55 protein-coding genes (2 of these 55 running past the window's edge) are annotated in these 55,713 nt (G+C 66.5%); 33 read left to right on the top strand and 22 right to left on the bottom strand.

What is annotated here, in order from left to right; genetic code table 11:
* Positions 1 to 677, bottom strand: the 5' portion of a protein-coding gene (locus AC3FKH_RS02570) for an MFS transporter (protein ID WP_488672640.1). 664 nt of this gene lie to the left of the window's left edge; only the first 677 of its 1,341 coding nucleotides appear in the window; it begins with the start codon at positions 675 to 677; its stop codon lies beyond the left edge, outside the window.
* A 405-nt stretch (positions 678 to 1,082) separates the two neighbouring features.
* On the opposite strand from AC3FKH_RS02570, the gene AC3FKH_RS02565 reads away from it, so the two are divergent.
* From AC3FKH_RS02565 to AC3FKH_RS02525, 9 genes are all read left to right on the top strand, one after another.
* A complete protein-coding gene (locus tag AC3FKH_RS02565) occupies positions 1,083 to 2,030 on the top strand; it encodes a LysR family transcriptional regulator (protein WP_488672639.1) in 948 nt (315 codons plus the stop codon).
* Positions 2,031 to 2,158: 128 nt separating this feature from the next.
* Positions 2,159 to 2,686: a 2-oxo-4-hydroxy-4-carboxy-5-ureidoimidazoline decarboxylase gene (gene uraD, locus AC3FKH_RS02560; RefSeq protein ID WP_488672638.1), complete on the top strand. Its 528-nt coding sequence runs from the start codon at positions 2,159 to 2,161 to the stop codon at positions 2,684 to 2,686.
* A gap of 434 nt (positions 2,687 to 3,120) precedes the next feature.
* Positions 3,121 to 4,335, top strand: a complete 1,215-nt coding sequence (locus AC3FKH_RS02555) for a DUF4382 domain-containing protein (RefSeq protein ID WP_488672637.1) — start codon at positions 3,121 to 3,123, stop codon at positions 4,333 to 4,335.
* 138 nt (positions 4,336 to 4,473) lie between these two features.
* Positions 4,474 to 5,397, top strand: coding sequence for a DUF72 domain-containing protein (locus AC3FKH_RS02550; RefSeq protein WP_488672635.1), 924 nt, complete (start codon positions 4,474 to 4,476; stop codon positions 5,395 to 5,397).
* Positions 5,398 to 5,433: 36 nt separating this feature from the next.
* On the top strand, positions 5,434 to 6,852 hold the full coding sequence (gene dbpA / locus AC3FKH_RS02545) for an ATP-dependent RNA helicase DbpA (protein ID WP_483730876.1): 1,419 nt from the start codon (positions 5,434 to 5,436) through the stop codon (positions 6,850 to 6,852).
* A 150-nt stretch (positions 6,853 to 7,002) separates the two neighbouring features.
* Positions 7,003 to 7,443 (top strand): CBS domain-containing protein, encoded by a 441-nt coding sequence (locus AC3FKH_RS02540; RefSeq protein WP_483730877.1) that lies wholly within the window; start codon positions 7,003 to 7,005, stop codon positions 7,441 to 7,443.
* Positions 7,444 to 7,776: 333 nt separating this feature from the next.
* On the top strand, positions 7,777 to 9,267 hold the full coding sequence (locus tag AC3FKH_RS02535; protein ID WP_488672889.1) for an MDR family MFS transporter: 1,491 nt from the start codon (positions 7,777 to 7,779) through the stop codon (positions 9,265 to 9,267).
* Between the two features lie 90 nt (positions 9,268 to 9,357).
* Positions 9,358 to 9,999: a glutathione peroxidase gene (locus AC3FKH_RS02530; protein WP_488672633.1), complete on the top strand. Its 642-nt coding sequence runs from the start codon at positions 9,358 to 9,360 to the stop codon at positions 9,997 to 9,999.
* Positions 10,000 to 10,134: 135 nt separating this feature from the next.
* A complete protein-coding gene (locus AC3FKH_RS02525; RefSeq protein ID WP_488672632.1) occupies positions 10,135 to 10,926 on the top strand; it encodes an oxygen-binding di-iron domain-containing protein in 792 nt (263 codons plus the stop codon).
* Here the strand turns inward: AC3FKH_RS02525 and gstA are convergent, their stop codons facing one another.
* The 6 genes from gstA to AC3FKH_RS02495 form a co-directional block, all read right to left on the bottom strand.
* Positions 10,927 to 11,553, bottom strand: a complete 627-nt coding sequence (gene gstA, locus AC3FKH_RS02520; protein ID WP_488672630.1) for a glutathione transferase GstA — start codon at positions 11,551 to 11,553, stop codon at positions 10,927 to 10,929. It abuts the gene before it with no gap.
* Between the two features lie 125 nt (positions 11,554 to 11,678).
* A complete protein-coding gene (locus tag AC3FKH_RS02515; RefSeq protein ID WP_488672628.1) occupies positions 11,679 to 12,416 on the bottom strand; it encodes an aspartate/glutamate racemase family protein in 738 nt (245 codons plus the stop codon).
* Between the two features lie 24 nt (positions 12,417 to 12,440).
* On the bottom strand, positions 12,441 to 13,862 hold the full coding sequence (gene hydA / locus AC3FKH_RS02510) for a dihydropyrimidinase (protein ID WP_488672626.1): 1,422 nt from the start codon (positions 13,860 to 13,862) through the stop codon (positions 12,441 to 12,443).
* A gap of 36 nt (positions 13,863 to 13,898) precedes the next feature.
* Complete coding sequence (locus AC3FKH_RS02505; RefSeq protein WP_483730882.1) at positions 13,899 to 14,627, bottom strand: maleate cis-trans isomerase family protein; 729 nt, start codon at positions 14,625 to 14,627, stop codon at positions 13,899 to 13,901.
* 66 nt (positions 14,628 to 14,693) lie between these two features.
* Positions 14,694 to 15,890 (bottom strand): serine hydrolase domain-containing protein, encoded by a 1,197-nt coding sequence (locus AC3FKH_RS02500; RefSeq protein WP_488672624.1) that lies wholly within the window; start codon positions 15,888 to 15,890, stop codon positions 14,694 to 14,696.
* An 82-nt stretch (positions 15,891 to 15,972) separates the two neighbouring features.
* On the bottom strand, positions 15,973 to 17,271 hold the full coding sequence (locus tag AC3FKH_RS02495) for an MFS transporter (protein ID WP_488672622.1): 1,299 nt from the start codon (positions 17,269 to 17,271) through the stop codon (positions 15,973 to 15,975).
* Between the two features lie 180 nt (positions 17,272 to 17,451).
* Here AC3FKH_RS02495 and AC3FKH_RS02490 point away from each other — a divergent pair, with 180 nt between their 5' ends.
* The 3 genes from AC3FKH_RS02490 (at position 17,452) to AC3FKH_RS02480 (ending at position 20,540) form a co-directional block, all read left to right on the top strand.
* The gene (locus tag AC3FKH_RS02490) at positions 17,452 to 18,189 is read left to right on the top strand and encodes a GntR family transcriptional regulator (protein ID WP_488672621.1); all 738 of its coding nucleotides are present in this window, start codon (positions 17,452 to 17,454) and stop codon (positions 18,187 to 18,189) included.
* Positions 18,186 to 19,028: a fumarylacetoacetate hydrolase family protein gene (locus tag AC3FKH_RS02485; RefSeq protein WP_488672619.1), complete on the top strand. Its 843-nt coding sequence runs from the start codon at positions 18,186 to 18,188 to the stop codon at positions 19,026 to 19,028. Before AC3FKH_RS02490 ends, AC3FKH_RS02485 begins: the two co-directional genes overlap by 4 nt.
* Before the next feature lie 288 nt (positions 19,029 to 19,316).
* Positions 19,317 to 20,540 carry a M20 aminoacylase family protein gene (locus AC3FKH_RS02480; RefSeq protein WP_488672618.1) on the top strand — a complete coding sequence of 408 codons (1,224 nt, stop codon included), beginning with the start codon at positions 19,317 to 19,319 and terminating at the stop codon, positions 20,538 to 20,540.
* A 6-nt stretch (positions 20,541 to 20,546) separates the two neighbouring features.
* Here the strand turns inward: AC3FKH_RS02480 and AC3FKH_RS02475 are convergent, their stop codons facing one another.
* Positions 20,547 to 21,374: an AraC family transcriptional regulator gene (locus AC3FKH_RS02475; protein WP_488672616.1), complete on the bottom strand. Its 828-nt coding sequence runs from the start codon at positions 21,372 to 21,374 to the stop codon at positions 20,547 to 20,549.
* 127 nt (positions 21,375 to 21,501) lie between these two features.
* Here AC3FKH_RS02475 and AC3FKH_RS02470 point away from each other — a divergent pair, with 127 nt between their 5' ends.
* The 3 genes from AC3FKH_RS02470 to AC3FKH_RS02460 all read left to right on the top strand — a co-directional run bounded on the left by AC3FKH_RS02470 (position 21,502) and on the right by AC3FKH_RS02460 (position 24,759).
* Positions 21,502 to 22,734: an MFS transporter gene (locus AC3FKH_RS02470; protein WP_488672614.1), complete on the top strand. Its 1,233-nt coding sequence runs from the start codon at positions 21,502 to 21,504 to the stop codon at positions 22,732 to 22,734.
* Between the two features lie 116 nt (positions 22,735 to 22,850).
* Entirely contained in the window at positions 22,851 to 23,363 is a 513-nt protein-coding gene (locus AC3FKH_RS02465) for a hypothetical protein (protein WP_488672613.1), read from the top strand.
* A gap of 22 nt (positions 23,364 to 23,385) precedes the next feature.
* On the top strand, positions 23,386 to 24,759 hold the full coding sequence (locus tag AC3FKH_RS02460) for a GAF domain-containing protein (RefSeq protein WP_488672612.1): 1,374 nt from the start codon (positions 23,386 to 23,388) through the stop codon (positions 24,757 to 24,759).
* On the opposite strand, the gene AC3FKH_RS02455 is transcribed toward AC3FKH_RS02460, so the two are convergent.
* Complete coding sequence (locus tag AC3FKH_RS02455; RefSeq protein ID WP_488672610.1) at positions 24,760 to 25,524, bottom strand: hemerythrin domain-containing protein; 765 nt, start codon at positions 25,522 to 25,524, stop codon at positions 24,760 to 24,762.
* A gap of 183 nt (positions 25,525 to 25,707) precedes the next feature.
* The gene (locus AC3FKH_RS02450) at positions 25,708 to 26,064 is read right to left on the bottom strand and encodes a hypothetical protein (RefSeq protein ID WP_488672900.1); all 357 of its coding nucleotides are present in this window, start codon (positions 26,062 to 26,064) and stop codon (positions 25,708 to 25,710) included.
* On the opposite strand from AC3FKH_RS02450, the gene AC3FKH_RS02445 reads away from it, so the two are divergent.
* Together AC3FKH_RS02445 and AC3FKH_RS02440 are read left to right on the top strand one after the other, a co-directional pair.
* Positions 25,964 to 26,167: a hypothetical protein gene (locus tag AC3FKH_RS02445; protein ID WP_483711576.1), complete on the top strand. Its 204-nt coding sequence runs from the start codon at positions 25,964 to 25,966 to the stop codon at positions 26,165 to 26,167. The two genes, AC3FKH_RS02450 and AC3FKH_RS02445, sit on opposite strands and share 101 nt — an antisense overlap.
* A gap of 81 nt (positions 26,168 to 26,248) precedes the next feature.
* A complete protein-coding gene (locus AC3FKH_RS02440) occupies positions 26,249 to 27,235 on the top strand; it encodes a Bug family tripartite tricarboxylate transporter substrate binding protein (protein ID WP_488672608.1) in 987 nt (328 codons plus the stop codon).
* Here AC3FKH_RS02440 and AC3FKH_RS02435 read toward each other — a convergent pair.
* The gene (locus AC3FKH_RS02435; RefSeq protein WP_488672606.1) at positions 27,222 to 27,926 is read right to left on the bottom strand and encodes a response regulator transcription factor; all 705 of its coding nucleotides are present in this window, start codon (positions 27,924 to 27,926) and stop codon (positions 27,222 to 27,224) included. The genes AC3FKH_RS02440 and AC3FKH_RS02435 overlap by 14 nt on opposite strands.
* A gap of 212 nt (positions 27,927 to 28,138) precedes the next feature.
* Here AC3FKH_RS02435 and AC3FKH_RS02430 point away from each other — a divergent pair, with 212 nt between their 5' ends.
* Positions 28,139 to 28,846, top strand: a complete 708-nt coding sequence (locus AC3FKH_RS02430; protein WP_488672604.1) for a response regulator transcription factor — start codon at positions 28,139 to 28,141, stop codon at positions 28,844 to 28,846.
* Between the two features lie 82 nt (positions 28,847 to 28,928).
* Here AC3FKH_RS02430 and AC3FKH_RS02425 read toward each other — a convergent pair whose 3' ends face one another.
* The 4 genes from AC3FKH_RS02425 to minC form a co-directional block, all read right to left on the bottom strand.
* Positions 28,929 to 30,041, bottom strand: a complete 1,113-nt coding sequence (locus AC3FKH_RS02425; RefSeq protein WP_488672603.1) for a porin — start codon at positions 30,039 to 30,041, stop codon at positions 28,929 to 28,931.
* 312 nt (positions 30,042 to 30,353) lie between these two features.
* Complete coding sequence (gene minE, locus AC3FKH_RS02420; RefSeq protein WP_483730897.1) at positions 30,354 to 30,608, bottom strand: cell division topological specificity factor MinE; 255 nt, start codon at positions 30,606 to 30,608, stop codon at positions 30,354 to 30,356.
* Positions 30,609 to 30,632: 24 nt separating this feature from the next.
* Positions 30,633 to 31,448: a septum site-determining protein MinD gene (gene minD, locus AC3FKH_RS02415; RefSeq protein WP_483710063.1), complete on the bottom strand. Its 816-nt coding sequence runs from the start codon at positions 31,446 to 31,448 to the stop codon at positions 30,633 to 30,635.
* Between the two features lie 67 nt (positions 31,449 to 31,515).
* Positions 31,516 to 32,316 (bottom strand): septum site-determining protein MinC, encoded by an 801-nt coding sequence (gene minC, locus AC3FKH_RS02410; RefSeq protein ID WP_488672600.1) that lies wholly within the window; start codon positions 32,314 to 32,316, stop codon positions 31,516 to 31,518.
* Between the two features lie 198 nt (positions 32,317 to 32,514).
* On the opposite strand from minC, the gene AC3FKH_RS02405 reads away from it, so the two are divergent.
* The 4 genes from AC3FKH_RS02405 to AC3FKH_RS02390 all read left to right on the top strand — a co-directional run bounded on the left by AC3FKH_RS02405 (position 32,515) and on the right by AC3FKH_RS02390 (position 37,917).
* On the top strand, positions 32,515 to 33,486 hold the full coding sequence (locus tag AC3FKH_RS02405) for a magnesium and cobalt transport protein CorA (protein ID WP_483710067.1): 972 nt from the start codon (positions 32,515 to 32,517) through the stop codon (positions 33,484 to 33,486).
* A 155-nt stretch (positions 33,487 to 33,641) separates the two neighbouring features.
* The gene (locus AC3FKH_RS02400) at positions 33,642 to 34,391 is read left to right on the top strand and encodes a tetratricopeptide repeat protein (protein ID WP_488672598.1); all 750 of its coding nucleotides are present in this window, start codon (positions 33,642 to 33,644) and stop codon (positions 34,389 to 34,391) included.
* A gap of 11 nt (positions 34,392 to 34,402) precedes the next feature.
* On the top strand, positions 34,403 to 37,009 hold the full coding sequence (locus AC3FKH_RS02395) for a circularly permuted type 2 ATP-grasp protein (protein WP_488672596.1): 2,607 nt from the start codon (positions 34,403 to 34,405) through the stop codon (positions 37,007 to 37,009).
* A complete protein-coding gene (locus AC3FKH_RS02390; protein WP_488672595.1) occupies positions 37,006 to 37,917 on the top strand; it encodes a transglutaminase family protein in 912 nt (303 codons plus the stop codon). The genes AC3FKH_RS02395 and AC3FKH_RS02390 overlap by 4 nt, the downstream gene beginning before the upstream one ends.
* A gap of 69 nt (positions 37,918 to 37,986) precedes the next feature.
* Here AC3FKH_RS02390 and gatB read toward each other — a convergent pair whose 3' ends face one another.
* The 5 genes from gatB to gatC all read right to left on the bottom strand — a co-directional run bounded on the left by gatB (position 37,987) and on the right by gatC (position 42,952).
* A complete protein-coding gene (gene gatB, locus AC3FKH_RS02385; protein ID WP_488672594.1) occupies positions 37,987 to 39,444 on the bottom strand; it encodes an Asp-tRNA(Asn)/Glu-tRNA(Gln) amidotransferase subunit GatB in 1,458 nt (485 codons plus the stop codon).
* 86 nt (positions 39,445 to 39,530) lie between these two features.
* A complete protein-coding gene (locus AC3FKH_RS02380) occupies positions 39,531 to 40,613 on the bottom strand; it encodes a dienelactone hydrolase family protein (protein ID WP_488672593.1) in 1,083 nt (360 codons plus the stop codon).
* A gap of 8 nt (positions 40,614 to 40,621) precedes the next feature.
* On the bottom strand, positions 40,622 to 41,086 hold the full coding sequence (locus AC3FKH_RS02375) for a hypothetical protein (protein WP_488672592.1): 465 nt from the start codon (positions 41,084 to 41,086) through the stop codon (positions 40,622 to 40,624).
* Positions 41,083 to 42,588 carry an Asp-tRNA(Asn)/Glu-tRNA(Gln) amidotransferase subunit GatA gene (gene gatA / locus AC3FKH_RS02370; RefSeq protein ID WP_488672590.1) on the bottom strand — a complete coding sequence of 502 codons (1,506 nt, stop codon included), beginning with the start codon at positions 42,586 to 42,588 and terminating at the stop codon, positions 41,083 to 41,085. Before gatA ends, AC3FKH_RS02375 begins: the two co-directional genes overlap by 4 nt.
* A gap of 64 nt (positions 42,589 to 42,652) precedes the next feature.
* On the bottom strand, positions 42,653 to 42,952 hold the full coding sequence (gatC, locus tag AC3FKH_RS02365; protein ID WP_488672588.1) for an Asp-tRNA(Asn)/Glu-tRNA(Gln) amidotransferase subunit GatC: 300 nt from the start codon (positions 42,950 to 42,952) through the stop codon (positions 42,653 to 42,655).
* A gap of 620 nt (positions 42,953 to 43,572) precedes the next feature.
* Here gatC and AC3FKH_RS02360 point away from each other — a divergent pair.
* The 7 genes from AC3FKH_RS02360 to AC3FKH_RS02330 all read left to right on the top strand — a co-directional run bounded on the left by AC3FKH_RS02360 (position 43,573) and on the right by AC3FKH_RS02330 (position 51,627).
* Entirely contained in the window at positions 43,573 to 44,616 is a 1,044-nt protein-coding gene (locus tag AC3FKH_RS02360) for a rod shape-determining protein (RefSeq protein ID WP_483710076.1), read from the top strand.
* A 205-nt stretch (positions 44,617 to 44,821) separates the two neighbouring features.
* The gene (mreC, locus tag AC3FKH_RS02355; RefSeq protein WP_488672585.1) at positions 44,822 to 45,787 is read left to right on the top strand and encodes a rod shape-determining protein MreC; all 966 of its coding nucleotides are present in this window, start codon (positions 44,822 to 44,824) and stop codon (positions 45,785 to 45,787) included.
* Positions 45,787 to 46,299, top strand: coding sequence for a rod shape-determining protein MreD (mreD, locus tag AC3FKH_RS02350; protein WP_224082885.1), 513 nt, complete (start codon positions 45,787 to 45,789; stop codon positions 46,297 to 46,299). The genes mreC and mreD overlap by 1 nt, the downstream gene beginning before the upstream one ends.
* A gap of 39 nt (positions 46,300 to 46,338) precedes the next feature.
* Complete coding sequence (gene mrdA, locus AC3FKH_RS02345) at positions 46,339 to 48,636, top strand: penicillin-binding protein 2 (RefSeq protein ID WP_488672583.1); 2,298 nt, start codon at positions 46,339 to 46,341, stop codon at positions 48,634 to 48,636.
* Positions 48,637 to 48,647: 11 nt separating this feature from the next.
* Entirely contained in the window at positions 48,648 to 49,790 is a 1,143-nt protein-coding gene (gene rodA / locus AC3FKH_RS02340) for a rod shape-determining protein RodA (RefSeq protein WP_488672581.1), read from the top strand.
* Between the two features lie 83 nt (positions 49,791 to 49,873).
* A complete protein-coding gene (locus AC3FKH_RS02335) occupies positions 49,874 to 50,545 on the top strand; it encodes a DUF484 family protein (protein ID WP_483730909.1) in 672 nt (223 codons plus the stop codon).
* A gap of 35 nt (positions 50,546 to 50,580) precedes the next feature.
* Positions 50,581 to 51,627 carry a tyrosine recombinase XerC gene (locus AC3FKH_RS02330; RefSeq protein ID WP_488672580.1) on the top strand — a complete coding sequence of 349 codons (1,047 nt, stop codon included), beginning with the start codon at positions 50,581 to 50,583 and terminating at the stop codon, positions 51,625 to 51,627.
* A 4-nt stretch (positions 51,628 to 51,631) separates the two neighbouring features.
* Here AC3FKH_RS02330 and AC3FKH_RS02325 read toward each other — a convergent pair whose 3' ends face one another.
* Positions 51,632 to 52,591, bottom strand: coding sequence for a transcriptional regulator GcvA (locus tag AC3FKH_RS02325; RefSeq protein WP_488672578.1), 960 nt, complete (start codon positions 52,589 to 52,591; stop codon positions 51,632 to 51,634).
* A 37-nt stretch (positions 52,592 to 52,628) separates the two neighbouring features.
* The gene (locus tag AC3FKH_RS02320; RefSeq protein ID WP_488672576.1) at positions 52,629 to 52,796 is read right to left on the bottom strand and encodes a hypothetical protein; all 168 of its coding nucleotides are present in this window, start codon (positions 52,794 to 52,796) and stop codon (positions 52,629 to 52,631) included.
* On the opposite strand from AC3FKH_RS02320, the gene AC3FKH_RS02315 reads away from it, so the two are divergent.
* The 4 genes from AC3FKH_RS02315 to pxpB all read left to right on the top strand — a co-directional run.
* Positions 52,795 to 53,163 (top strand): DUF2917 domain-containing protein, encoded by a 369-nt coding sequence (locus AC3FKH_RS02315; RefSeq protein WP_488672575.1) that lies wholly within the window; start codon positions 52,795 to 52,797, stop codon positions 53,161 to 53,163. The genes AC3FKH_RS02320 and AC3FKH_RS02315 overlap by 2 nt on opposite strands.
* Positions 53,164 to 53,328: 165 nt before the next feature.
* Complete coding sequence (gene lipB / locus AC3FKH_RS02310) at positions 53,329 to 54,039, top strand: lipoyl(octanoyl) transferase LipB (RefSeq protein WP_488672574.1); 711 nt, start codon at positions 53,329 to 53,331, stop codon at positions 54,037 to 54,039.
* Between the two features lie 49 nt (positions 54,040 to 54,088).
* Entirely contained in the window at positions 54,089 to 55,084 is a 996-nt protein-coding gene (gene lipA, locus AC3FKH_RS02305; protein ID WP_488672572.1) for a lipoyl synthase, read from the top strand.
* A gap of 284 nt (positions 55,085 to 55,368) precedes the next feature.
* A protein-coding gene (gene pxpB, locus AC3FKH_RS02300) for a 5-oxoprolinase subunit PxpB (protein ID WP_488672570.1) crosses the window boundary here: on the top strand, positions 55,369 to 55,713 show its 5' portion. Its footprint extends 306 nt past the window's final position; the window shows 345 of its 651 coding nt (coding positions 1-345); the start codon lies at positions 55,369 to 55,371; its stop codon lies off the right edge, out of view.

Genomic DNA, 55,713 nt, shown 5'->3' with positions numbered 1-55,713 from the left:
TTTTCATTGTCGGTGAGCCACTTGGCCTGCTCGGGCTTGTCGGTCATGTAGAACCAGGCAAAGATGCCGGCCAGCACGGACGGGATGCCTTCGATGATGAACAGCCACTGCCAGCCGTGCATGCCATGCACGCCGCCCATCGACGTCATGATCCAGCCGGCCAGCGGGCCGCCGAGCACGCCGGCGATGGCCGATGCCGACATGAACGTGCCGAATGCGCGGGCGCGGCGCTCCGACGGATACCAGTAGGTCAGGTAGAGAATCACGCCCGGATAGAAGCCCGCTTCGAACGCGCCGAGCAGGAAGCGCAGCGTGTAGAACTGCAGGGGCGTGGAGACATGGGTCTGAAGCATGCAGATCACGCCCCAGCAGATCGTGATGCGCATGATGGTCTTCTTGGCGCCGATCTTCTGCAGCAGCATGTTCGACGGCACTTCGAACAGGAAGTAGCCGATGAAGAAGATGCCGGCGCCCAGGCCGTACACGGCTTCGCTGAACTGCAGCGAATCGAGCATCTGCAGCTTGGCGAAGCCGATGTTCACGCGGTCCAGCCACGCCAGCACCCACAGCACGCCCAGGAAGGGCAGCAGGCGCCAGGAGACCTTGCGGTAGACGCTGGCCTCAGCGTTCTCCGCTGTGCCGGCGAAGATCGGCACGCCTTGCTTCGTAATGGACATGGTGTCTCCTGTCTCGTCAGTTTGCGTCGTGCGTCCCGGCTGCCTGAGAGGCGATGCGGCGGGCGCCGTCGTTTGGTTGGAAGCAAGTATAGGAATGGGCCGGCAGGGGGGAACGGGAAGGCTGGTATAGGCCCTATATCAGCATCGATATGGAGCGCAAAGCCTTGTGCGGCGCGGGTTTGCGGGCGATCGCAGGGGGTGCTCGCAGACCTATGGATTACCCTAGCCGGCCGGTTTTCGAGCGCTATGGCGGGCTCGGTTCTGCGCACGCGCTGACCGACTCCGGGTTCGACCGCGTTGCCGCGCGGTGCCCGACACGTTACAAAGTGGCCATCGGCGGACTGGGATAATGCGCGATTGCGCTGTGTGGCGCACCCGGCTGCCATCTCCGCCCAGGACTCCATCATGATCCGCGCCGACGACCCCTTCGATACCTACCTGCTGCGCGTGCTGTGCATCCTGATTGCCGAGCAGAGCGTCTCGCGCACGGCCATCCGCCTGAACCAGTCGCAGCCGGCGATCAGTTCTGCGCTCAAGCGGCTGCGCGTGATCTTCAACGACCCGCTGCTCACGCGCGAAAAGAACGTGATGGTGCCCACCGAGCGCGCCTTGCAGATCGCGCGCAACGCACAGGCCGCGCTCAGTGCGCTGGACAACCTGCTGGTATCGGATGACCGCTTCGATCCCGCCACCACCGAGCAGACCTTCACCGTGGCGATGCCGGACTACCTCGCGCCGCCATTCTTTGCGCACGTGGTGCGCGAGTTCCGCCGCGCGGCGCCGCATGCGCGCCTGGTGGCCGTGCCGCTGAGCGCGAGCTTCGACTACGAACAGGCCTTGTCGGAAGGCGCGGCGGATATCGTCATCGGCAACTGGCCCAACCCGCCGGAACACCTGCATTTGTCGGTGCTGCTGGAGGACGAAGTGGTCTGCATGGTGGCGCAGGACAGCGTGCATAACCAACCCGGCAAGTTCACTGCGCAGGCCTATCTCGGTGCGGCGCATATCGTGCCCACGCCGTATTCGCGCGACCAGCGCGGGCTGGTCGATTCGGGACTCAGCACCATGCGCGTCCATCGCGACAACCGCGTGAGCTGCCCGTATTTCAACCTGGCGCCGAGTTTGATCCCCGGTACGGACCTGATCCTGACCACGGGGCGCCACTTTGCCAACTATCACGCACAGCACGTTCCGGTGGCAGTGCTCAGGCCGCCGATCGAGTTTCCGTTCATGCGCTTCTATCAGCTATGGCATCCGTCGCGCCACCGCTCGGCCGCGCATATGTGGTTGCGCGGCATGTTGACGGCAGCCTCGCAGGCGTTGCGCAATTTGCGCGATATGCACCCCGCGTAGCGGTATCGGATTCTGTTATGCGACCTATAGGGTGGCGGGCCTCGCCGCTGCCCGGAGCGCTTCCTATACTCGGCCCGTATTCAACGTCCATGCCTTGCCAAGCGGCGGCTTTTACGGGAGAGCAGTCCATGTCACAGTCAATCGATCTCGCGCCGGTCAACGCGCTGGACCAGGCGGGCTTCGCGCGCGTGTTCGGCAGCGTGTTCGAGCACTTTCCGCAGGCAGCGGCAGGGGCCTGGGCACAGCGCCCGTTTGCATCGGTAGCGGCGCTGCATGACGCGATGATGGATGTGGTGCGCAAGCTCGACGACCAGGGCCAGCGCGATTTCCTGAACCTGCACCCACTGCTGTCGGGCGCGAACATCCGCGCGGGCACGATGACGGCGGACTCGAATGCGGAACAGAAGAGTGCGGGGCTCGATGCCATGACGGCGCGGCAGGAAGCGTCGCTCGATCGCATGAACACGGCCTACCTCGCGCGCCATGGTTTCCCGTTCATCATCTGCGTGCGGCACTACACCCGTGAAGGCATCTTCGCCGCGCTGGAGCGCCGTGTGGACCGCAGCACGCCAGTGGAACTGGATGAGGCGCTGGCACAGATTGCGGCGATTACACGCGGGCGCCTGAATGCGCGGCTGACGGCCCTGGTGTCCTGATCCCGGCTGCGTGCGCGTGCAGGCTGGCGGCGCACCCCCACTGGCCCATGCCATCCTTCAACACGATGCGAAATTCGTCGCGCGTCGCTGTCGTGAATGCATGCATTCACGAATCGATCTGATGCTCCCTGGCATCGCGCCGAGTCGCTCCTGTGCGTGACGATGCGCTGCCATGCAACCGACGTTGCCATGCAGTGTCCGTCGTCTGTCCGGCCAAGCCGCGCCGACGCTTTCGCGCTGATGGCAGCGCAGCAAATGTGTCGTTGCACTGCGTCGCTCGCGCTCGCACACGTCTTGCCGCAGGCGACGTTTGGCTGATCCAGCATGCAGACAAGGAACGTCGTTCCTTTACAACCCATTACAAAGACTTACAACGGGTGTGCGGTTTGCAACATATTCTCCGATTAGCTTCCAACAACAAGCGGAGACATACCGTGTCTGACTTTTCCAAATCCTGTTCTTACAGCGCATTGCGCATCGTCGCACTGGCCGGCGCCCTTGGGCTGGCAGCGTGCGGCGGCGGCGGTGGCGATGATTCAGGTGGTGGTGGCCAGGGAACGCTGAAGGTCTCGATGACCGACGCGCCGGCCTGCGGCTTCGACCATGTCTTCGTGACCGTGAACCGGGTGCGCGTGCATACCAGCGCCAATGCCGATCCGGGCGCCAGCGGCTGGGTCAACATCGACGTAACGCCAGCGCGCAAGATCGACCTGCTGTCGCTGACCAACGGCGTGCTGTCCACACTGGGCCAGACCGCGCTGCCCGCCGGCAACTATCAGCAGATCCGGCTGGTGCTCGATCCTAACAACGGGGCTGGTTCGGCGGCGCTGGCCAACTCCGTCGTACCGACCGGCGCTAGCGAGCAGACGCTGGATACACCGAGCGCGGTGCAATCCGGCATCAAGATCAACCGGCCGTTCACGGTAGCATCCGGCACGCTGACCGACCTGGTGCTGGACTTCGACGCTTGCAAGTCCGTGGTGAAACGTGGCAACGGCAGCTATGGCTTGAAGCCGGTGGTGACGGCAATCCCCATGGTGGTCAGCGGTGCCGTGACTGGCGTGGTGAGTTCGGCCCCGGGCGCCAGCGTCTATGCCGAGCGCAACGGCGTGGTGGTGAAGGCGACGGTGGCGGATGCCAACGGTAACTTCACGCTCTCGCCGATCGAGCAGAGCAGCACCGCCGGTCCGGTCGATGTGGTGGTGGTGCCGGGTTCGGCCAATGGCCGCGGCACGGGCATCGTGCGTAGCGTGCCTGTGGTGGCGGGCGGCAGTACCGCGATCTCGACGGCGGGCTCGCCGATGTCGCTGCCGACTTCGGCGTACCGCAGGGTTTCGGGCACGGTGTCGCCGGCATCTGCCGACGCGACGCTGCGCGCGCTGCAACTGGTCAGCGGCGGCACCTTCGAGATTGCCGCGACCGCTGCCGCCAGCGATACCGGTGCCTATAGCTTCTTCCCAGCCGCGCCGGCGCTGCCGGTGGCGGCCCCTGTGATTGGCACGTACCAGGCCGCATTGCCGATCCCGCTGCAGCCGGACGGCGCCGCGGGCGGCAAGTACAGCGTGCAGGCCACCAGCGCGGCAGGGGTGGTGAAATCGCAGCCGGTGGATGTGAACACCGCCGACGTGATCCAGGACTTCTCGTTCTGATTGGACCGGTTCAGCCGGGGGAGCCGGGAGCGGGCGCTTGCCTGCGCCCGGCTTTGTTTTGACTGGTGCCGCCTTCTCATTTCCGCTGGCTGCGGTTTCCCGCTAGACTTTGATTCTCGCGCCCAGGGAGATCGCGCCATGGCAGCACGCACGGCGGCCAAGTCCGCATCCACGCCGGCAGAGCCGGTTGCTTCCGCACCGCAGTCCGCCTCGCGGCGCAAGACCGGGGCCGATACCCTGATACGCGTCGGCATCGGCGGATGGAGCTACGCGCCGTGGCGCGACAATTTCTATCCCGGCGGCCTCGCGCAGTCGCGTGAACTGGAATACGCCAGCCGGCACCTGACGGCCATCGAGATCAACAGCACCTATCACGGCACCCAGAAGCGCACGTCGTTCGCCAAATGGCGCGACGAAACGCCCGACGATTTCGTGTTCTCGGTGAAGGCCTCGCGCTTTGCCACCAACCGCCGCGTGCTGGCGGAATCGGGCGAATCGATCGCGCGCTTCATCGACAGCGGCATTGCGGAGCTTGGCCCGAAGCTCGGGCCGCTGGTCTGGCAGTTCGCCCCGACCAAGCAGTTCGACGCCGGGGATTTCGAAGCCTTCCTGCAATTGCTGCCGGATTCCGTGGAAGGCGTGAAGCTGCGCCACGTGCTGGAAGTGCGGCATGACAGTTTCGGGGTGCCCGAATACCTGAAGCTCGCGCGCAAGTACAAGGCGGCCACGGTCTATACCGATTCGGCGAAGTTTCCGTCGATCGCGGACCTGACCACGGATTTTGTCTACGCGCGCCTGATGGAAAGCAGCGAGAAGCTGGCGACCGGCTACGGGCCGAAGGCGCTCGAGGCGTGGGCCGGACATGCGCAGACCTGGGCCGCGGGCAAGGCGCCGGCTGAACTGGAGCAGGTGGAAGACAAGCAGCCGGCGGCCAAAAAACGCGAAGTCTTCATCTTCTTCATCAACGGCGCCAAGGAACGCGCCCCGGCGGCCGCGCAGGCACTGCTGTCGCGTCTGGGCTGGGCGCCGCAGGAACCGGTGCCGGTGAAAAAGCGCGCCTGAGGGCGGTTGACCGAAACCCCGTTGCTACAATCCGGCATGAACGAAAACTCCCAATCGCCGCAAGCCGGCGCCCCCGCCGCGGATTTCTCCGCCCTGCCCCTGTCGCCGGCCATGCTGGCCACGCTCGCCCAGCTCGGCTATGACGAGATGACGCCGATCCAGGCCGCCAGCCTGCCGTTGACGCTCGCCGGACACGACCTGATCGCCCAGGCCAAGACCGGCAGCGGCAAGACCGCCGCGTTTGCGCTGGCCCTGCTCCACCGGCTGGACACGCGCCGCTTCGACGTGCAGGCCATGGTGCTGTGCCCGACGCGCGAACTGGCCGACCAGGTCACGCAGGAAATCCGCCGCCTGGCGCGCGCCGAAGAGAACATCAAGGTGCTGACGCTGTGCGGCGGCTCGCCGATGCGTCCGCAGGTCGACAGCCTCGTCCATGGCGCGCATGTCGTGGTGGGCACGCCGGGCCGCATCCTCGACCATATCGACCGCGGCAGCCTCGAGCTGTCGGCGATCAACACGCTGGTGCTCGACGAAGCGGACCGCATGCTCGACATGGGCTTCTTCGACGATATCGCTTACGTCGCCAGCCGCTGTCCGAGCGAGCGCCAGACGCTGCTGTTCTCGGCGACTTATCCGCCCGGCATCGACAAGCTGACGCAGAAGTTCCTGCGCAAGCCGCGGGAGGTCAAGCTGGCCGAGCGGCACGACAACACCAGCATCCGCCAGTATTTCTATGAGGTCGAGGAAGGCGAGCGGCTGAACGCCGTGGGCCGCCTGCTCGACCATTTCCGTCCGGCCAGCACGCTGGCGTTCTGCAATACCAAGGCGCGCTGCCGCGACCTGGTGGACCTGCTGCGCGCGCAGGGTTTCCAGGCGCTGGCCTTGCACGGCGACCTGGAGCAGCGCGACCGCGACCAGGTGCTGGTGCAGTTCGCCAATGGCAGCTGCTCGGTGCTGGTGGCCACCGATGTGGCCGCGCGCGGGCTCGATATCGCGCAACTGGGCGCAGTGATCAACGTGGAGGTCACGCCGGATCCCGAAATCCATATCCACCGTGTCGGCCGCACCGGCCGGGCCGGTGAAGAGGGCTGGGCTTTCAGCCTGGTCAGCATGGACGAGATGGGGCGCGTCGGCAACCTGGAGCAGCACCACGGCGGCGAGTTCGAATGGCATCCGCTGGCCGAACTGCAGCCGGCCAGCAACGAACGGCTGCTGCCCTCCATGGTGACCCTGCAGATGCTCGGCGGGCGCAAGGAAAAGATTCGTCCGGGCGATATCCTGGGCGCGCTGACGGGCGAGGCTGGCTTCACCAAGGAGCAGATCGGCAAGATCAACGTAATGGAGATGTCAACCTACATCGCGGTGGATCGCGCCATCGGCAAGGAAGCCGTGCGCCGGCTCAATGCCGGGAAGGTCAAAGGCAAGAAGGTGAAGGTCAGGATGCTGACCGAGTGAGGCTGCCACGGGCGACCGCATAGTTTCGCTCAGATCCGACTTCTTGAAGATTCGTGTAAGTCACCCTGTTAGGGCGCACCATCCTTTGCTAATCTGGATGGACATGGCATTTGTGCTGCCAGCGCATGATCGACAGAAGAGGAGTGGGTGATGAAAACCGCACGCCAGGTCGTAGAGTCCAAGCCGACCCAAGCCATCTTCAGCATTCCGCCCACGGCGACGGTGTACGCCGCGCTGCAGTTGATGGCGGAAAAAGGCATCGGCGCCGTGCTGGTGATGGAGCACGGCAAGATCGTGGGGATCCTGAGTGAGCGCGACTATGCGCGCAAGGTGATCCTGATGCAGCGTTCGTCACGCGATACGCTGGTGCGCGACATCATGACCTCGTCAGTCATCTATGTGAGTGGCGACCAGAGCACCGACGAATGCATGGCGCTGATGACGAAGCACCGCATGCGCCACTTGCCGGTGATGAATGGCGAAGATCTGCTCGGCATGCTGTCGATCGGTGACCTGGTGAAGGACATCATCTCCGAGCAGCAATTCATCATCGAGCAGCTCGAGCACTATATCCACGGGGGCAGCCGCTAGCTGCCGGATCGAACCCAGGGCGGTGCGCCCCGCGCGCACCGTGCCTTTGCCCGTCCATGGGCGTTTCGGCCTCGTTGTTGCACGGGCGCCGCACGCCATATGCGAGTCGCGCATATAATTATGCGTTTGCTGAATTCGTGAATCCGGCCATCCGCCGCGGCATCTGAACGCCGCGCGCCTGGACTTCCGGCCGGAGCCAGTCCCCCTGCTTTGTTGACCGCCCGCGGCCATCTCGCCGCGCGCTGCTGTTGTCCGCCCATGTCATCGCTTACCCCGGCCAGTCAGGCCAACGCTTCCATTCCCCTTGCCCCTGCCATTGACCACCACGCCATCATGCGCGTCATCGGCGGCATCGTGCTGTGCATCCTGCTGGCGGCACTGGACCAGACCGTCGTCATCCCGGCTGTGCCGGCGATCGCCAATGACCTGAACGGCTTCGGGCACCTGTCGTGGATCGTGACGGCGTACCTGATTACCTCGACCGTTGCCACGCCGCTGTACGGCAAGCTGTCCGACAGCTTTGGGCGGCGCCGGCTGCTGATGGTGGCGATCACGCTGTTTATCCTGGCCTCGGTCGCGTGCGCCATGGCGCAGTCGCTGGGGCAGCTGATCCTGTTCCGCGCGCTGCAGGGGATCGGCGGCGGCGGGCTGATGTCGCTCGCGCAGGCTTCCATTGCCGATGTGGTGGCGCCGCGCCAGCGCGGGCGCTACCAGGGTTATCTGGCGACGGTGTGGGCGGTGGCTTCCATCGCCGGGCCGCTGGTGGGCGGCTGGGTGTCCGACAACCTCTCGTGGCGCTGGCTGTTCTGGATCAACCTGCCGCTGGGCGGGCTGGCGATGGTGATGTGCTACCGCGGCCTGGCCATGCTGCCCGTGCGCGGCGGCCGTGCGCGCGTGGACTGGCTGGGTGCGTTGCTGCTGGCCGTGGCCATCGTCGCGTTCCTGCTGGCGATGAGCTGGGGCGGAGACGTGTTCGACTGGCTGTCGCCGCAAGTCGGCCTGCTGGCCTTGCTGACCGTGGCCGCCGTCGCCGCGCTGGCCTGGCAGGAACGCCGCGCCGCCGATTCGATGCTGCCGCCGCGGCTGTTTGCCAACCGTGCCTATGTGATGGGCGTGGCGGCTTCGGCGCTGGCCGCGCTGAACATCTTCCTGTGCATCTTCGCCCTGCCCCTGCATTTCCAGCTCGTGCGCGGCGCCGATGCGTCGATGTCGGGGCTGCTGGTGATGCCGTTCCTGCTGTCGACCGTGGCGGGCAATTTCATTGTGGCGTGGCTGGCGCCGCGCGTGGGCCGCATGCGCGGCATCCTGACGGCAGGCTTCGTGGCTGGCATGCTGGGGCTGGCGGTGCTGGCGCTTTCCACGCCCGCTGTGCCGCTGGCAGTAGTGCTGCTGGCGATGGCCGTGGGCGGCGTCGGCTTGGGCATGGTCATGGTCGGTACGCTGATGAGCGTGCAAAACGTGCTGGAGCGCCGCGACACCGGCGCCGGCACCGGCGCCCTGCTCGTGCTGCGCTCGCTGGGCAGCGCGCTGGGCGGCGCGTTGGCCGGTACGCTGCTGACGCTGGAGTTCCGTCACGCCACGGCCGCCGCCGGGCTGACGCAGGCGCTGGACCTGGGTGCGCTGCGGCACGGCAGCGAAGCCTTCGCGCAGCTCTCGCCGATGGTGCGGCAGGCGCTTGCCGCGGGCGTCGAATCGGGCTTCCAGCTGATCTTCTCCGTGGGCGCCGTGGCGGCGCTGCTGGCGCTGGGGATCGTACGCTGCATGCCGGACCTGGAGCTGCGCGGCAGCGTCACCGAACACGCCGCCACGCTGGCCATGGACTGAGCCGTTGCCGGCGGCAAGGCGGCCAACGGCGTAAACTATGCGTACCCGATACAGCGAGACGCCCCCGCATACAGAGACAGGAGACATCGCATGAACCGCCGTCAAACCGCCCTCGCCGCTGCATTCCTGCGCCCTTCCGCACTGGCTGCGGCCCTGGCGCTTGCCGCCGCCAGTGCAGCGCTCCTGCCGCACCCGGCGCGTGCCGCGGACAAGCCCGCCGCCCTCCCGGCCGCCGCGCCGGCCGGCCACTGCCCGGCCTCGCTCAATTTCCAGTTCCCGCGCCTGCAGGACGAGGCGCCGCAAAACCTCTGCCAGTACGCCGGCAAGGTGGTGCTGGTGGTCAACACCGCGAGCTATTGCGGCTTCACGCCGCAGTACGAAGGGCTTGAAGCGCTCTACTCCCGGTACCGCGACCGCGGGCTGGTGGTGCTGGGGTTCCCGTCCAATGACTTCTCGCAGGAGCCGGGGTCGTCCAAGGAGATCGCGGACTTTTGCTACAACACCTACGGCGTCAAGTTCCCGATGCTCGGCAAGTCGCACGTTCGCGGCGGCGATGTCAATCCGATGTACGCGATGCTGGCGAAGGAAACCGGGACCGCGCCGAAATGGAACTTCTACAAGTACCTGATCGACCGCAGCGGCAATGTCGTGGCCAGCTACAACAGCAAGACCACGCCCGACGACAAGCAGTTCGTGGCGAAGATCGAGCAGTTGCTGTCCAGCCAGCGCTGAACCGACCGAACCTGTCTTTCGCCTGCGACAGCCCGGCCATGGCCGGGCTGTTTTGCTTGGGAAAATTGACCTGCATCAAGCTCCCATCGCCGCCGGCTGATTAACGTCGCCGCTTTCAGACGGCGGAACCAGACGATGGGCATCACCCTGTACGACGCAGACGGACACGCCTGCCTGATGTTTGCCGACCTGGTCGAAGAGGCGCATGGCGAGGTGGTGCAGACCAACCAGTTCCTGGTGGTGGACCACGGCCATGGCGCGCTGATCGATCCGGGCGGCAACATGACCTACAGCGAGCTGTACCTGGCCATCGGCCGCTACTTTCCGCCCAAGCAGCTCGATTACGTGCTGGCTTCGCACGCCGATCCGGATATCGTGGCTTCGGTCGGCCGCTGGCTGACCGGGTCGGATTGCCAGGTGCTGATTTCCCGGGTCTGGGCGCGCTTCCTTCCGCATTTCTGCCAGGCCGGCAAGACCGCTGGCCGCATCGTGACCATTCCCGATGCCGGCGCGCATATCCCGCTGGGCCGGAGTTCGCTGATTGCCCTGCCTGCGCACTTCCTGCATTCCGAGGGCAATTTCCAGTTCTACGATCCGGTCAGCAAGATCCTGTTCTCGGGCGACCTGGGCGCGGCCATGACGAGTGCCGGCGAGGCCGGCACCACCGTCACGGATTTCGATGCCCACGCGCCGCGCATGCTGCCGTTCCACCAGCGCTACATGAGCGGCAACCGCGCCTGCCGGCTATGGGCGGCCATGGCGCGCACGCTCGATATCGAATGGATCGTGCCGCAGCACGGGCCGTCGTTTCGCGGCAAGGCCATGGTGGCGCGCTTCATCGACTGGGTCGAGAACCTGCAATGCGGGCTGGACCTGCTTACCTCCAGTCACTATCGCGTGCCGCCAGCGCGCGCCACGATGGACTGATCAGCCGCGGAGCAAGCCTTCCGCGCGCATGGCTGCCTGTACGGCGGGGCGAGCGGCGACGCGCGCGAGGTATTGCTGCAGCGATGGGAACGCCGTCAGCGGCATCATCAGCATGCGCGCCCAGCCCAGAATCGTGAAGCAGTAGGCATCGGCCACGGTAAAGGTGTTGCCGGTCAGGTACTCGCTGGATTGCAGGTGGCGGTCGAGTTCGGCGAAGCGCAGCTGCAGCTTGGCCTTGCACACCTGCGCGGTGCTGTCGGCGGTTTCCTTGTGCCACAGCCACGGGCTGAACACCTTGTGCAATTCCGTGGAGACCAGGGTGAGCCAGCTAATGGCCTCAAGCCGTTCTCGCGTGCCTGCAGCCGGTAGCAGCTTGCTTTCGGGCACCAGATCGGCGACGTACTGCAGCAGGGCGGCCACTTCGCTGTGGCGCGAGCCGTCGTCGAGCTGCAGCAGGGGCACGTAGCCGCGCGGATGGATCGCGTAGTAATCGTCGCTGCCGTTCTCGGCTTCCACCAGCTTGTGGTGGACCAGGTCGACCTTGGCGAGTGTGACGGGCAGGCCCGCTTCACGCAGGGCGATGTGGACCGCCATCGAGCAGGCGCCGGGGGAATAGTAGAGCTTCATCAGGGTGTCCTATGTCGCGTTGGACGGCCACTGCGTGATGCAGTGGCCGTGCACGCAGTCTAGGACTTGCCCGGGTGGCAGGCAATGCGCAGGGGCGTGGCCCTGCGCATTCGCACCGGATGCGCTCAGGCGAGCAGTTGCGCGAGCGCGGCGGGGAGGCCGGCATTGGGCTTGCGTGGCGGGCGCGCGAAACTGCCTTCACGCGTGGTGCCGGCCTGCAGCGCGACCAGCGATTCGCAATGGCGCACGGCGCTGCTGACGCCATCGACGACCGGCACCGGAATGCGGCCCTTGAGCGAGCGCGCCAGCCCCGCAAGCGGCGCACCGGCGACGATGATCACGTCGGCGCCGTCTTCGCGCACGGCCTGCAGGCTCAGTTCTTCCAGCCGCGCGGCATGGTCTTCCTGCACGCTGCCGATATCGCGCAGCGGCTCCTGCAGGGAACGAATGCTGGCCAGCCGCGACGAGAGCCCGTTGCTTGCCACGCATTCGCGATACCACGCTTCGATGCGATGCGAGATCGCAATGATCGAGAAGCGCTGGCCCAGCAGGCAGGCGCTGGCCAATGCCGCTTCAGTCATGCCGACCACGGGCACGTCGAACAGCTCCTTGAGCCCGGCCAGGCCGGGGTCGCCAAATGCGGCGACCACCAGGCCGTCGAACTTGCCGGCATGCTCGGCGGCGGCGCACGCGGTCGCGTAGCCGCCGACCAGCGCTTCAAAGCGCGTTTCGATATAGGCCACGCCGAACTGCGCAGTGGCCATGGTGATGTTCGTCTCGGGCGCGGCGGTGCGCAGCGCTTCCGCGTGAATCAGGTCGGTGACCGACTCGCTGATGTTGGGGTTGACGATCAGGAGATTCATGATGGGTTTGCGATGGATTCTGGTTCAGACCTCGGGTTGCCCGGCTTCCAGGAACCTGCCGCGTCCGGCGGCGGGCTCGAGGTATTCGCCGTTGCTCACCAGCATGTCGCCGCGCGAGAAAGCGGTGACGGGCCAGCCCGTCACTTCGATGCCTTCATACGGCGTGTAGTCGACCGCGTGATGCAGCGCGTCGTTGGTGATGCGCACCTTGCGCACGGGATCCCACAGCACGATGTCCGCATCGGCGCCGACCGCGATGGTGCCCTTGCGCGGATACAGGCCGTAGATCTTGGCCGGACGGTACGAGGTCAGCTCGACGAACTGGTGCAGCGACAGCTTGCCGCGTGCCACGCCGTCGAACAGCAGCGGCAGGCGCGTTTCAATGCCCGGTACGCCATTGGGAATGTGGTCGAACGAATGCTCGGTGCTGCCGCCCAGCTTCTTGCCTTCCGGATCGTCGTAATTGAACGGCGCATGGTCCGACGAGAACACGCTGAACACGCCGTTGACCAGCGCGCGCCACACGGCGGCCTGGTTCTCCGGATCGCGCGGCGGCGGGCTGCAGACGCACTTGGCGCCTTCGTAGCCGTCATCGCCGGGCAGGCCCATGTCGTCGGCGGTGAGGTACAGATACTGCGGGCAGGTCTCGGCCAGGATCTTCAGCCCGCGGCCCTGCGCCCAGCGGATCTGCTCGATCGCTTCCTTGCCGGACACATGCACGATCAGGATCGGCACATCGACCAGTTCGGCGAACGTGATGGCGCGGTGCGTGGCCTCGCGCTCGACCGGCGCGGGACGCGCCAGGCCGTGGAAGCGCGGAGCGATGCGCCCTTCGCCGGTCAGCTTGTCGGTCAGCCACGAGATGCAGTCCGAGTTCTCCGCGTGGACCATCACGAGCGCCTTGTGTTCGCGCGCGACGTCGAGCACCTCCAGCATTTCGCGATCCGACAGCTTCAGGTCGTCATAGGTCATGTAGACCTTGAACGAGGTGTAGCCCTGGCGGATCAGCGCGGGCAGTTCGTCCTGCAGCACGGCGGGCGTTGGGTCGGCGACGATCAGGTGGAACGCGTAGTCGATCACGGCGCGGCCTTCGGCGCGGCTGTGGTAATCGGCGACGGCTGCCTTGAGCGAATGGCCTTTTTCCTGCGCGGCGAATGGGATCACCGTGGTGGTGCCGCCGCACACGGCCGCGCGCGTGCCGGTGAAGAAATCGTCGGCCATGCGCATGCCGTCGGGCATGGGCTGGTCCAGGTGGCAGTGGCCATCCACGCCGCCGGGTAGCGCCAGCAAGCCGGTGGCGTCGATTTCCCGGTTGCCTTGCGGCAGGCCTTGGCCCAGCGCGACGATGCGGCCGTCGCGCACGCCGATATCGCACTGGAAGCGGTCGGAAGCGGTGACCACGTCGGCATTGCGGATCACCAGGTCGAGGTTATTGTTTGCGGGCATGGTCATCACTCCGGTTCGGTTGGTGGACGCGCTGCCTTATTCGACTTCGCGGAACAGCCGGCCCCAGCCGGTCAGCGCGCGCGTATCCACGCCGGCCAGGCGCAGCGACTTCCACACCACGGTGGAGATGGTGTCGTACACGGGAATGCCGGTCTCGGCTTCCAGCGCTTCCACCAGGTGCGCTGCGCGCAAGTTGGTGCAGAACGTGGTAATGGCCTGCGGCTTGTCTTCGGCCAGCGCGCGCACCATCGTGCGGATGGTGTCTTCCTCGACCTCGGCAAAGCTGTAGTTCACGTGCAGGTCCAGATGGCGCTCCGCCGAGCAGTCGAAGCCGCTGCGCTGGTAGTTGGCGATGATGCGCTGCTGCACGTCTTCAAGATACGGCGTGGCCAGGCCGAAGCGGCGCGCGCCGGTTTTTTCCAGGATCTCGTTGAGCGCCAGCACCGACGTGGTGGCGGGGATGCCGGTGGCTTCGGTGATCTGCTTGCACAGCGCCTCGTCCTTGTCGAAGCCGAGCCAGCCCGACGACGTGCCGTTCCACGCGATCACATCGACGCGCGCATCGGCCAGCAGGCGCGCGGCGCCAAGGATTTTTTCCAGGTCGAACTGGCCCAGGGCCTGGTCGCGCAGCGAGATCTCGGTCACGGTGAAGCGCGAGAAATGCGCGCTCACGTTGGGCAAGCCGCTGACCATTGCGCTGGTGATCGGTTCGAGCGCGGTGTTGGAAGACGGCGTCAGCATGCCGAGGCGGATTTGCTTGGTCATTGCAATAGTTCTCTGGAGTGGTGCGGGCGCCGTCATGTGCGGCGCTCCGCAGTTTGTTTCGCGAGCTTACTGTTCGGGCTTGTCGTTGAAGGCGAGGGCGGTGCCGGGCACGCGCTGGCTGCTACGTGCCAGTTCGAGTTCCTTCTGCAGCGCGGCCTGTCGCGCGGCATCGGGGTGCACGGCGTTGCCGGCCTGCAGCGCGGGCAGGACGTAGTCGTTCACCATGCGCCGGTACAGGTCGAGGTACGCCGCATCGCGCAGGCCGCCCTGCGTGGACATGATGCTGTTCATCACGATGACCGCGTTCTGCTTCGGCAGCACGGTGATGAACTGGCCCTTGTAGCCCATGGCGCTGAACTCGCGCTCGCTCTTCACGATGTTGTTGATCCAGCAGTAGAAGCCGTAGTCCTGTGCCGGTCCGGACGGCGCGGTCATGCGCGCGACCCATGACGCGGGCACAACCTGCTGGCCGTTCCAGCGACCCTGGTTCAGCATCAGCATGCCAAGCCGCGCCATGTCGATCGAGCGCAGGCGCAGGCCCCAGCCGCCGGACACCGCGCCCTTGCCGTCGGCGCCGTCCCAGCGGTAGTGCTGCATGCCCAGCGGCTTGAAGAGGCGCTTTTCGGCGTACTGCTGTTCGGGCAGGCCTGTGACCTGGCTGATGGTGGCGCCGACCAGTACGGGATTGACGTCGATGTAGTTGAACTCGGTACCGGGGGCGACGCGTACGCTGGCGGAAGCCGCAACCTTGAGCCGGTCGGGCACTCCGTAGTACAGCGTGTCGGTGCCTTCCACGAGCTTGTACGACAGCCCGCTCGACATCGACATCAGGTGACGCAACTGGATGGTCTGCTTGTCGGCAAGCGCGGCGGCAAGGTCAGGGCGCGCGGCGGCAAGGCGCTGCGCCGGCGCATCTTCGGCCTTGAGCTTGCCGTCGCCGACCAGCGTACCCACCAGCAGGGCGCTGATGAACTTGGTGACGGAGTAGAGCTCATGGTTGTAGTCGCGCGAAAGGCCGTCACCATAGCGCTCGAACACGAGCTTGCCGTCTTTGATGACGAGCAGGCTGCGCACGTCGAGCTTGTCGCGGCGAATCCATTCGGACAAGGCCACGAGCTTCGTCGAGTCGACGCCGACTGCCTCGGGCTGCGCGGCAGGGATACCGTCGGCGCCTGCACGGGCGGGCGCCGACGCGGCGGCATGGACCTGCAGGGCGCCTACGGCCAGCACGGCGGCGGCCAGCATGCGTGGGATGCGAGTCATGAAATGTCTCCTCCGCCGCCGCGCCCGCCGTTGCATGGGCGGTGGCGCGACGGACGCGGCTATGTTTTGTCGGGGAGGTCGGTCAGACCGGGATCTTCGTTTCGTAGTCGATCGACGTCGACGCCAGCAACAGGCCCACGCCGGCTGCCGCGAAGAACATCAGCGCCAGGAAGTACGAGCCCGTGGCCTGCACGATCAGGCCGACGATGATCGGCACGCTGATGCCGGCGATATTGCCGCCCAGGTTCATCAGGCCGCCCAGGAAGCCGATCTTGTTGCGCGTGCCCAGCATCGACGGCACGGACCAGAACAGGCCGCACCAGCGCAGGAAGAACATGGTGGAGGACAGCAGCGCGACCACGGCCACCGCATTGGCGACATAAGCCACGGAGAAGATCGACACGGTGGCGACCACGGCGGCAATGCCGAACAGCGTGCGCATCACCACGTTCGGGCGGCCGCCGGCTTCCTTCCACTTGTCGGCGATCCAGCCGCCGACCAGTTCGCCGACAAAGCCGCTCATGAAGATCAGGAAGCTCGCGCCGCCCATGGTCTTCAGGTCGAAGCCGCGGGCCTTGCTCAGGTAGGTCGGCATCCAGGTCAGCAGGCCGTAGAACACGGCGTTGAAGCACATCCAGCTGATTGCCATGCACCACACCGAGCGGTACTTGAAGAAATCGAGCGAACGGCCCGAGAGGTTGGTCGGCTCGGCGCTGTGTTCGCGAGCGTGTGCCTCTTCGATGTGACGCGCTTCCAGTTCATTGACGCCGCTGTGTTCGCGCGGCGAATTGCGGATGTACCACCAGGCCACGAAGCCGGCGAGCACGGTGCCGACGCCGGCGACCACGAATGACATGCGCCACGAGCCGAGTTCGCTGATCAGACCGGCGATGATGAGCGAGCCGAGCGCCGCGCCCAGCGGCGCGCCGCCGTCCAGCAGCGTGGCCCCGCGGCCGCGTTCGTTCTGCGTCATCCAGATGGCATTGAGCTTGCCGCCGGCCGGATAGATCGGCGCTTCGGAGGCGCCCAGCCCGAGTCGGGTCAGCAGCAGCGCGGTGGCGTTGGTGCAGACCGCCGCGATGGCCTGGAAGAAACCCCAGAACACGGTGGCGCAGGCGATCACGATGCGCGGCTTGTACTTGTCGGCCAGCATCCCGCCCGGGATCTGCATGAATGCATAGGTCCAGAAGAAGGAACTGAGGATCAGCCCCTGCATGGCGGGGCTGAGATCGAACTCCTTTGCGATCAGCGGCATGGCGACCGACAGCGACGCGCGGTCGATGTAGTTGATCGCGACGAGCATCAGCATCATCAGGAAGATTTTCCAGCGCACGCCGCTGCGCGTGGCCGTGAGGGTGCCGGCTTGGCTTGTCGTTTGCATGACGGGGGTGTCTCCTTACTCCAGGTCCTTCGATTGAGGCGTTTGTAGTCTGTGTCGCGCAACTGGATCGGAGTATAGGATACGTAATCTGTAATTACAACTCACGTAAGTCATTGATTTTGTGTAGATGCAATTGCACAATTGTGGGTGTGATAGCCTTCGGTTGGTGCAAATTTCCCCATGCTGGTGACGTCCGTGACACAAACGCTTCCGAAAACCGCCCGTCTGCGCACTTTAGGCATGTCCGCCGAAATCGCGGCGCGCCTGCGCACGATGATCGAAGAGGGCGAACTTCCGCCCGGCGAGCGCATCGACGAGCGGGCCTTCTGCGAGGCGTTCGATGTCTCGAAGACGCCGCTGCGCGAGGCCCTCAAGGTGCTGGTGGCCGAAGGTCTGGTACTGCACCGGCAGTACATTGGCTACCGCGTCGCGCCGCTGGATCTGGACGAACTGCGTTCGACCTTCGAAACGCTGCACGGCCTGGAGGCGACCGCCGGCGAGCTGGCCGCGCAGCGCCTGGACGATGCCGCGCAGGCCAGGCTGGAGCGCCGCCACCAGGCCATGATCGACGCGCACGAGGCGGGGCGGCGCACCGACTATTTCCGCATCAACCAGGAAATCCACCAGCTCATCATCGACGGTGCCGCCAACCCGGTGCTGGCGGCGGTCTATGCCTCGCTGATGAGCAAGGTGCACCGCGCCCGCGGCGCCGCCAACGCGGATATGCTGCGCTGGCAGGAGTCGCATGAGGAACATGAGGAAATCATGGCGGCGCTGCGAGAGCCGGGCCGGCCGCGCCTGGCTCAGGTGCTGCGCCGACATTCCGAGAACACCGCCAATGAAGTAATGACCGTCGTCGCGCGCTCGCTCGCGGGGGCGGCCGACCGTCAGAACAATCCATCCAAGGGGAGACAATGAAACTGGTGAGAACTGGCCAGCCCGGCGCCGAGCGCCCGGGCCTGATCGATGCGCAGGGCAAGGTGCGCGACTTGTCCGGCGTGGTAGGGGACATCACCGCCTCGCAGCTGTCGCCGGATGCGCTCGCGCGCCTGGCACAGGTCGATGCGGCCACGCTGCCGGTCGTGGAGGGCGCGCGCTTTGGCGTGCCCTGGACCGGCATCGGCAAGATCATCGCGATCGGCCTGAACTATGCGGACCACGCGGCCGAAGCCGGCATGCCGATCCCCGCCGAGCCGATCGTCTTCCTGAAGGCCAACAGCTCGCTCAACGGCCCCGACGACGACGTGATGCTGCCCTTTGGGTCGGTGAAGTCCGACTGGGAGGTGGAGCTGGGCGTGGTGATCGGCAGCACCGCACGCAATGTCGCGCGTGAAGACGCGCTGAGCCATGTGGCCGGTTACTGCGTGGTGAACGACGTCTCGGAGCGCGAATTCCAGATCGAGCGCGGCGGCACCTGGGACAAGGGCAAGGGCTGCGACACGTTCTGCCCGGTCGGCCCGTGGCTGGTCACGCGTGACGAAGTGCCCGATCCGCAGGCGCTGGGCCTGTGGCTGGAGGTCAATGGCGAACGTGTGCAGAAAGGCAGCACGGCGACCATGGTCTTTGACGTGGCCACGGTGGTCAGCTACGTCAGCCGCTTCATGACGCTGCAAGCTGGCGACCTGATCGCCACGGGCACGCCGCCGGGCGTGGGCATGGGCTTCAAGCCGCCCCGTTTCCTGAAGGCGGGCGACACGATGCGGCTGGGCATCGAAGGCCTTGGCGTGCAGGGGCAGAAAGTGGTGGCGTACGAGTGATGTGCGCGTAAGCGATTGTGTGCTCGCCTCTCCCGCAAGCCGGAGAGGCGAGCACACAAGGGGCATATTCGGGACCTTCTTTAAGTTCCCCATCGAAACGCTTTCACACAAACCGTTTGGTTTACACACAAAGCGTGCCGCGCGAGCAACAGTCCCGGTGTCGAAAAGGGCCCGATTACAGGGATTTACATGAAATCCCCCGCATGACGGTTGCGTTGCGATTTCTGCGTGAAATACTGGTTATAAGGACGGCGTTCTGACCGTCCACTGTCTTTGCCAGATCAAGCCATGTCCGAGCACGCCCCCGAGATCGAGACTTACCTTGGTACCACTCTGAAGCGCCGCTTCTGCGCGCTGGCCGACACCCTGGACAGCCGCGCCGAACTGGAAGCCATCCGGCGCAACATCCACCAGAACCCCGAACTCGCTTTCGACGAAGTCCGTACCTCCGGGCTCGTCGCCAGTCTCCTGGAGAGCTGGGGCTACGCGGTGACGCGTGGTGTCGGCGGTACCGGCCTGGTCGGCACGCTGAAGTCGGGCACCGGCGGACGCAGCATCGGCATCCGCGCGGACATGGACGCGCTGCCTATCCACGAGCGCACCGGCCTGCCATATGCGAGCGCGAACGAGGGCCGCATGCATGCGTGCGGCCATGACGGCCACACCGCCATCCTGCTGGGCGCAGCCAAGCAACTGGCCCGCACCCGCAACTTCAACGGCACCGTTCACATGATCTTCCAGCCGGCCGAGGAAATCGGCGCTGGCGGCGGGGCCGAGCGCATGCTGGCCGATGGCCTGTTCGAGCGCTTCCCATGTGACGCGATCTTCGGCCTGCACAACCACCCGGGCGTGGAGCAGGGCCATTTCCTGTTCCGGGCGGGCCCGTTCATGGCGGCCTGCGACACGGTCACCATCACCATCCGAGGCAAGGGGGGCCATGCCGCGCGCCCGCATCAGTCAGTGGACCCGATCCTGGTGGCGGGCAGCCTGGTGATGGCGCTGCAGTCGGTGGTATCGCGTTATGTCGACCCGAATGAAACCGCCGTGGTCACCATTGGCACGCTACACGCGGGACATGCACCGAATGTGATCCCGGACAGCGCCCGCATGGAAATCAGCGTGCGTTCGTTCAGCCCGGAAGTGCGGGCCTCGCTGGAAACCCGCATCCGCCAGCTCGCGATCGCGCAGGCCGAGGGCTACGGCGCCGTGGCGGAAGTGAACTATGTGCACGGCTACCCCGTGCTGATCAACAGCGAACGGGAAACCGAATTCGCGCGGCAAATTGCCGAGGAACTGGTCGGCGCCGACAAGGTGGTCACGCAGGCTGCGCGCATTACCGGCAGCGAGGACTTCGCCTACTACCTGCAGCAGCGGCCCGGATGCTTCGTGCGGCTGGGCAATGGCGCCAACCAGCCATTGCTGCACAACCCCGGCTACGACTTCAACGACGAAAACCTCACGGTCGGCGCGGCGTACTGGACGCGGCTCGTAGAGCGTTACCTGTCCCGCTAACCGGGCTCATCGAAAAAACGCACTCGGCGGTACGCCGAACTGCCGCTTGAACATCGTCGCAAACGCGCTCGGGCTCTCGTAGCCGAGATCGAGCGCCACATCCACCACCTTGCTGCCCGCGGCCAGTCGCTCCAGCGCGGCCAGCAACCGCGCCTGCTGCCGCCACTGCCCGAACGTCATCCCGGTTTCCCTCGCGAAGCGGCGCTGGATGGTCTTGGGATCGACACCAAGCCGTTCGCCCCAATCGGCCAGCGTCAGCGATGTATCGGGCGCGGCGATGATGGCATCGCAGATCTGGCGCAGTCCGGCATCGCCCGGATGCGGCAGGTGCAGCGGCAGCGTCGGCACCAGCACCACCTCGTCGAGCAGCAGGCGCATCAGCCGTCCGTCGCGCGAATCGGCGGAGTAGGGCAGCGGCACATCGATCGCGGCCAGAATCAGTTCGCGCAGCAGCGGCGAGATGCCCAGCACGGTGCAGCGCCGCGGCAGGTCCGGCGCTGCGTCGGGACGGATATAGGCGGTGCGCATCTGCACCTGCCCCACCATGCGGATCCAGTGCTGCGTGCCGCCGGGCATCCACATGCCGCGCGTGGGCGGCACGATCCACTGGCCCTCGTCGGTCGAGACGACCATCACGCCGTGGACGGCGTGGATCAATTGCGCGTGCGGGTGCTGGTGCCGGGATGTGACGTCGCCAGGCTGGTAATCCGCCGCCATCGCCGTGACCGGCATGGGACTGCGATCAAAGTGCACATAGCGCGGCGGGTTGGTGTACGTGTCTCCCAGGGCCTGGGTTACCGCCGGTGCCGGCTTCCACACACGTGACGGTGGCATGTCCTTTTCTCCAAGGTTGTGGACCCATTCTCGCAGGACAGGCGGCCGAGGGCCAGATAGCATCGCGTTTCTTACTGTTCCGACGAGCGCCCCCAGCGGTTCGTCATCCGTCCTGTCGAGACCGCCAATGAGCACAACCATCGACTCCAAGGCCGCCGCTGCCGGCGTCCATCCCGAGCCATCCGCCGAACGCACGGGCTTCCGCGTCCTGTCAGCGATCAGCTTTGCGCACTTCCTCAACGACATGATCCAGTCGTTGATCCTGGCGATCTATCCGATGCTCAAGGGCGGCTTCAACCTGAGCTTCGTGCAGATCGGCCTGCTGACCATGACGTACCAGGTCACGGCATCGCTGTTGCAGCCGGTGGTGGGCCTTTACACCGACAAGCATCCAAAGCCGCATTCGCTGGCCATCGGCATGGGCTTTACGCTGGCCGGGCTGCTGCTGCTGTCGGTCGCGCCGACCTACGGCGTGCTGCTGGTGGCCGCGGCGCTGGTGGGCACCGGTTCGTCGATCTTCCACCCGGAGTCGTCGCGCGTGGCGCGCATGGCGTCGGGCGGCCAGCACGGGCTGGCGCAGTCGATCTTCCAGGTCGGCGGCAACGGCGGCAGCGCCATGGGGCCGCTGCTGGCGGCGGGCATCGTCCACAAGCAGGCCAGCGTGGCGTGGTTCTCGCTCGCGGCGCTGCTGGCCATCGCGGTGCTGTGGAAAATCGGCGGCTGGTATGCGCAGCAGCTCGCGCACCGCGCGCGCAAGGGCAAGGCGGCCGGTGCCACGGCCAGCCCGGTGCCGATGCGCGTGGTGGTGCGTTCGATGGTGGTCCTGCTGGTGCTGGTGTTCTCCAAGTACTTCTATATGGCGAGCCTCACCACCTACTACACCTTCTACCTGATGGAGAAGTTCGGCCTGGCGCGCCAGAGCGCGCAGGTCTACCTGTTCGTATTCCTGTTCGCGGTGGCAGCCGGCACCATCCTGGGCGGCCCGATCGGCGACCGCATCGGCCGCAAGCGCGTGATCTGGGCTTCGATCCTCGGCGTGGCGCCGTTCACGCTGGTGCTGCCGCACGTCGGCCTGCTCTGGACGGGCGTGCTGACCTTCATCATCGGCTTCATCCTGGCGTCCGCGTTCTCGGCGATCCTGGTGTTCGCGCAGGAGCTGATTCCGGGCAAGGTCGGCATGGTCTCTGGCCTGTTCTTCGGGCTGGCCTTCGGCATGGGCGGCATCGGCGCCGCGGTGCTGGGCGGGCTGGCCGACACGCACGGCATCCAGGCCGTCTACCGGCTGTGCGCGTACCTGCCGCTGCTGGGTCTGCTGGCGGTGTTCCTGCCAGACCTTGGCGGCCGCCGCAAGACTGCCTGACGCGCGCCAGCGCACACAGCGCCATTGCGCCCCGCCCTGGCGGGGCGTTTTCACTGGTACCGGCGTCTCCTACACTGGGGACTATGCCTGCCCGCCGGTCATCCTCACCCACGCCAATGCCCGCCTCGCCACCGTCGGCGCTGGCCGCTTTGCGTGCGGGCGGCCAGGCCGCCGCGCTCGACCGCCGCGTATCGGTGATCGCCGCCACGCGCGACGCCGCACGGATGCCGCACCTGATGCGCGCGGTCGGCTTTCGCATCGATGATGACGACGCCTGCGTGACCGTGTTCCTGTGCCGCCCGCAGTCGCTGCAGGTGCTGGCCGACATTGCCGCCAACCAATCGATCGCCGTGGTCTTCAGCGAACCGACCACGCACCGCACGCTGCAACTCAAGGGCTTTGACGCGCGCGAAACGCCGCTGCAGCCCGGCGATTGCGCGCGCGTGGCCGCCTACCGCGAGGCGCTTGGCGAGGAGATCAGCCTGATCGGCCACGAGGCCGCGCTCGCCCATGCTTTCCTGGCGTGCCCGGACGACGAACTCGTCGCCGTCAGCTTTACCCCGACGCAGGCATTCCAGCAGACGCCGGGCGCGCAGGCCGGCCAGGCACTCGGCGCGGCAACGACCTGAGATGGCAACGACGCGCGCCCCTATGAAGGCCCTGCTGACCGCCGCCGACATCCGCGATTGCCTGGAAGGCGTGATTCCCGCCGTGATGGCGACCTGTTCTGCGGACGGCACGCCCAACGTCGCGTATCTCTCGCACGTGCAGTACGTCGATCCGCAGCATGTCGCGCTGTCGTTCCAGTTCTTCAACAAGACGCGCGAGAACGTGCTGGCCAACCCTGTCGGTACGGTGCTGATGATCCATCCGGACACTGCGGCCATGATCCGCCTGACCGTGCATTACCTGCGCACCGAAACCGCGGGTCCGCTGTTCGAGCATATGAAGGCCCGGCTCGCCGGCATTGCCTCGCATTCGGGCATGGAGAACGTGTTCCGGCTGCACGGCGCGGATGTGTATCGGGTTTCGTCGATCGGGGCCGTGCCGGGCGGCGGCCGCCTGAGCGAGCCTCCCGGCCAGGTTCGCTGGCAACGGCTCGGCGCACTGCGCTGCATGACCGGAAGACTGGCATCCTGCACCGAGACCGGCCAGCTCTTTGACGTGGCGATGGCGGGGCTGGCGGCGGACTTCGGCATCGACCACGCCATGCTGCTGATGCACGATGCCAGCGCCGGACGGCTCTATACGGTTGCCAGCCACGGCTACGTGGCCTCCGGCGTGGGGTCCGAGATCGCGCTGGGGGAGGGCGTAATCGGCGTCGCCGCGCGCGAGCGCACGCCGATCCGCATCATCCACATGACCTCGGACCGCAGCTACAGCCGCGCCATGCGCGACAGCGTGATCGACACCGGTTTATCGGCGCGGCTGGATACCGAGATTCCGCTGCCGGGCCTGACAGCGCCGGGCAGCCAGCTGGCGGTGCCGGTGTGCGCGGGCGCTGCGCTGCTTGGCGTGCTGTTCGTCGAAAGCGAGCGGGAACTGCGCTTTACCTATGAGGATGAGGACGCGCTGGTGGTGCTGGCCGGCCAGCTCGGGCAGGCCATGCGCGGGCTGCAGGCCAGCGCGGACGCCGCAGCCGATGAAGCCGCCGCGGCGTCCGTCCCCGGCGATGCGCCGCCACCCGCGCCGCAACCCGTGCTGGTGCGCTACTTCGAGGCCGACAGCAGCGTCTTCCTCGACGACGACTACCTGATCAAGGGCGTGGCCGGCGCGATCTTCCGGCGCCTGGTCTGCGACTACCTGCATGCCGGGCGCGAGGCCTTCACCAACCGCGAACTGCGACTCGATCCCGCGCTGGGCCTGCCGGACATCAGCGACAACCTTGAAGCCCGGCTGGTGCTGCTGGCGCGCCGGCTGGTCGAGCGCGACGCCAGCGTGCGCATCGAGCGCACCGGCCGCGGCCGCTTCGCCTTGCGCGTGACGCGGCCGCTGCGGATCGAGCACGTGGAGCGAGGCGGCTGATCAGCCCGCGGCCCAGGCCGCCTGGGTGGGGCCGGCGGGCAGGCCCAGCGCGCGCGTCAGCTTCATCCAGTCCGGCATCGGCAGCAGCGTGCGGCAGACATCGAGCAGCCCGGTGAAGGCTTCCGCCGGCGCGTTGTCGCGGATGCCGGCCAGCATCAGCGCGCGCTCGGCCGGTGTGACGTTCGGCAGCATCCAGCGCGCGATCATGCCGACCGTCTCCTGCGGCAGCGACGCCACGATGCGGTTTTCCACGTCGAGCAGCTCGGCATCGGTATGGCTGGCCCACAGCACCGCGTTGTGCCGGGTTTCCTCGAAATGCATGTGTTCGTAATTTTCGGCAACGAACAGCGACAGCTGGCGGTACAGCTCGCGGACGGCATCGGCGCGCGCCACCGGAATGGTGGCGGCGACCCGGTCGGTCAGCGCGAGCAGCGCACGGATCTCGGCCATATGGGTGACGTGCTCGTGGGCGATGCGCGCCGTGGAGCCCGGCACGCGCGCATCCATGGCCGCGTGCACGTACTCGTTTTCCTTGTGCAGGTGCTGCTCGCAAGCCGACAGCAGATCGCGTACCTGACTCAGCGTGCCGCGCAGCTCGGCCTCGTCGTCGGTGTCGGTGCGGCCGACGCGCAGCAGCGTGTCGGCCATGAAGGCGCGCAGCGCCTTGTGGATGCGCGCGTAGATATCGAAGCGCGGCGCTTGCTGCGCCTGTTGCGCCTGTTGACGGGATTGCGCGAAGCCGAGGGTGTTGCCAGTGACTGCCATGATGAACCTGTCTCCTTCAGGGCACCTGCGGTGCCGGGCGGCCTGCAATGGGCAAGTCCGGCGCCAGTGGCGATCCGGATCGCGGCGCCATCAGGCCGGTGCTGGCCGCCGCATGCAAGGCAGTCTAGAAAGCGGCGGGATGGCAGGTTCGTAAAAGTTCGCTCAGGAAATCTTAACTGTTCCTTAAAGCGCGAAATTGAGCGATTGCGTGCGAATGCCGGTGAGGATCGCGCTCTCGACCGGTGCGCATGCGCGCGAATCGGATGGATCGCGATGGATGTGGTCTATATGGCGCAAAACAACGCGAATGCGGGCCGCGTGCGGCGGGGCGCGCAGCATGCGGACGTTTTGCGGCATCATGGCGGGCATGACGTCCGCCGTACCTTCGCTTCCTGCTTCTCCGTCCACCGCTGTTCCTGCCTGCGAGCGCTGCCTGGCGCTGGCGGCGGATCCGCGACGCCGCGAACCGCCGTCCTGCCTGGCGCTGCGCAATACCGCACCGCAGGCCGGCCAGAGCCAGGCAGGCGTTCCGTACAGCATGCTTACGTTCTGCTGCCGCGACTGCGGCACGGTTTGGCGTCTCTACGACCGCGCCAACGAACTGTTCGTATCCTGGGTGCCCGAACACCCGCTGGTACGCTGAGACGCAGGCCCCGCCAGCCGATCGGCTAACATAACGCGATGCGGCCGCGCGCCGCGCGCCTTTCCATCTCCCGCATCTGTCATGGCTTTTCATTCCCGCTTGCCCGTGCTGGCCGCGCTTGGCGCCGCCAGCCTGATGGCGGCAGCGTTGCCCGCTGCCGCCGCCGATCAATACCCCAGCCGCCCGATCCGCATGATCGTCGCCTATCCCACGGGCGGCATCAGCGATACCGTGGCCCGTGCGCTCGGCGAGCGGCTCTCTGCCCAGATGGGGACTTCGGTGGTGGTCGAGAACAAGGCCGGCGCCGGCGGCAGCATCGGCATCGATGCCGTGGCCAAGGCCGCGCCGGATGGCTACACGCTCGGCTTTGCGTCGACCAGTCCGCTCACGCTCAACCCGCACGTGGGGCACGTCAACTATGACCCGCAGCGCGATGTGGCGCCCGTCATGAGCGTGATGTACTCGCCGGTGCTGATCGTCGCCACGAAGAGCTTTGCCGGCAAGACCTTCCAGGACCTGGTGGCGCAGGGCAAGGCCAAGCCGGGTTCGGTGCGCTGGGCAACCTCGGGCCTCGGCACGGTCGGGCACGTCGTGCTGGAGCAGGTGAAGGCCAGGTCGAAGGCCGAGCTGACGCTGATTCCGTACAAGGGCGCCGGCCAGCAGATGAACGACGCGCTTGGCGGCCAGTTCGAGGTCATGAGCACCAATGCCAGCCCCATGCTGACCCAGCACATGCAGGCCGGACGGCTGCGCCCGCTCGCCGTGGGCGCGCCCAGGCGCCTCGAAAGCATGGCGAGCGTGCCCACGCTCGCGGAACTCGGCTACCCGAAGGCGAACCTGACTTCGACCTTCGGCATTTTTGCCCCGGGCAAGACGCCGCCGGCGATCATCGACAAGCTCAACGCCGAACTGAACAAGGCCCTCGGCGAGCCGGAGGTGCGCGAGCGCCTGCTCAAGGGCGGCGAAGTGCCTACCGGCGGCACGGCCGCGCAGTTCGCCAAGGCCATCCACGAGGAATCCGTCGACAATGCCCGCATCGTCAAGGAGGCCGGCATCAAGGCCGACTGACGTCTTGCGCCACCGGGTCCAGCCGGTTCCCGAGGCCATAGACGGCACACAGCCGCACGCCGTTGTGCGGCCATAATGCCAGCTTGGTGCGCACGCGCGACAGATGGCTGTCGACGGTGCGCGAAGCCGCCTCGACGTGATAGCGCCAGACCTCGTTCACCATGGTCTGGCGCAGCACCAGCGAGCCCAGGTTCCGGAACAGCAGCACGGCCAGGTCGAATTCCTTGGGCGCCAGCGCCACCGGCCGTCCGTGGACCCACGCACGGCGATCGGCCGTGGCGAAGCGGAAGGCGCCGTGATGCAGGTCGCAGGCATGCTCCCCGCCCGGGCAGGCGCGGCGCAGCAGCGCCATCACTCTTGCAGCGAGTTCCGCCATGCCGACGGGTTTGCGCAGATAGGCGTCGGCGCCTTCGCCAAAGCAGGCCGCGATATGCCTGTCGTCGTCGCTGTCTCCGAGCAGCATCACCGGCAGCTCATGGCCGAGCGTGCGGCGCACCCATGACAGCACGTCCAGCGCGGAAATGCCCGGCGCAGCACTGTCCAGCAACAGCATGTCGAAGGTGCCGCCGCGCAGCGCTTGGATCAGCGAGCGGCCGTGAATGTAGCGCGTGCACTGGTGCCCGTTGAGGCGAAGGGTCTGGTCAATGCCGATGGCCCGGGTCGGGTCGGCCTCCAATACGGCAATTCTCACGTCGTCTCTCCTGGCGCTGCCGAATTGGGGGAAGTCCGGCGGGGAAGTCCGGCCGGCGCAATGGCCGGCACGGCAATGGCCCATGGTAGGGACGCGCGTCTGCGGCCAGAAGTAAACGATTGTTGACGGGCCGTTTTGAGGGCCGTCCTATTCTGGCGTCCCGGTCCGAGGTTTCTAATTCCATCACGCGCAAACGCTGGGGAACAGAGACCATGAGAAAGACCATTGCCTCGCTGGAAGCCGATCCCGTCCATGCGGCGCTGATCCGCAGGATCGTCAATGAAGCCGGCTACGAATGCGTGAGCTTCAGCCAGAGCCGGCGCCTGCTGCTGGCCTTGCATGACAAGGCTTTCGACCTGCTCCTGATCGACTGGCAGATGCCGGGCATGTCCGGCGCCGAGGTGCTGGGCTGGGTGCGCGGCAACCTGGACCGGCGCATCCCGGTCATGTTCCTTTCCGCGCGCGATGCCGAGGCCGACGCGGTCAGCGCGCTGATGGCCGGCGCGGACGACTACATCGTCAAGCCGGTCCGGGCCGCCGAACTATCGGCGCGCATCGGCGCCGTACTGCGCCGCGCCTGTCCCGCGGATTTCGCGCGCAACACGCCGTTGCGCCTGGCCGGCTATGTGTTCGATTGCGCCGCGCGGCAGGCGACTTTCCACGGGCATCCGGTCTGCCTGACGCCAAAGGAATTCGACCTGGCCGTGCTGCTGTTCCGCAACGAAGGGCGGATCGTCACGCGCGACCACATCATTGCCACCGTCTGGGGCCGCGAGATCTCGCCGCTGTCGCGCACCATCGATACGCATGTGTCGCGCGTGCGCAGCAAGCTGGGTTTGCATGCCGCGAACGGACTCCGGCTGACGCCGGTCTATACGCACGGGTACCGGCTGGAACTGGCGGAGAGTGAAGCGGCCTGAAGCCGCAGCGCACTGCCGGCGGCAATAAAAAAAGGCACCCGAAGGTGCCTTTCTGCCGGACATTCAACCGATCGGGAAACGATCAGAAAATGTGGCGGATACCAGCGGCCACGCCGGTCTGGTTGTTCTTGCCCGGCAGTTCGGTCTGAGCAGCGCCAGTCAGCTTGTTGTAGTCGATGGTGCCGTAGACCTGGGTACGCTTGGACAGCGAGTACTCGGCCAGCAGGACGCCGGTGTAGCGGTTGCCGCTGTTGGTCGTGCCGTTCTTGTTCTCGATGTGGTCGCCGTAGAACACGCCGGTCAGTGCCAGTGCCGGGGTGGCTTGGTAGGTCAGACCGATGTAGCCCAGGTTGTCCTTGCGCGGGTTGCTTTGTGCGCCATTGGCGATCAGGGTCTTGGCACCCGGGGTCGTCGAAGCAGCCGAAGCGTTCATGAAGCTGTTGTCGATCACGCCGGTGCGATCCTTGCCGCCGACATAGCCCAGGAAGACCTTGGCCGCGCCGAACGAGTACTTACCAGCGGCGCCCCACATTTGCTGCTTGTTGCCGTTGGTGTCGCGGATTTCCTGGTACACGCCACCGAAGCCGAACGGACCGGCTTCGTATGCAGCGCGGGCGCCGAAGTACGGAGCATTGCCATTGGGCGGGCTGGTCTGAGCGTGCGTGAAGCTGCCCGGCTTTTCGCCGAAGCCGTAGCTGGCGCCGACGTTCAGGCCGCCGAACTTGCCGCCGTAGCTGACGACGTTGTTGGCGCGGAACTGGGTCAGGAAGAACGGCCAGGCGTTGGCGCCGTAGTTACCGATGGTCAGCGGATCGTAGTCGCCGAAGAAGTTAAAGCCTTCGGTGTACTGGCGGCCCAGCTTCACTGCGCCGAAGTCGCCTGCCAGGCCGACGTAGGCTTGACGATTGAACAGCTGGCCGCTCGAGTTCATCGTGCCGTTGTCAACGCTGTAGCCGTTTTCCAGCTGGAAGATAGCCTTCAGGTTGTTGCCCAGGGCTTCGCTGCCCTTGATGCCCCAGCGGCTTTGCGTCACAGCGCCGTCGGTCAGTTGCGTCTGGCTGTGGTTGCCCGCATCAGCGTTGTTCGTGTAGCGCAGGCTGACGTCAGCAATGCCGTACAGCGTGACGGAAGTCTGTGCAAACGCGGAACCTGCCAGCAGGCTGCCGGCGGCGAGGACGATGGCCGATTTCTTCATGGTGCTCCTTTTCTGTTCTGTTCTGGTCTCCGCCGGATCACGGCGGGGCACGGGATCTACGTTTCCTGTGAACGCCGCGAAAATTTAACAAAACGTCAGAGCGAAGGACACAAATACGCGTTAGGGGCCGGATTTGAGCAGGATTCTGGTGCAAATCCGTTGTCTGGCCGCTACACAATACCGCGTTGGTGCGTTGCACCAGCATCGGACGCTAGTTGGGGAATGGGGAGCGGGGAGCGGGGCGTGAAGCAACACCGGCGCACCCTTGCGGGAAGGGGCGCCGGTGGCGGAACAGCGGGTGGGGCTGGCGAATCAGCCCTGCGGGATCTCGATCTTGACTTCGAGCACTTCCAGGTTGTCCTGGCGCTCGAGGCTCACGCGCAGGTCCTGGTCGCTGATCTTGACGTACTTCGAGATCACGGCCACCAGTTCGCGCTGCAGGGCCGGCAGGTAGTCCGCCGGGGGTGAATGGCCCGTGCGTTCATGGGCCAGGATGATCTGCAGCCGCTCTTTGGCGACCGAGGCCGATTTCTTCTTTTCCCCCAGCAGGAAGGACAGGATCGACATGGGGATGAGTCCTCCGTATTGGTTTTACTTGTTGCCGAAGATGCGCGACAGCAGGCCGGGCTTCTGGTAGTCGGTGAAGCGCATCGGCTTGTCCTTGCCCAGGAAGCGGTCCACCACGTCGCCGTAGGCGTCCGCCACGTCGCTGCCTTCCAGGTGGATGGCGGGCGTGCCCTGGTTGGACGCGTGCAGCACGGCTTCCGATTCGGGGACGACGCCGATCAGCTTGATGCGCAGGATTTCCTGGATGTCGGTCAGCGACAGCATCTCGCCGCCGTGCACGCGCTTGGGGTTGTAGCGCGTGATCAGCAGGTGTTCCTTGATCGGCTCGCCGCCTTCGCTGGCGCGCTTGGTCTTCGAGGCCAGGATGCCCAGGATGCGGTCGGAGTCGCGCACCGAAGACACTTCCGGGTTGGTCACGATCAGCGCCTCGTCGGCGAAATACATGGCCATCAGCGCGCCCGATTCGATACCGGCCGGCGAGTCGCAGACGATGTACTCGAAATCCATCTCGACCAGGCCCTTGATCACCTTCTCGACGCCGTCCTTGGTCAGCGCGTCCTTGTCGCGCGTCTGCGAGGCCGGCAGGATGAACAGGTTCTCGCACTTCTTGTCCTTGATCAGGGCCTGGCGCAGGTTGGCTTCGCCCTGCACCACGTTGATCAGGTCATACACCACGCGGCGCTCGCAACCCATGATCAGGTCGAGGTTGCGCAGGCCGACGTCGAAGTCGATCACGGCAGTCTTGTGGCCGCGCAGGGCCAGGCCCGCGGCAAAGCTGGCGCTGGTGGTGGTCTTGCCGACGCCCCCCTTGCCGGAGGTCACAACGATGATTTTTGCCATGGCTCTTTGGTCCGTAATTAGGTTGAAGCTTGCGCTGCAGTGATTCGGTTCGGGGCTGGTCGCCGGCTCATCGGAACCGGATGGCTTCCAGGATCAGCTTTTCATCGGCCAGGCGAACCTGGGCGGTCTTGCCGAGTACGTCGGCCGGCAGCGTCTGCTCGGCCGTCCGATAGATCCCGGCAATGGAAATCAGTTCAGGTTCCATGCACGTGCTGAAGATGCGTGCGCTGGTGTTGCCCTTCACGCCCGCCAGCGCGCGGCCGCGCAGCGGGGCATAGACATGGATGTTGCCCTCGGCGATGACCTCGGCGCCGTAGCTGACCACGTCCATGATGACCACGTCGCCCTGCGCGTAGACCTGCTGGCCCGAGCGCAGCGGCTTGTCGATCAGGACGGTCTGGGTCTGCTGGATGGCGGCCTTGACGGCGGCGTCGGCGGCGGACTGGGCGGCCGTGCGGGCCGCTTCCTCGCGCGCGGCCTGCTCGGCAGCGGCCTCTGCGGCAGCGCGGTCGGCGGCCTCGGCGCTTTCCGCCGATTCACGCAGGCCGCGGCGGCTCTGGCTGTCGAGCAGCGGCAGGCCGAAGCGCTGCACCCACTCGTGCTGCGCCGGGCGCGCGACCACGCCGATCGCACGGGCCTTGAGCGTCGCCAGCGTGCCGATCACGGTATCGAGCGAGACTGCCTCGTCACTTTCGAGCGCGCGCAGGTCCAGCGCAATCACGTCATTGGAAAAGAAATCGGGAGTGGCTTCGAACCGGGAGAGCAGGTCGTCTCGCAGTGCAGCCATGTCGGCGGTCTGGAGCGCGAGAAGGAGGGCGTCTACATTGCCACTGCGCAGCTCGAAGCGTGGCGATTTCTTCTGTGACATAGCCGGGTGACCGTGGAAATGCCACATTCTAACTGCGGTTTCGGTGCGAACTGTAACAAATAGGGCGACTTTGTCCCCAGGTGCCGCACGCACTCCATGGGACGCCCGCAAGTGGCGCCAGCGCCAGCGCGGTCAACCCCGTCCGACCCATGCCCTGACGCCTTGTTACGATTGCGCCATCTGCGGAATGGAGCTGTCATGGGCGCGATCGTCAATTGTGTGGCTTACCGGGCGGGCAAGCGGCTCGGTACCGTCGGCATCGAAGAGATCCCTGAAGCATTGAGCGTCCCGGACACCTTCGTCTGGCTGGGTTTGCACGAGCCGGACCTGGCCTTGCTGCGCCAAGTCCAGCAATCCTTCGGACTGCACGACCTGGCGGTCGAAGATGCACTCGATGCACACCAGCGCCCCAAGCTGGAGGCGTATGGCGACTCGGTCTTCGTCGTGCTCAACACTGCGCAGCTGGTCGAGGACGAGGTCGTGGTCGGCGAAACCCATCTGTTTGTCGGGCCGAACTATGTGGTCTCGGTCCGGCATGGCGCCAGCAGCACCTACGCGCCGGTGCGCGAGCGCTGCGAGCATGACCCGCAGGGCCTGGCCAACGGTCCCGGCTACGTGCTGTACGCGCTGATGGACTTCGTGGTCGACCACTATCTACCCATCGTCACCCGCCTGGAGGACACCTTCGCCGAGCTGGAGCAGGGCATCTTCCGCGACGAATTCGACCGCGCCGCGATCGAGCGCCTGTACCAGATCAAGCGGCAGGTGCTGCGCCTGCGCAATGCGGTGAACCCGGTCGAGGATATCTGCAGCCAGCTCATCCGGCTGCACGAAGACCTCGTGCCCAAGGAATTGCGCGCCTATTTCCGCGACATCGAAGACCACGCGAGCCGCCTCGTGCGCACGCTCGATGTCGTGCGCGAGATGCTGACCACGGCGGTGCAGGTCAACCTGGCCCTGGTCACCGTGGGGCAGAACGAGGTGGTCAAGCGGCTCGCGGGCTGGGGCGCCATCCTGGCGATCCCGACGGTGGTGTTCAGCCTCTACGGCATGAATTTCTCGTTCATGCCGGAGCTGAAGTTCCACTACGCGTACCCGGTCGTGATCGGCACGACGGCCGTGGCGTGTGCCGCGCTATGGCGCCGGCTACATCGCGCCGGATGGATCTGATGGGCCTGATTTATTCGTGAATAAAATTTCGTAATCCAATTTTGTCTGCGGTTGATTATTCGCTTGAATAATCAGGCCCCCTGTCATCGGCTTCCGGCACGCATCGCTGCCTCCTACACTGGATTCAAGAAGGCCCAGCGCATCCGGAGTCCGCCATGCCACTAGCCCGCCCCCCGCTTTGGCCCGCCGAAACAGCCGGACCGATCCCTCGTCGTCCGCTGGCGGTTGCCGTGATGGCGATCCTGCTGGCGCTCTGTCCCGGCGTTCCGATCCAGGCCGCGACCGCGCCTGTGCAGCCAGCTCAGGCGCAGACCCGAGAGGCGCTCGCGGCTTACGAGTCCGGAGCGTTCGATGCCGCACTGCGCGGCTTTGCCGCCGCCGCGCGCGACGGCAACCGGCTGGCCCAGTTCAATTACGCGATGATGCTGCTGCGCGGCGAAGGCACGACTGCCAAGCCGCAGGAAGCCTTGACCTGGCTGCGCAAGGCTGCCGACAACCAGATGACACATGCACAGTTCACCCTCGGCGACCTGTACGAGCGCGGCGAACTGGTGCCGCGTTCGCTGCAGGAGGCCAATCGCTGGTATGAGCTCGCCGCGCAAGGCGGCCACGTGCAAGCGCAGATGGCGCTGGCCACCAACTACTTCACCGGCCGCGGCATGCCGCGCGACTATGCCAAGGCGTTCGAGTGGTACAGCCGCGCTGCCAGCGCGGGCGACGGCGGGGCCCAGTACATCGTCGGCAGCTACTACGAGCGCGGCGAGCCCGGCGTGGTGGGCAAGGACATCGAACAGGCCAAGATCTGGTATGCGCGCTCGGCGGCGCATGGCGATCCGGGCGCGCTGGCCAAGCTGCGCTCGCTGCTCGAGGAGACCGTGCGCGCGAAGGCCGGCGGTACGATGTGAGCGGCCCCCGGGTGAGTACGAGTCTCGCCCCCCACGCCCCGGCGCCGATTGCCCCCGCCGTCGGCCTGGGGCAACCGGTCCCGGCGGGACACCTCGATGAACTGCGCTTGCCCGACGGTTCGCTGCGCGAGGCGTGGGCGCGCTTCTTCGCCGTCGTGGGCGAGCCTGGCGCGGACGTGCTGGCCCCGCGCGCGGTGGCCATGGCGCGGCAGATCCGCGACAACGGCGTGACCTACAACGTCCATGCCGACCACGGCGCGGCGCGCGCCTGGCCGCTGGAACTGTTTCCGTTCCTGGTGACCGAACAGGACTGGCACGTCATCGAGCGCGGCGCCGCGCAGCGCGCGACGCTGGCCAATGCGATCGTGGCCGACATCTATGGCGAACAGACGCTGCTGTCGCGCGGACTGTTGCCGCCGGGGCTGGTGTACGGGCATCCGGGCTACCTGCATCCGCTGCGCGGCTACCGGCCGCCGGGCGGCAGCTTCCTGCAGATCGTCGCGGTGGACCTGGTGCACACCGAAGGTGGCTGGACCGTCATGGCGCACCGCACCGATACGCCTTCGGGCATGGGCTACGCGCTCGAAAACCGCCTCATCATCTCCAGCCTGTTCACCGACGCCTTCCGCGGCCTGCATGTGCGCCGCCTGCCGCCGGCGTTCGCGCAACTGGTGTCCACGCTCGCGCATGCGCCGCTGGCCGCGGCGACAGAGACGGGCAGCGGCACGGCCGCTTCCGGCACGGGCCACCACATCGTGCTGCTTACGCCGGGCCCCTACAGCGAGACCTATTTCGAGCACACGTTCCTTGCGCGCTACCTTGGCATCACGCTGGTGGAGGGCAAGGACCTGACCGTGCGCAATGACGTGGTCTACCTGAAGACCTTCGGCGGACTCGAACGCGTGGACGTGGTGCTGCGGCGCCTGGACGATGTTTTTTGCGATCCGCTCGAACTGCGCCACGACTCCACGCTTGGCGTGCCGGGGCTGCTGGAGGCGATGCGCGCGGGCAACGTCATGGTGTCCAACGTGCCCGGCTCCGGCTTCCTGGAAACGCCGGCGATTCACGGCTTCCTGCCCGCCATTGCCGAAGCGCTGCTGGGCGAGCCGCTGTGGCTGCCCGGTGTGCCGAGCTGGTGGTGCGGAGAAGACGCCGCGCGGCAGCAAGCGCTGGCCACGCTGACCGAAGCCTTCGTGATGCCGACCTATCCACGCCGCGCCGATCTCACCGACGAGCCCGTGGTGGGCATGGAACTGGGCCTGCAGGCGCTGGACGGCTGGCGCGAGCGCATTGCCCGCATGCCCGACCGCTACACCTTGCAGCCGCCGCTGCCGCTATCGCACACGCCATGCTGGGAAGGCGACCGGATCGGCTCGCGCGCGGCCATGCTGCGCGTATTTGCCGTGGCGGACGGCAACGGCGGCTGGCAGGTCATGGCGGGCGGCTTCAGCCGGCTCGCGGCACCGGGGCTGGAATCGGTGTCGATGCAGCTCGGCGGCACGAGTGCCGATACATGGGTGCTGTCCGGCCAGCCGGTGGCGGCCGCACCGTTGGCCAGCCGCGCCGGGCTCGCCGCACCGACACCCGCGCGGACGCTGGCGGTATCGAGCCGCGCGGCCGAGAACCTGTTCTGGGCCGGGCGCTACGCCGAACGCGCCGAGAACAACGTGAGGCTGTGCCGGCAGATCCTCGGCTCGATCGAAAGCAGCGACGATACCGATGACGGCACCCTATCGATGCTGGGCCGCCTCGCGCAACTGGCGGGCCTGGTGCCGGCCGGGGCGCCGCAGGCGAACGTATCGCTGAGCCGGTTCGAGCGCAGCCTGGTGGCCACGCTGGCGGACGCGCGCGCCAGCACGGGTCTCGCGCGGAACCTCGCCGCGCACGCGGCCACCGCCAACGAGATCCGTAACCGCCTGTCCAACGACCACTGGCGCACCATCCTGGCCGCGCGCAACGATTTCGGCGACGCCATGAAGCAAGCCACGCTGGCTGCCGCCGACCGCGGCGTCGACAGCTACGACCGCGCGCGTGTACTGGCCGCGCTCGAGCATCTGGCGATGCAGCTTGGTGCCATCAACGGCGCGCAAGGCGACCGCATGTCGCGCGACGAAGCGTGGCGACTGGTCTTCATCGGCCGCCATATCGAACGCCTGTCCACCATGAGCGGCTTCTTGCTGGCTGCGATCGACACCGGCGCGCTGCGCTCGCGCAGCGGCTTCGAGCTGTTGCTGCACCTGTTCGATTGCACGCTGACGTACCGCTCGCTTTATCCGGGCCGCGCCGACCTGGCCGCGCTGGTCGACTTGCTCGTGCTGGAGCCAGCCAATCCGCGCGGCCTGTACGGTGTGCTGGAGCGTCTGCGCGGCAAGCTGGCGCAGCTCGCCCCGGGCGGCAGCGCACAGGCGCGTGTGCCGCTCGCGGAGCTGCTGCCCGCGCCGAGCGCGCTGCCAACGCGCGCAGCGCTGTGCGAGGCCCTTTGCCATGACGATGGCGATGCGGACAACTTGTCGGCGTTGTGCCGCCTGTTCATCGAGCGCATGGCGCGCGTGTCGGACGAGATCAGCGCGCGCTACTTCAGCCACGCGGCGGCAAATCCGGACGGCGACTTTCCGTGAGCGACGCCGTGACCTCTCCTGCCGGAAGCAGCACGCTCAACGTGCTGCATACCACCACCTATCGCTATTCGCAGCCGGTCGAGCACGCGCAGCAGCGTGCCGTCGTCACGCCGCCTGACTTGCCGTGGCAGGCCGTCACCGCGCACGACACCCGCATCGAGCCGGCGCCCACGCACGAGCACGTGCGTACCGACGCGTTTGGCAATCGCGTGCTGCATTACATGCTCGACGTGCCGCACACGCAGATGCAGCTGACCTGTTCCAGCACCGTGGTACTGACGCCGCGCTGGCGGGCGCTGGACGTGTCCGCGTCCGCACCGTGGGAGACGGTCGCGCAGTCGCTGCGTTTCCACGCGGGCCAGCCGTTCGAGCCGGCCACGCAATTCGTCTTCGCCTCGCCCAATATCGCGCTGCATCCGGCGCTGCGCGAATACGCGCTGCCAAGCTTTGGTGCTGGCGTGACTGTCGTGGCCGGTGCGATGGATTTGATGTGGCGCATCCATGGAGATTTCACTTATCACAGCGAATCCACGGAGGTGGATACACCGGCCACGCAGGCCTTCGCGCAGCGCAGCGGCGTGTGCCAGGATTATGCGCAGGTCATGATCGGTTGCCTGCGCTCCGTGGGGCTCGCGGCGCGCTATGTCAGCGGCTATCTGTGCACCGAACCGCCACCCGGCGAGCCGCGGCTGATTGGCGCCGATGCTTCGCATGCGTGGGTGTCGGTGTATTGCCCGGTGGTGGGCTGGGTGGATCTTGATCCGACCAACAATGTGCTGGCGGATACGCGTCACGTTACGCTGGCGCTAGGCCGCGATTACAGCGATGTGCCGTTGCTGCATGGCGTGATCGTGGGCGGGGGCGCCCATGAGGTGGAGGTGGCCGTGACTGTGAGGCCGATGGCGTGATTGAAGGGGCGTTCGTTTCGCCGGCATAGCCAGGCATAGCCGGCGAAACATGGGTCGCCCTTGAAACGCTTACCCCAGCTTCTTCTTCAACAGCTCATTCACCTGCGCCGGATTCGCCTTACCCTTGGTCGCCTTCATCGCTTGCCCGACGAGCGCATTGAAGGCCTTTTCCTTGCCTGACCGGAACTCTTCCACCGATTTGGCGTTGGCCGCCAGCACGTCATCGATGATCTTTTCCAGTTCACCGGTATCGGACATCTGCTTCAGCCCCTTGGCGGCAATGATCGCGTCCGCATCGCCATCCGATTCGCCAGCCCACATGGCAGGGAAGACATCCTTCTTGGCGGTGTTGTTGGACACCGTGCCGTCAGCGATGCGCGCCAGCAATTTGGCCAGTTGCGCCGGCTTGACCGGCGCCGCATCAATGCTCATGCCTTCGCGATTCAATTGCGAAGCGACATCCCCCATCAGCCAGTTGGCCGCGGGCTTGGCATTGGCCGCACCGGCCTCGGTCACGACCGCTTCGTAGTAACCGGCCAGCGCCTTGGTGGCAGTGAGCGTGCTGGCGTCATAGGCCGACAGGCCATACTGCGAAACAAAACGCGCCTGGATCGCCGCCGGCAGTTCCGGCAGTTCGCCGCGCACGCGCTCGACCCAGGCCGCGTCGATTTCCAGCGGCATCAGGTCAGGATCGGGGAAGTAGCGATAGTCGTGCGCGTCTTCCTTGGTTCGCATGGCACGCGTTTCGCCGGTGTCCGGATCAAACAGCACCGTGGCCTGCTGGATCTTGCGGCCGTCCTCGATCTCGTTGATCTGCCACTGCACTTCGTACTCGATCGCCTGCTGCAAGAAGCGGAACGAGTTCAGGTTCTTGATCTCGCGGCGCGTGCCGAATTCCTGCTGCCCGACCGGGCGCACCGACACGTTGGCGTCGCAGCGGAAGCTGCCTTCCTGCATGTTGCCGTCGCAGATACCCAGCCACACCACCAGCGAGTGCAGCGCCTTGGCGTAGGCCACGGCTTCGGCAGCGCTGCGCATGTCCGGCTCGGTCACGATTTCCAGCAGCGGCGTGCCGGCGCGGTTCAGGTCGATGCCGGTCATGCCGGCGAAGTCCTCGTGCAGCGACTTGCCCGCATCTTCTTCCAGGTGGGCGCGCGTCAGTTGCACGGTCTTTTCATAGACCTCGCCCTTCTTGCCTTCGACCTGGATGGTGATCGTGCCGCCCTGCACGACGGGGATTTCGTACTGGCTGATCTGGTAGCCCTTGGGCAGGTCGGGGTAGAAGTAATTCTTGCGCGCGAAGATGCTGCGCGGCGCGATGGTGGCGCCGATCGCCAGGCCGAACTGGATCGCGCGTTCCACCGCGCCCTTGTTGAGCACCGGCAGCACGCCCGGCAGCGCGAGATCCACCGGCGAGGCCTGTGTGTTGGGCTCGGCGCCGAAGGCGGTGGAGGTCCCGGAGAAAATCTTGGAGGCCGTCGAAAGCTGCGTGTGCGTTTCGAGGCCGATCACCACTTCCCATTGCATGGCGGTATTCCTGTTCGGTTCTTGGGTTCTTTCTGTTGCAAAGGGCCGGCGCAACCGCCGACCTCATGTGTTTGTTTTGGCGCGCTTTAGGGATCAGGGCTGGCGAGCCACGAGTCAAGCTGGGCCATGGCGGCCACGCGCGCCACGGCATCGCCGCCGACGGTCACGCCGCGGCCGGCGCGCGCGCCGCCAGGCCCGTCGCGGCGCACCTGCAATTCGCTGGTGCCATCAAAGCCGTGGTACGCGCCGGGGTAGATCTCCAGCCGGAAACGCGCGCCTGGCTGGCGCGCCAGCACCGCGTTCTGCAGCATCGCGCAGCGTGTGGCCGGCGTCCAGTCGTCGGCCCCGCCGATCATCAGCAATACCGGCGCGCGCAGCCGGAAATTGTGCTGCTGCACCGCCCGCTTGCAGGCCGGATAAAACGCCACGGCACGTTCCACTTGCGGCGTGTTGGCCGGCCACGGACGGCTTGCATCGACCGTGGCCAGCACCGCCTGCGCGCCATTGGACCAGCCCAGCAGCACGATGCGCGTGGCGTCGATGCCGGGCTGGCGCGCCACCCAGCGCAGTGCCCCCAGCGCGTCGGTGCGGCGCATGCGTTCATCCACGCCGCGGGTCTCGGCCGAATCGCCGCAGCCTGGCAGCTTGCCATGGGCTGACTGGCTGTCGGGCATCAGCACCGCGTAGCCACGCTCGGTCAGCCATTGTGCGTAATCGCGATAGCGCGGTTGCAGCCCAGAGGCTGCGTCGCCGTCCGCGGCACTGCTGCCCGCAGGGGCAGCTTCCGCGCGTACGGCGTCGCGGCGCGTGCCCATCAAGCCGCTGCAGCCATGCAGTGCAATCACCACCGGCAGCGCTTGCGTGCGCGGCGTGCTGCCTTCGCGCGGCACGAACCAGTAGGCGCTCAGCGCCGGCGCGCCTTGTTCGCCGGGCAACTGCACGCGCAGTGCCGGCGTGGCGGCGCGTGCGGACGGCGCCGTTCGCGTGGTGGCGCCAGGGGTGAGCGCGGTGAGCGGCGCCGTATTGGCCGGCTGCACCAGCGCCGGTGTCGGCGGTGCGGGCGTGTGCGCGAACACCGCGCCGGCCAGCAGCATGCCGGCTGCACCGGCAACGCGCGTGGCGAGCCGGGGCAGACGATGCAGGCAGTAGCTGGCGGGCGTGGCGGTCATCGCAGGCCTCAGCGGGTTTGCGCGCAGGCGCCGGTGCCCGGCTCGAACATGACCGGCCAGGCCTGTTCGTAGATGCCCGGCGTGCAGCGCTGCGCGCAGTTGGCATGCGCCAGCGTGACGCGGCGCGGATCTTGCCAGACCATCAGCTTGCAGCCGCTGCCGTCATTGGCGCGCAGCTCGATATGCGGCTTCTTCTGTGTCTGGCGGAAATCGGCCAGGTTGAACGTGCACGAGCCACGCTTGCCGACCCACAGCTTCCATGAGAGCTGCTGCACGCTGTTGTCGGACACGCGCAACTGGGCGTCCTCGCGGAAGCCGTCTTCCTCGGTGCGGCGGCAGTCGCCGACGATGTCGATATCGCGGGCCGCGATCGGCGTCGGCTTGCCGAGGATCGGCAACTGGATGCAGCCGGCCACCACCGCGGCCAGGGCCGCGGCGAGGATCAGGCGGAAGACTTGCGCAAGCCGTTTCATGCCTTGGCGGGACGGCGCAGGTGCCAGTCGGTGGCCTGCTGGAACGCGTGCGCGGTCTGGAGCAGCTGCGCTTCGTCGAAGTAGTTGCCGATCAGCTGCAGGCCGACCGGCATATTGCCTTCGCCGAAGCCGCACGGCACGCTCATGCCGGGCAGGCCGGCCAGGCTGGTCGACAGCGTGAAGATGTCGGCCAGGTACATCTGCACCGGGTCGGAAGTCTTCTCGCCGAGCTTCCACGCCACCGTCGGCGCGACCGGGCCCATGATCACGTCGCACTGGGCAAACGCGCGCTGGAAGTCGTCGGCGATGATGCGGCGGATCTTCTGCGCCTGCAGGTAGTAGGCGTCGTAGTAGCCGTGCGACAGCACGTAGGCGCCCACCATGATGCGGCGCTTGACCTCGGTGCCGAAGCCTTCGGCACGGGTCTTCTTGTACATGTCGAGCAGGTCGCGGTACTCGGCGGCGCGGTGGCCGTAGCGCACGCCGTCGAAGCGCGACAGGTTCGACGACGCCTCGGCCGGCGCGATCACGTAGTACACGGGGATCGACAGCTCGGTCTTGGGCAGCGAGACCTCCACCAGCGTGGCGCCGAGCTGCTCGTACTGGCGCAGCGCGGCGCGCACGGTCTCTTCCACGTCGGGCGACAGGCCCTTGCCGAAGTACTCGCGCGGCAGGCCGATGCGCAGGCCCGCCAGCGGCTGGCTTTCCGAGGCACCGGCGCGCGCGCGGCCCAGGTGGCGCGTGAAGTCCTCATCCACGCCGCCTTGCTCGGGCGGGATGCTGGTCGAATCCTTCGGGTCGAAGCCGGCCATGGCGTTGAGCAGCAGGGCGCAGTCCTCGGCGGTGTGGGCCATCGGGCCGCCCTGGTCCAGCGACGACGCAAAGGCGATCATGCCGTAGCGCGACACGCGGCCATAGGTCGGCTTGATGCCGGTGATGCCCGAGAACGACGACGGCTGGCGGATCGAGCCGCCGGTGTCGGTGCCGGTCGCGGCCGGCGCCAGGCCGGCAGCCACGGCAGCGGCCGAGCCGCCCGACGAGCCGCCCGGGACGCGGTCGGTGTCCCACGGGTTGCGCACGGCGCCAAAGAACGAGTTCTCGTTGGACGAGCCCATCGCGAACTCGTCCATATTGGTCTTGCCCAGCGTGACCATGCCGGCGGCGGCCATGCGCTCGACCACGGTGGCGTCGAACGGGCTTTCGTAGTTGGCCAGCATCTTCGAGCCGGCCGTCGCGCGCCAGCCACGCGTGACGAACACGTCCTTGTGGGCCACCGGCACGCCGGTCAGCAGCGTGGCCTCGCCGCGGGCGCGGCGCGCATCGGCTTCGCGCGCCTGGGCCAGCGTGCGTTCGGCGTCGACATGGGTGAAGGCGTTCAGTGCGCCGGCCTGCTCGATGCGGGCCAGGTAGGTGCGGGCGAGTTCCTCGGCGGAGACGGTGCGCGCGGCCAGGGCATCGGCAAGCTGGCGCAGGGAGGTCACGGAATCAGCGGAAAAGGGCATGAGAGTCGGTGGGCATCAGGGGTGGCGTGCGTCGGTGCGGTGCGGTCGGGACATCCGGCCGGGGTCATTCAATGACCTTGGGCACCAGGTAGAGGCCATCCTGGGTGGCCGGCGCGGGGCGCTGGTAGTCTTCGCGCCGGTCGCTTTCGGTCACGGCGTCTGCCCGCAGGCGCTGCGCCATGTCGCGCACGGTGGCCAGCGGGTGGGCCAGGGGCTCGATGCCGGAGGTATCGACCGCCTGCATCTGCTCGACCAGCGAAAAGAAATTATTGAGCTGCGCAAGCGTCTGGGACGCCTCTTCATCGGTGGTTTCGATGCGGACCAGATGGGCGATGCGCTTGACGTCGGATAGGTCGAGGGCCATGGCGAGGTGGATAGTTCGGGTGCAAAAAGGCGCTTGCGGCACAGGCGCCAGGGGCATGCGGCGGGTGCGTCGCGCGGCCGGGGCAGGTGCCGGAGGGGCGCCCCGGGGTCGTCGGATCAGCTGTGGTTTTCAGGCCGTAAACGCCCGATTCAGCAGGAATTATAAGGTATCATTGCGTGCCTCCCGACCTTTGGCAGCGTCTACGCCACATGACCGCCGGCGTTATCTCGCGGGTGCGCAAATTGTCACTTTTTCGGCATAAGTTTTGCTGCCGTCAAACGTGCTCCGGACTGCACTGGCCACGTGCCGTGCGCTGCCCGAGGCGCGATGGTCTGGGTCCCTCTGATTAGCCCTCCGCTGCATTGCTGATCTTCAGCAAACTGGCATCGACGTGATCTTTTCGCGAACTTTTTCGTGAGGTCTAATCAAAGGTTCCCGTAAGAGTGGTGCGCGACTGCGCACTGCGGCGGTTTGCCGACGCCCCTGCGAGGGGGCGGCTGGCCGGCTGGCCGGTGCCCGGGACGCCTCGACCTTACCCGCATGAACATATATTGTGGCCGGCCCGCAGGCGGTGCCGGCCACTTCGCCTACCCGCGAACCCAACAGAAACAGGATTCCTGATGTTCGGATTTCTCCGCAGCTACTTCTCCAACGACCTCGCCATCGACCTCGGCACCGCCAACACGCTGATCTATATGCGCGACAAGGGCATCGTCCTGGACGAGCCTTCGGTCGTGGCCATCCGCCAGGAAGGCGGACCCAACGCCAAGAAGACCATCCAGGCGGTGGGCAAGGAAGCCAAGCAGATGCTGGGCAAGGTGCCGGGCAATATCGAGGCGATCCGCCCGATGAAGGACGGCGTGATCGCCGACTTCACCGTCACCGAGCAGATGCTCAAGCAGTTCATCAAAATGGTGCATGACACCAAGCTGCTGCGTCCGAGCCCGCGCATCATCATCTGCGTGCCGTGCGGTTCGACCCAGGTCGAGCGCCGCGCCATCCGCGAATCGGCGCTGGGCGCCGGCGCCAGCCAGGTGTACCTGATCGAGGAGCCGATGTCGGCCGCGATCGGCGCCGGCCTGCCGGTGTCGGAGCCGTCGGGCTCGATGGTGGTGGACATCGGCGGCGGCACCACCGAGGTGGGCATCATCTCGCTGGGCGGCATGGTCTACAAGGGTTCGGTGCGCGTCGGCGGCGACAAGTTCGATGAGGCCATCGTCAACTACATCCGCCGCAACTACGGCATGCTGATCGGCGAACAGACCGCCGAAGCCATCAAGAAGGAAATCGGCTCGGCTTTCCCGGGTTCCGAAGTCCGCGAGATGGAGGTCAAGGGCCGCAACCTGTCCGAAGGCATCCCGCGTGCCTTCACGGTGTCGTCCAACGAAATCCTGGAAGCGCTGACCGATCCGCTCAACCAGATCGTGTCGGCCGTCAAGATCGCGCTGGAACAGACCCCGCCCGAACTGGGCGCCGACATTGCCGAGCGCGGCATGATGCTGACCGGCGGCGGCGCGCTGCTGCGCGACCTGGACCGCCTGCTGGCCGAGGAAACCGGCCTGCCGGTGCTGGTCGCCGAAGACCCGCTGACCTGCGTGGTGCGCGGTTCCGGCATGGCGCTGGAACGCATGGACAAGCTGGGCGGCATCTTCTCGTACGAGTAAGGCCACCGGATTGCACGCGGCGATGCACCGCCTGCCGGATCTCCTGATCAGGGCTGCGGGGCAAGGCCGCGTCCGCGGGCACGCTCCCGCGGAAACGATTGCCGCCTCCGTGCTGTCCGGCCGGGGCGGCAATGTCTTTGCGCTTTCGGTATTGCTTCCGCTTTCGCTTCCGTCTTCCATCCCGTCAACGCCCGCGCCCGGCTAAATGGATTACTCTCCACCGCCGCTTTTCAAGCAAGGGACTTCGGCCGTCGCGCGCCTGGTCCTGTACGTGGCCATCGCGCTGGCGCTGCTGATCGTCGATGCGCGCTTCAATGCGCTCAGCGTCGTGCGCCAGGTGGCCGCCACGGTGCTGATGCCGATCGAGCGCGTCGTGCTGGTGCCGCGCGATGCGCTGCGCGCCGTGTTCGACTACGCGCAATCGTCCGCCGCGCTGGCCAGCGAAAACCGTGAACTGCGCCTCGGCGCCGTGCAGCAGGCCGAAGCCTCGGTGCGCCAGGCGCAGCTCGAGGCCGAGAACAACCAGTTGCGCAAGCTGCTGAGCCTGCAGCAGCAGTCGGCCACGCCGGTCACGGCGGCGGAAATCCTCTACGACGCGCGTGACCCGTATTCGCAGCGCATCGTGATCGACAAGGGCAGCCAGCAAGGGCTGCGCGCCGGCTACCCGGTGATCGACGAACGCGGCGTGGTGGGTCAGGTGACGCGGGTCTCGCCGTTCCAGTCCGAAGTCACGCTGCTGACCGACAAGGACCTGGCGATTCCCGTGCAGGTGGTGCGCAACGGCCTGCGCAGCGTGGCCTTCGGCGGCGCGCGCGCCGGCCAGCTCGACCTGCGCTTCATGGCCGCGGCGGCCGACTTGCAGCAGGGCGACCTGCTCGTGACATCCGGACTCGACGGCACTTACCCGCCTGGCCTGCCGGTGGCAAAGATCACGCATATCGAGCGCAAGGCCGATACCGCCTTCTCGCGCGTGTGGTGCGAACCGGTGGCGGGCGTGCGTGCGCACCGCCAGCTGCTGGTGGTGCGCTACGACTCCGCCATGCCGCCGCGCGAAGCGGCCGAGGACAAGCCCGATGCGCCCGCCAAGGGGGCCCGCTCGGCCGCCGCGCGTGCCGCGGCAGCCAGCGCCGCGGCGGCCAAGGCTGGCCCCGCCGCCAAGGAGGCTCAATAGTGACCAATCCCCAGTACCTGCTGCGCCCGGTGAACCCCGCGTTCATCGCGTTCAGCTTTGTCATGGCGTTCCTGTTCAACCTGATGCCGTGGGGCACCACCTTGTGGATCCCCGACATGGTGGCGCTGGTGCTGGTGTTCTGGAACATCCACCAGCCGCGCAAGGTCGGCATGGGCGTGGCGTTCGCGCTGGGCCTGCTGATGGACGTGCATGACGCGCGCCTGCTGGGCGAGCATGCGGTGGCCTATACGCTGCTGGCCTATTTCGCCATCACCATCCACCGCCGCGTGCTGTGGTTCACGGTCTACACGCAGGCGCTGCACGTGCTGCCGCTGCTGTTCGTCGCGCACGCGGTGCCGGTGGTGATCCGCCTGGCCATGGGCGCGCCGCTGCCGGGCTGGCCGCTGCTGCTGGCGCCCGGCATCGAAGCGCTGCTCTGGCCGATGGCTACCGCCGTGCTGCTCGCACCGCAGCGCCGCTCGGTCGACGTCGACGAAACGCGTCCGATCTGAGCGCGACCAACGTATCCAACCCGGCAACCCGGCAGTACCATGACCGAAATCCGCAACGTCGAACTGGAAATCGGCCGCTTTCGCCTCCGCGTAGCGGCCGCGGCGCTGTTCACGGTGATCTGCTTCGGGCTGCTGTTCACGCGCTTCCTTTGGCTGCAGTGGTACAAGCATGACCAGTATTCGGCCAAGGCCGAGGACAACCGCATCTCCGTGGCGCCGATCGAGCCCAACCGCGGCATCATCATGGACCGCAACGGCATCGTGCTGGCGCGCAACTACTCGGCCTACACGCTCGAGATCACGCCGTCCAAGCTGACCGATACGCTCGACAACACCATTGAAGCGCTGTCGTCGCTGGTCGACATCCAGCCGCGCGACCGGCGCCGCTTCAAGCGCCTGCAGGAAGAGTCGCGCAGCTTCGAAAGCCTGCCGATTCGCAGCCAGCTGACGGACCAGGAGGTGGCGCGCTTTTCCGCGCAGCGCTTCCGCTTCCCCGGCGTGGATGTGCGCGCGCGGCTGTTCAGGCAGTATCCGCTCGGCGAATCGGCATCGCACGTGATCGGCTATCTGGGCCGCATCTCGCAGCGCGACCAGGAACGCATCGAGGCCATGGACGAGGCCAACGACGCCGATGGCGCGAAGTACGATCCGCGCAAGGACGCCGACAACTACAAGGGCTCGAACTACATCGGCAAGATCGGGCTGGAGCAGAGCTACGAAACCGAACTGCACGGGCTGACCGGCTTCGAGGAAGTCGAGGTCAGCGCAGGCGGGCGGCCCATCCGCACGCTGTCGACGTCTCCCGCCACGCCGGGCAATAACCTGATCCTGTCGCTGGACATCCGCCTGCAGCAGCTGGCCGAGGAACTGTTCGGCGACCGCCGCGGCGCGCTCGTGGCGATCGAGCCTTCCACGGGCGACATCCTGGCCTTCGTGTCCAAGCCAACCTTTGACCCGAACCTGTTCGTCGAAGGCATCGATTCGAACACCTGGAACGAACTCAACGGTTCGCCCGACAAGCCGCTGCTGAACCGGCCGCTGCGGGGCACCTATCCGCCGGGCTCGACCTACAAGCCGTTCATGGCGCTGGCGGCGCTGACCACGGGCAAGCGCACGGCGGCGTGGGGTATGCATGACCCGGGCTCGTTCACGCTGGGCAACCACACCTTCCGCGACGACAAGCCGGGCGGCCACGGCTGGGTCGACATGCACAGCTCGATCGTGCAGTCGTGCGATACCTACTACTACGCGCTCGCGCGCGACATGGGCGTCAATGCGATCCATGATTTCATGAAGCCGCTGGGCTTCGGCCAGATCACGGGCATCGACATCGAGGGCGAAAGCCGCGGCATCCTGCCGTCCACGGACTGGAAGCGCAAGGCCTACCGCAAGCCCGAGCAGCAGAAGTGGTATGACGGCGAGACCATTTCACTGGGCATCGGCCAGGGCTACAACAGCTTCACGATCCTGCAGCTGGCTAACGCGATTTCCATCATCGTCAATAACGGCGCGGCGATGAAGCCGCACCTGGTCAAGGCCGTGGAGGACTCGGTCACGCGCAAGCGCACGCTGACGGTGCCCAAGGAAAGCTACCGGCTTGACTTCAAGCAGGCCGACATCGACGTGATCAAGCGCGCGATGGTCGCGGTGACGCACTCGGGCACCGCCGCGCGCGTGTTCGCCGGTGCGGCCTACGAGTCTGCCGGCAAGACCGGTACGGCCCAGACCTACACGCTCGGCAAGAACGAGAAGTACAACCACCACGCGCTGGACGAGCGCAAGCGCGACCATTCGCTCTACACCGCGTTCGCGCCTGCCGACAACCCCAAGATCGCGCTGGCGCTGATTGTCGAGAACGCGGGCTTCGGCGCTGCGGTGGCGGCCCCGATCGCGCGCAAGGTGATGGACTATTACCTGCTCGGCAAGTGGCCGGCGGAACTGGAGGCCTCGGCGCCGCCGCCGGCCGAGCGGCCACCGGTCGATACGGCCAGCGTCTTCACCACCGGCAACACCGCGAGCATCGCCAGCGCGACGGTGATGTCGAGCGGTGCCAGTGCCGTGGCGGCCAGCGCGGTTGGTGCCGCTTCCGTGGCGTCGGCGGCGCCGGCGTCCGCGGTGGCGGGCGCCTCCGCGGCCGTGGCGCTCGACCCCGCCGCGATCGCGCCGGCTTCGGCCGTCGAGACGCTGGACGAGCGCATGCTGCAGGCGCTGGGCCACAGCAAGCCGAAGCCCGTGGCACCGGCCTCCGCGGCAGCCGCCGCCAAGGCGCCCGCGCCCAAACCACGCGTCAAGCCCGTAGCCGCCACGCCGGCAACGGGCGCCGACGTCACCCGTTGAAGGAGACGCGCATGGACAAGCGTCGCGTCCTGTCGCTGATCAAGACAGCGTTCACCGGCTTCGACAAGCCGCTGGCGCTGATCGTGTTCCTGTTGTTCGCCACCGGCATCGTGGCCCTGTACTCGGCCGCCATCGACATGCCGGGCCGGGTCGAGGACCAGCTGCGCAATATCCTGCTGTCGTACGTGGTGATGCTGGTGATCGCTTACCTGCCCACGCAGACGCTGATGCGCGTGGCGGTGCCGATCTATACCATCGGCGTGGCGTTGCTGATCGCGGTGGCCATGTTCGGCCTGATCCGCAAGGGCGCGCGCCGCTGGCTCTACGTGGGCATGGTGATCCAGCCGTCCGAGATCATGAAGATTTCCATGCCGCTGATGCTGGCCTGGTACTTCCAGAAGCGCGAGGGCGTGGTCCGATGGTATGACTTCGCGGTGGCGCTGCTGCTGCTGCTGATCCCGGTCGGCCTGATCGCCAAGCAGCCCGACCTGGGCACGGCGCTGCTGGTGATGGCGGCGGGCATCTACGTGATCTACTTTGCCGGCCTGACCTGGCGCATCATCCTGCCGCTGATGGCGATGCTGGTGGTGGCGGTCTCGCTGCTGATCACGTTCCAGAACGACATCTGCGCGCCCGGCGTGACCTGGCCGGTCCTGCATGACTACCAGCAGCATCGCGTGTGCACGCTGCTCGATCCGACCACCGACCCGCTCGGCAAGGGCTTCCACACGATCCAGTCGATCATCGCGATCGGCTCGGGCGGCGTCGAGGGCAAGGGCTGGCTCAAGGGCACCCAGACCCACCTGGAATTCATCCCGGAAAAGCACACCGACTTTATCTTCGCGGTGTATTCGGAGGAGTTCGGCCTGATCGGCAATGCCATCCTGCTGGTGCTGTACCTGCTGCTGATCTTCCGCGGCCTGTTCATTGCCGCCAACGCGCCGACGCTGTTCTCGCGGCTGCTGGCCGGCTCCATCACGCTGATCTTCTTCACCTATGCCTTCGTCAACATGGGCATGGTGAGCGGCATCCTGCCGGTGGTGGGCGTGCCGCTGCCGCTGATGAGCTACGGCGGCACGGCGCTGGTGACGCTGGGCGCGGGCATCGGCATCCTGATGGCGATTTCCCGACAGAAACGGCTGATCCAGACGTAATACAGAGGGACGATGGCCCAGGGCGGGGCGCCGGCGCCCCGCTTTGCTAAACTGCCATGCAAAATTCTCTCGGTTCGAAGCCCATGAACGCCCAAGACGTCGCCGCCTACCTGCAGAGCAATCCCCAGTTCTTCGAAGACCATGCCGAGCTGCTCGCCACCGTGCAGCTGACCAGCCCGCACAGCCACCGTGCGGTGTCGCTGCAGGAACGGCAGATGGAAATCCTGCGTGAAAAGAACAAGGTACTGGAACTGCGCCTGGCCGACCTGATGCGCCACGGGCACGACAATGACCGCACCCAGCAGCGCATGCATGCCTGGCAAATGCGGCTGATGGGCGAGCCGGACTCCCACGCGTTGCCCTATGCCGTGCAGGACGGCCTGCAGCAGGTGTTCGATGTGCCCGCCGTGGCGCTCAAGCTGTGGGATGTGGCGGAGCAGTATGCCCATATGGAAGTGGCGCAGGGCGGCAGCGATGACCTGCAACTGTTCTCCGAAGGCCTGCGCGCACCGTACTGTGGCGCCAACGCGGGTTTCGAGGCGGCCGGCCTGCTGGAACTCGACGAAGTCGCATCGCTCGCCATGGTGGCCTTGCGTCCGCCCGTGCGCACCGCCGGCGAGGTGCCGGGCCCGGCCTTCGGCCTGCTGGTGCTGGGCTCGCCCGACCCGCGCCGTTTCCTCGAGGGCATGGGCACGGCCTACCTGACGCAGATCGGCGAAGTGGCCGGTGCCGCGCTGAATCGCCTGCGCGACTGAATTCCAGCGGGCCGCGTCGTCCACGCCTTGCTTCCATGACCCACGATCCGACCAAGGTCTCAGTGGCGGATACGGAGCCGCCGGCGGCCGACCCCGTCATCGCGCAATATCTGGCCTGGCTGCAAGGCAGCCGCAAGCTTGCCGAACACACCATCAGCAGTTATCGCCGCGACCTGACCGCGCTGCAGGCGCACGCCGCCAGGCACGCGCCGGGCTTTGCGCTGCTGGCGCTGCAGACCCGCCATATCCGCGCCTTTGCCGCGCGCCTGCATGGTGCAGGCCTGGCGGGCACCACGATTGCCCGCACCTTGTCGGCCTGGCGTGGCTTCTATCTTTGGGCGGCGCAGCACGGCCTCGGCGTCCAGGCCAATCCGGTGGATGGCGTGCGCGCGCCGCGTTCCGGTCACCGGCTGCCCAAGGCGCTATCCGTCGAGCATGCCGTGGCGCTGGTCTCGCATTCCGCGGGGACCGATGCCGCCGCGCTGCGCGACCAGGCCGTGTGGGAGTTGTTCTATTCCAGCGGATTGCGCTTGTCGGAACTGGTGCAGCTCGACGCCTGCTATGAAAAGCGCGATGGCTATGAATCGGCCGGCTGGCTCGATATGTCCGGCGCCGAACTGACCGTGACTGGCAAGGGCTCGCGCCGGCGCACGTTGCCGGTCGGCAGCAAGGCGATGGAAGCGTTGCGCGGCTGGCTTGCCGTGCGCGAGCAGCTATTGCGGCCGGGTGCCGCGCCCGAGGATGCGTCCGCACTGTTCCTCGGTGCGCGCGGACACCGGCTGTCGATGCGCGTGGTGCAGTTGCGGCTCAAGGAGCAGGCGATTCGTGCCGGCGTGCCAGCCGACGTGCATCCGCATATGCTGAGGCATTCGTTTGCGACGCATATGCTGCAATCGTCGGGCGACCTGCGGGCGGTGCAGGAGCTGCTCGGGCATGCCAGCATCTCCACGACGCAGATCTACACGTCGCTGGACTTCCAGCATCTGGCCAAGGTCTATGACAAGGCGCATCCGCGGGCCGGAAGGGCGGCGTCGGCAAAGGACCAGGACGACGATGACAAGGCGTCGCCCGTGAAGGACTGAGTTCTCAATCCGCCCACTGCGCCAGCACTTCCCGGAACCGGTCGATCTCCGGCAACAGCCAACCTCGAAACGCCTGCACTTTCGGCGAATCCAGCGCCCCGGGCGCGCAGACGAAATACAGCAGCCACGGGCACGGAATGCTGACATCGAACAGCCGCACCACGCGGCCGGAAAGCAGGTCGTTGTAGGCCAGCGAAGAGCGGATCAGTGTGACGCCCTGGCCCTCGGCCGCTGCCTGCAGCAACAGCGACGAATCTTCGAGCAATAGCCCCTTGCGCGGCTCGGGCCAGTCCAGCCCTGCGGCTTCGAACCATGGCTTCCAGGGGTCGCCTTCGCCGCGCAGCAAGTTCAGGCCGGCCAGGTCGGCAGGCCGCTCCGGCAGGCGTCCGCCGTTGAAGGCGGGGCTGCAGACCGGAAAGAACACATCATCGAGCAGCTTTTCCACGTACAGGCCCGGATAGTCGCCAGTGCCCATGCGCAGCGCGATATCGACCTCTTCCTGGCCGAAATCCACGAGCGTATTCGACGACAGCAGCTCGACGTCCAGCTCCGGATGCCGTTCGATAAAGCTGCCAATGCGCGGCATGAGCCAGCGCGCGGCGAATGACGGCATGGTGCTGATCGTCAGCCGCTTCTCGCGGTTGCCGGACTGCAGCACGCGCGTGGCGTCGGCGATCTGCAGCAGGGCATCGCGGATGCGCTCGGCGTAAAGGCGCCCCGCCGGTGTCAGCGCCACGCGTTTGCCGTGGCGTTCGAACAGCGGCATCGCAAGTTCCTCTTCCAGCGCGCGGATCTGGTGGCTGACCGCGCCGTGCGTGACGAACAGTTCCGTCGCCGCGCGCGAAAAGCTCTCGTGCCGGGCCGCCGCCTCGAACGCGCGCAACGCCGTCAGCGCCGGCAGGCGCGGCAATTCGCGGTGCCAGCCACGCGGCATATCCCTTTCCCATGCACCTTTCCATGCCATGACACGCTCCGCTTTGTGAATTTGGCTAACAAGAACCTTAAAAATATATCGTTTTGCCAGTGCCCGGGCAATCACTAGAATTCAGTTCACCGGCGCCCCATTGCCACGACGAATCGAAGTGTACTGGCAGGAAAACCAGGCCAGTACCGGTCATGTGGCAAGACTCGGCAAGCGTGCCGAGGCCGGCGGACAGGAGATCCATCATGCAAGCTCTGCTCACAACGACAGTTTTCACCCTGAATCCCGGCGAAGTCACCGCGCTGTCCATGCATGTGGCACAGCGCCTCCACGTGGAAGATGCCGCCGGCACCGACCTGTGGATCACCCGCGAAGGCGATTCCGAGGACTACTGGCTGCGTTGTGGCGGGAGCCTGCTGCTGCGGCGTGGCGATGAAGTGGTCTTGAGCATCGATCCGCGTGCCCGCCGTGCCGTGCGCCTGGCGCTGATCGCCGAGGCGCGCCGCCCGGCGCTGACGCTGGCCGATGTCCCCCACCTTGTGTACCGCAGCTTGCGGCGCCTGGTTCGAGGCACGGAATGGACGCCGGGCGACGACCACGCCAAGGCCGCGTGACGCGATGGGCGGAGAGACGTCCGAAGCTCATGCGCCAAGGCTGCGCCTGGTCTGGTCGAGGCCGGGTGATGAAACCGGCAGCCTGGACACGCGGCCGGACTGACTAATTCCCCATGAACGTGGCAGGGGCCGGCGTAAGCCGGCCCTTTTCGTTACACTCTCGCCATGCATCCGATTCAAGTCTTCGAGCGGGGCCGCGAGGATTACCAGCCCTGCTTCGACGCGATGCGCGCCTTCACTGCCGCGCGCACGCCCGAGACGCCCGACCAGGTCTGGCTGGTCGAGCACCCGCCGGTCTACACGCTTGGCCAGGCGGGCGATCCCGCGCACCTGCTGGCGCCGGATGCGCACATCCCGATGGTGCAGATCGACCGTGGTGGACAGATCACTTATCATGGCCCAGGCCAGGTGGTGGCTTATCTCTTGCTCGATCTCAAGCGTCGCAAACTGATGGTGCGCGAACTGGTGAACGACATCGAGCAGGCCGTGCTGGACACGCTTGCCGCGTATAATCTCGCGGCTGAGCGCAAGCCCGGCGCCCCCGGCATTTACCTGTCGGACGGGCCGCACCGGGGCGCGAAGATTGCCGCACTCGGGCTCAAGATCCGCAATGGCTGCAGCTATCACGGCGTCAGCCTGAACGTGCAGATGGATCTGGCGCCGTTCCTGCGCATCAATCCGTGCGGCTATGCCGGACTGGAAACGGTCGACATGGCCACTGCCGGTGGACACTGGCAGGACCAGCCCGTGACCGCCGCACAACAAACTGACATCGCGCGACGCCTGGCGGCGGCATTGTGCGAGGTGCTGGCAGCGCGCGAGGCCCGTGCGCTGGCGGCAGACAAGACTGCCGCCACGCCGGCCCTGGCCTCTTAGTGACAAGCTGACAAGCGAATTGCACGCCGTTGCGCGTGCGGAGAAATTTATGAGCGACGCCCTGATCGCCTCCTCCAGCGAAGCCCCGCAATCCCCCGCGGAGCAGTACGATCCGACCCGCAAGCAGAAGTCTGCCGACAAGACCGCGCGCATCCCCATCAAGATCGTGCCGGCCGAAAAGCTCAAGAAGCCGGACTGGATCCGCGTGAAGGCCGCCACCGGCAACTCGCGCTTCTACGAGATCAAGGACATCCTGCGCGCCAATAATCTGGTGACGGTGTGCGAGGAAGCGAGCTGCCCGAACATCGGCGAATGCTTCGGCAAGGGCACGGCCACGTTCATGATCATGGGCGACAAGTGCACGCGCCGCTGCCCGTTCTGCGACGTCGGCCACGGCCGCCCCGATCCGCTCGACGTGAACGAGCCGGGCAACCTGGCGCGTACCATCGCCCAGCTCAAGCTGAACTACGTGGTGATCACCAGCGTCGACCGCGACGACCTGCGCGACGGCGGCGCCCAGCACTACGTGGACTGCATCAGCCAGACCCGCGAGCTGTCGCCCGTGACGCGCATCGAAGTGCTCGTCCCTGACTTCCGCGGCCGTCTCGACAAGGCGCTGGACATCCTGCAGGCCTGCCCGCCGGACGTGATGAACCACAACATGGAAACCGTACCGCGCCTGTACAAGCAAGCCCGCCCGGGCGCCGACTACGCGCACTCGCTCACGCTGCTGAAGGAATTCAAGCGCCGCAACCCGAACGTGGCGACCAAGTCCGGCCTGATGGTCGGCCTGGGCGAGACCGACGAGGAAATCCTCGAAGTCATGCGCGACATGCGCGCGCACGACATCGACATGCTGACCATCGGCCAGTATCTGGCGCCGTCGAACCACCACCTGCCGGTGCTGCGCTACGTGCATCCCGACACCTTCAAGATGTTCGAGGAAGAGGCCTACAAGATGGGCTTCACGCATGCCGCCGTGGGCGCGATGGTGCGCAGTTCGTACCACGCGGATCAGCAGGCGCATCAGGCAGGGTTTGCCTGAGCGGTTGCCGCATCCGGAATGAGCCAGAACGGCCGGGGAAACCCGGCCGTTTTTCTTTGCCGAAAGGGTATCCAAAGTGGGCGGTTTCTTTTCTCCCACAGACGCGTGAGAAGGGAGCAGCCGAGACTGAAGAGACCCGTCACGTATTAGGGTCAATCCTGAGTGCGACCCATATCCTCATTCCGTTACTATCAATTCATCGATAAATCATAGATAAATTGCTGATGCGTCACGTCCGGGGCCATACCGGCCTACACTGAATCAGCTTCGCGCTGGTGTTGCCTATGACCTCCTGTACCGTCCATCGTCTTGCCGAACAGGCGCTGCTCTGCAGCGCGCCGCCGCCGGCCTCGCTGGAAGTCCAGCGCCGCATCTGGGCCATGGCGGCGCGCGCGGCCGACTGGCGCGGCGTGGTGGACGTCGTGCCCGGCATGAACAACCTGACGGTGATCTTTGACGAGACCGCCGATGTCGCTGCGCTGGAGCGCAACCTGAAGCTCGCCTGGGCTTCGGGCGAGGCGAGCCAGGCCACCGGCCGGCTCGTGGAAATTCCAGTGCGCTACGGCGGCGAGCATGGACCCGACCTGTCCGACGTGGCCGCGCATACGGGCCTGCGCGCGCAGGAAGTG

Source organism: Cupriavidus sp. 21MJTG02-4 (assembly GCF_057798975.1).
The sequence above is the reverse complement of the archived record's forward strand: the minus strand, read 5'-3'. Positions and strand labels throughout refer to the sequence as shown.

Coding starts and splice junctions, on each gene's coding strand:
- gstA (WP_488672630.1), bottom strand. CDS start 11,553: ATGAAGCTCTACTATTCCCCCGGCGCCTGCTCGATGGCGGTCCACATC.
- mreC (WP_488672585.1), top strand. CDS start 44,822: ATGGATTACTCTCCACCGCCGCTTTTCAAGCAAGGGACTTCGGCCGTC.
- AC3FKH_RS02440 (WP_488672608.1), top strand. CDS start 26,249: ATGGCTTTTCATTCCCGCTTGCCCGTGCTGGCCGCGCTTGGCGCCGCC.
- AC3FKH_RS02315 (WP_488672575.1), top strand. CDS start 52,795: ATGCAAGCTCTGCTCACAACGACAGTTTTCACCCTGAATCCCGGCGAA.
- gatC (WP_488672588.1), bottom strand. CDS start 42,952: ATGGCCCTCGACCTATCCGACGTCAAGCGCATCGCCCATCTGGTCCGC.
- lipA (WP_488672572.1), top strand. CDS start 54,089: ATGAGCGACGCCCTGATCGCCTCCTCCAGCGAAGCCCCGCAATCCCCC.
- AC3FKH_RS02455 (WP_488672610.1), bottom strand. CDS start 25,524: ATGGCAGTCACTGGCAACACCCTCGGCTTCGCGCAATCCCGTCAACAG.
- AC3FKH_RS02505 (WP_483730882.1), bottom strand. CDS start 14,627: ATGACCAAGCAAATCCGCCTCGGCATGCTGACGCCGTCTTCCAACACC.
- AC3FKH_RS02495 (WP_488672622.1), bottom strand. CDS start 17,271: ATGCAAACGACAAGCCAAGCCGGCACCCTCACGGCCACGCGCAGCGGC.
- AC3FKH_RS02490 (WP_488672621.1), top strand. CDS start 17,452: ATGCTGGTGACGTCCGTGACACAAACGCTTCCGAAAACCGCCCGTCTG.
- AC3FKH_RS02475 (WP_488672616.1), bottom strand. CDS start 21,374: ATGCCACCGTCACGTGTGTGGAAGCCGGCACCGGCGGTAACCCAGGCC.
- AC3FKH_RS02400 (WP_488672598.1), top strand. CDS start 33,642: ATGCCACTAGCCCGCCCCCCGCTTTGGCCCGCCGAAACAGCCGGACCG.
- AC3FKH_RS02465 (WP_488672613.1), top strand. CDS start 22,851: ATGCCCGCCTCGCCACCGTCGGCGCTGGCCGCTTTGCGTGCGGGCGGC.
- AC3FKH_RS02480 (WP_488672618.1), top strand. CDS start 19,317: ATGTCCGAGCACGCCCCCGAGATCGAGACTTACCTTGGTACCACTCTG.
- AC3FKH_RS02450 (WP_488672900.1), bottom strand. CDS start 26,064: ATGCTGTACGGAACGCCTGCCTGGCTCTGGCCGGCCTGCGGTGCGGTA.
- AC3FKH_RS02550 (WP_488672635.1), top strand. CDS start 4,474: ATGGCAGCACGCACGGCGGCCAAGTCCGCATCCACGCCGGCAGAGCCG.
- mrdA (WP_488672583.1), top strand. CDS start 46,339: ATGACCGAAATCCGCAACGTCGAACTGGAAATCGGCCGCTTTCGCCTC.
- AC3FKH_RS02500 (WP_488672624.1), bottom strand. CDS start 15,890: ATGACTCGCATCCCACGCATGCTGGCCGCCGCCGTGCTGGCCGTAGGC.
- rodA (WP_488672581.1), top strand. CDS start 48,648: ATGGACAAGCGTCGCGTCCTGTCGCTGATCAAGACAGCGTTCACCGGC.
- AC3FKH_RS02540 (WP_483730877.1), top strand. CDS start 7,003: ATGAAAACCGCACGCCAGGTCGTAGAGTCCAAGCCGACCCAAGCCATC.
- AC3FKH_RS02425 (WP_488672603.1), bottom strand. CDS start 30,041: ATGAAGAAATCGGCCATCGTCCTCGCCGCCGGCAGCCTGCTGGCAGGT.
- uraD (WP_488672638.1), top strand. CDS start 2,159: ATGTCACAGTCAATCGATCTCGCGCCGGTCAACGCGCTGGACCAGGCG.
- AC3FKH_RS02335 (WP_483730909.1), top strand. CDS start 49,874: ATGAACGCCCAAGACGTCGCCGCCTACCTGCAGAGCAATCCCCAGTTC.
- minD (WP_483710063.1), bottom strand. CDS start 31,448: ATGGCAAAAATCATCGTTGTGACCTCCGGCAAGGGGGGCGTCGGCAAG.
- AC3FKH_RS02470 (WP_488672614.1), top strand. CDS start 21,502: ATGAGCACAACCATCGACTCCAAGGCCGCCGCTGCCGGCGTCCATCCC.
- AC3FKH_RS02515 (WP_488672628.1), bottom strand. CDS start 12,416: ATGAATCTCCTGATCGTCAACCCCAACATCAGCGAGTCGGTCACCGAC.
- AC3FKH_RS02530 (WP_488672633.1), top strand. CDS start 9,358: ATGAACCGCCGTCAAACCGCCCTCGCCGCTGCATTCCTGCGCCCTTCC.
- AC3FKH_RS02330 (WP_488672580.1), top strand. CDS start 50,581: ATGACCCACGATCCGACCAAGGTCTCAGTGGCGGATACGGAGCCGCCG.
- AC3FKH_RS02375 (WP_488672592.1), bottom strand. CDS start 41,086: ATGAAACGGCTTGCGCAAGTCTTCCGCCTGATCCTCGCCGCGGCCCTG.
- AC3FKH_RS02405 (WP_483710067.1), top strand. CDS start 32,515: ATGGGCGCGATCGTCAATTGTGTGGCTTACCGGGCGGGCAAGCGGCTC.
- AC3FKH_RS02320 (WP_488672576.1), bottom strand. CDS start 52,796: ATGATGGATCTCCTGTCCGCCGGCCTCGGCACGCTTGCCGAGTCTTGC.
- AC3FKH_RS02525 (WP_488672632.1), top strand. CDS start 10,135: ATGGGCATCACCCTGTACGACGCAGACGGACACGCCTGCCTGATGTTT.
- AC3FKH_RS02360 (WP_483710076.1), top strand. CDS start 43,573: ATGTTCGGATTTCTCCGCAGCTACTTCTCCAACGACCTCGCCATCGAC.
- AC3FKH_RS02485 (WP_488672619.1), top strand. CDS start 18,186: ATGAAACTGGTGAGAACTGGCCAGCCCGGCGCCGAGCGCCCGGGCCTG.
- minE (WP_483730897.1), bottom strand. CDS start 30,608: ATGTCGATCCTGTCCTTCCTGCTGGGGGAAAAGAAGAAATCGGCCTCG.
- AC3FKH_RS02565 (WP_488672639.1), top strand. CDS start 1,083: ATGATCCGCGCCGACGACCCCTTCGATACCTACCTGCTGCGCGTGCTG.
- AC3FKH_RS02535 (WP_488672889.1), top strand. CDS start 7,777: ATGCGCGTCATCGGCGGCATCGTGCTGTGCATCCTGCTGGCGGCACTG.
- dbpA (WP_483730876.1), top strand. CDS start 5,434: ATGAACGAAAACTCCCAATCGCCGCAAGCCGGCGCCCCCGCCGCGGAT.
- AC3FKH_RS02430 (WP_488672604.1), top strand. CDS start 28,139: ATGAGAAAGACCATTGCCTCGCTGGAAGCCGATCCCGTCCATGCGGCG.
- AC3FKH_RS02460 (WP_488672612.1), top strand. CDS start 23,386: ATGAAGGCCCTGCTGACCGCCGCCGACATCCGCGATTGCCTGGAAGGC.
- AC3FKH_RS02325 (WP_488672578.1), bottom strand. CDS start 52,591: ATGGCATGGAAAGGTGCATGGGAAAGGGATATGCCGCGTGGCTGGCAC.
- gatB (WP_488672594.1), bottom strand. CDS start 39,444: ATGCAATGGGAAGTGGTGATCGGCCTCGAAACGCACACGCAGCTTTCG.
- minC (WP_488672600.1), bottom strand. CDS start 32,316: ATGTCACAGAAGAAATCGCCACGCTTCGAGCTGCGCAGTGGCAATGTA.
- hydA (WP_488672626.1), bottom strand. CDS start 13,862: ATGCCCGCAAACAATAACCTCGACCTGGTGATCCGCAATGCCGACGTG.
- gatA (WP_488672590.1), bottom strand. CDS start 42,588: ATGCCCTTTTCCGCTGATTCCGTGACCTCCCTGCGCCAGCTTGCCGAT.
- AC3FKH_RS02380 (WP_488672593.1), bottom strand. CDS start 40,613: ATGACCGCCACGCCCGCCAGCTACTGCCTGCATCGTCTGCCCCGGCTC.
- lipB (WP_488672574.1), top strand. CDS start 53,329: ATGCATCCGATTCAAGTCTTCGAGCGGGGCCGCGAGGATTACCAGCCC.